Below are 48,296 nucleotides of genomic sequence, written 5' to 3' on the forward strand. Positions count from 1 at the left end.
TCGGCGGGCGCGGGCACCCTGTGCGCCCGGCCGCCGGCGGGGGCCCCGGCGCGCGGGGGCGGCCCGGGCCCCACGGCATTCCCTCCGCGGGCCGCCCGTTCGCCGCCGGTCAAAAGACCTGGCGGTTCCGGAGCCGGGCGGGCTATGCTCCCCGCGATGACGACTCCAGTGATGAACAGATTGGGGGACCCGTCCGCGCAAGGTGAGTGCTGATGCTCACTGAGACCGCGAACAGGGCTTCCCCGCAACCTTCCTTCAAGGCTTTCCCGCAACCTTCCTTCTGGCGGCGCGTACGCGAGTTCGCCGTGCCGCCGTCCATGATCGAGACTGCGACCGCCCGCCGCCGCGAAGGCGACTGGGCAGGGGCGTGCGCCGCCGCAGCCATCGACGTAGACCTTCAACTGCGCGCCGTGGCGCATGCGTACGGCCAGGAGACCGCCGCCCGGATACGGGACGACCTCCGCGCCCTCGCGCCCGACCTGCTGCGCTGGCACATGCCGAGGATCGCCCCCGACGGGCTGCTGCGGCCGGGGCTGACCGTTTCCCTGGCCAGGTACGGGGACTTCGGCGCAGGGGCGCTCCATCTCGTCGTGCGGACCCCGCCGGCCTGGGCGGACGCCGGACAGCGGATGAGCCTGGCGCTGTGGGACGGATCCCACGGTACGGGCGACCGCTGGCGGTATCCGCACCCGCACCCCCATCCCGGTCGACGGTTCAGGCTCGATCTGCACCGTCATCTGTGGGACGTGCGCAGGGCCGACGAGTTGCCGCTCCGGGCGGGGTCGGGGGTGGCTCCCGAGCCGTCGGACGTCCTGCCGGACGGGCACCGCTGTGCCGTCGACCGGTGGGCGGCCGAGGCGCGGATCCTGCTGCTGGCCGACGGGCTGACCAGTACGGATGCCGTGCGCGTACGGGTCGGGGGGCGGCAGTTGCTCCTGGAGCCGGACGGGGACGAGCGCGCGCAGGCTCCCCGGATCTCGGAGGTGACCGCCGGACGCGGCACCCCGCGGTCCGTGCCCGCCTCGCTGCCTCTGCTTCCCGACGCGGCGACCTGGATGCTGCCCGACCTCGAACTGCTGCGTACCGGTGCGATCGAGGCCGACCGCCTGCATCCGCTGGTCTCCTCGGCGCTGGCACCGTTGATGCCGCGGGACCATTCGGCGCGGACACCGGATGCGGCCTCGGGCGCTCCCCCGGACCGGGGGACCGGGGATCCGCACCTGGTGGACTGCCGGGGAGCCCGGCACCGGATCGGGCTGGTCGACGGCGTACTGGCCGCGCTGGACCACGACCCCGGCGAGATCCGCCGCGAGGAACTGCTGGCCGCGCTCACCGGCACTCCACTGCCCTGCTTCCAGGCCATCGACGAGGCACACCGCAATCCGCACTGCCTCACGGGAGTTCGCGAACGTCTGGACCACGGTGACATCGCCGGCGCGCTGGCCGTCGTCGAGGGCCTGATCGGCCCCGGCGCGCTGATGCGCAACGGCCCGCTGCGGGACGAACTGGAAGCTGCCGCCCGTCGGCGGATCTCGTACGGACTGTTCAGGGCCGGCCTGGCCGGCGGCGGAAGCGGAAACGGCAGCGGTTCCGGCTCCGGAACCGGCCGGATCAGCCCACTCCGCACAAGGCCCGGCCGCTATCCGGTCCCGGACCGCATCCCCCACCCCCGCCACGCCCGCCGCTGACCCCCGGCCGGGCGCAACTCCTGCTGCCCCGCCGCACCACGGGCGCTTCCGCCGACCTCGCTCGCCTCACACACCCCGCTCGCCTCACACACCCCGCTCACCCCGCACCCACCCGCCCCGCCTCACACCCAAGGTGATCAAGCTTGACCACATACGCTCCGTTCTCCGCCCTCGACATCGACTCCACCGCCGACGCCGCCACCTCCCAACTCGGCGTAGCTGCCGACCTGTTGGCCCTCCTCAGGGACACCACCACCGAGCCCCGTCCCGATACCCAGCTCGAAGCGCTCACCCTCGCCGTCGCCGCCGACCTGCCCGTACTCCTCTGGGGCGAGCCCGGCATCGGCAAGACCGCCGCCCTCACCCAGCTCGCCGCGTCCCTCGATCTTCCCCTCACCACGGTCATCGCCAGCGTGCACGAGCCGTCCGACTTCTCCGGGCTGCCCGTCGTCGGCGACGATCCCGCCGTGCAGGGCGTTCCGATGGCTCCGCCGGACTGGGCCGTGCGGCTCGTGCGCGCCGGACGGGGGCTGCTGTTCCTGGACGAGCTGTCCACCGCGCCGCCCGCCGTGCAGGCCGCCCTCCTCCGCCTCGTACTGGAACGCCGCATCGGCTCCCTCCAACTGCCGCCGGACGTGCGGATCGTGGCCGCCGCCAATCCGCGTTCCTCGGCGGCCGACGGCTGGGAGCTCAGCCCGCCGCTCGCCAACCGGTTCGTACACCTCCAGTGGACGCACGACCACGAAGTCGTCGTACGGGGCCTCGGCGGTACGTGGCCCCGCGCCGGCCTCCCCCAACTGGACCCGCAGCGGCTCGCGGAGGCCGTGACCTTCGCCCGGCGCGCGGTCTGCGGGCTGCTCGCCGCCCGCCCCACGCTCGTACACCGGCTGCCCACCAGCGAGACCCGCAGGGGCGGGCCGTGGCCGTCGCCGCGCAGCTGGGAGATGACCCTGTGTCTCATCGCCTTCGCGACCGCGGCGGGATCGGACCGCGACGTACTGTCGCAGCTGGTCAGGGGGACGGTGGGGGACGGCCCCGGGCTGGAACTGCTGGCCGCCATCGACCGGATGGACCTGCCGGATCCGGAGATGCTGCTCGCCGACCCGGCCGCCGCCGAACTGCCCGAGCGCGGGGACCTGCGGCAGGCTGTGCTCGACGGCGTGGTGGCCGCGGTGCGCAACCGGCCCGAGCGGGCCCGGTGGGACGCGGCGTGGGCACTTCTCGTACGGGCGATGGAGACCGGCGCCCCCGACCTGGTGGTCGTCCCCGCGACGACCCTCGCCACACTGCGCCAACAGGACTGGGACGTACCGGAGTCGATCGAGCGGCTCGCGGGCGCGGTGAAGCTGTCGCAGCGGGCGGACCGCGCCGCGGGCCGGGTCGCGGCCACCGCACAGGCGGGGGCGGGCCGATGAGTACGCAGGTACAGGAAGGGCCGATGCGTACGCACGTACCGGAAGGGCCGATGAGTGCGCAGGTACAGCAGGATGGGCCGATGAGTACGTACGTACAGGAGGGCGCGCCGGGCATCGGAGCCCTGGGCCTCGACCTCGACAAGCTCTTCGCCGCCCGTCTGCAGGCCGCCCGCGCCCGCCCTTACCTGGCGACCGCGCTCTTCGCCCTGCACACCGTGGCCTCCCGGTCCGTACCCACGATGGCCGTCGACCGGCACTGGCGCTGCTACGCGTCACCGGGGTTCGTGGACCGCACACCGGTCGAGGACCTCGCGGGCATCTGGGTGCACGAGGTGTCCCACCTGCTGCGCGACCACCACGGACGCAGCGACCGGGTCGCGAAGCAGCGCGGACTGACCGGCCCTGCGGAGCGGCTGCGGATGAACATCGCCGCGGACTGCGAGATCAACGACGACGCGTTCGGCGACGGGCTGGCCAAGCCCGAAGGCGCCGTCGACCCGCAGTCGCTGGGCCTCTCCGACGGCGAGCTCATGGAGGACTACCTGCGCCAGTTCCGCCTCGGCCCACGCACCCACCACCTGTCCTGGCTGGACTGCGGCAGCGGCGCCGACGGTCTGGAACGCGAGTGGGACCTGGGCCCGGACGGTGCGCACGGCCTCAGTGCTCAGGAACAGGACGCGGTCCGCTTCCGCGTCGCCCAGGGCATGAAGGCCCGCCCGGGGAGCACCCCGGAGGGCTGGCGCCGCTGGGCGGAACAGGCCTTCCACCCGCCGCAGCCCTGGCGGGACCTGCTGGGTGCGGCACTCCGGGCCGCCACCTCCGGATCGGGTGCGGGCGAGGACTACTCCTACGGCCGCCCCTCCCGCCGCTCGGCCGGTCTGCCCGGCGTCGTCCTGCCCAGCCTGCGCCGCCGCCCGCCCCACGTCTCCGTCGTCATCGACACGTCCGGCTCGGTCAGCGACACCGAACTGGGCAGCGCCCTGCTCGAAGTGGCCGCGATCTCCCGTGCGGTGGGCGGCAGGCGCGACCTGATCAAGGTGCTGTCCTGCGACGCGGCGGCCCGCGTCGCCCACCCGCTGTGCCGCGCCGAGGGCATCGAGCTGGTGGGCGGCGGCGGTACGGACCTGCGCACCGGCTTCGCCGCGGCACTGCGCACGCACCCCCGCCCGGACGTCATCGTGGCCCTGACCGACGGCCAGACCCCCTGGCCGGGCAGCAGGCCCCCTTGCCGGACGGTGGTCGGCCTCTTCAACCGCCGGTTCGGATCCGCCTCGTGGAACGAGAACGACCCGGACTACGTACCGGACATCCCGCCGGACTGGGCCCGGGTCGTGAACATCGGCTGAACACCGGCCGCACCAGCGGTACTTCCCGGCGCCGACCGTGCCGCTTCAGATATCGTGAGCCGATATCGGATCCCATAACGAGGTGCGTCACGCACCGGAGGAGCGAGCTCATGTCGAACGCGCCCACTTCTGCGGGGCTGCCGGACGAGCTGCGGCGGCGCCTCGGGGTGACAGACGCCGTGGTGATCGGCCTGGGGTCGATGATCGGTGCGGGGATCTTCGTCGCGCTGGCGCCCGCGGCCCGGGCGGCGGGCTCGGGGCTGCTGATCGGGCTGGCGCTGGCGGCCGTGGTGGCCTACTGCAACGCGACGTCCTCGGCCCGGCTGGCCGCCCGCTACCCGGCGTCCGGCGGCACCTATGTCTACGGTCGCGAGCGGCTGGGCGAGTTCTGGGGGTACTTGGCCGGGTGGGCGTTCGTGGTCGGCAAGACCGCCTCGTGCGCGGCGATGGCGCTGACCGTCGGTTCGTACGTCTGGCCGGGGCAGGCACACGCCGTGGCGGTCGCCGCGGTGGTGGCACTGACCGCGGTCAACTACACGGGCGTGCAGAAGTCCGCGCTGCTGACCCGGATCGTCGTGGCCGTGGTCCTGGCGATGCTCGCCGTGGTGGTCGTGACGTGCCTGACGTCCGGCCCGGCGGACGCGACCCGGTCGGCCACGGGCTCCGACGCCACCTTCACAGGGGTGCTGCAGGCGGCCGGCCTGCTGTTCTTCGCGTTCGCCGGCTACGCCCGCATCGCGACCCTGGGCGAGGAGGTCCGCGATCCGGCCCGCACCATTCCACGGGCCGTCCCGATCGCGCTGGGCATCACACTCGTCGTCTACGCGCTCGTGGCCGTCGCGGTCCTGGCGGTGCTGGGTCCGCAGCAACTCGGCGCGGCGGCGGCGCCGTTGTCGGACGCGGCGAGGGCCGCAGGGGCCGACTGGCTGGTGCCGGTGGTGCGCGTCGGTGCGTCGGTGGCCGCGCTCGGCTCGCTGCTCGCGCTGATCCTCGGCGTTTCCCGCACCACCTTGGCGATGGCCCGCGACCGGCACCTTCCGCACGCACTGGCCGCCGTCCACCCCAAGTTCCAGGTCCCGCACCGGGCGGAGCTGGTCGTGGGCGCGGTGGTCGCCGCGGTGGCGGCGACGGCGGACGTGCGCGGAGCGATCGGCTTCTCCTCGTTCGGCGTGCTGGCGTACTACGCCATCGCCAACGCCGCTGCCTGGACCCTGACTCCGGCCGAAGGACGCCCGGCCCGGATCATTCCGCTCGCCGGTCTGGCCGGCTGCCTGCTCCTGGCCTTCGCCCTGCCGGAGGCCTCGGTCGTCACGGGCGCCGCGGTGCTGGCTGCGGGCGCGGCCGTGTACGGGGTACGGCGCGGGTCGGCGAGCCGCAGGGCGTAGGACCGGGCCCCGGACCTGCACCCGGAGCTGCACCCGGAGCTGCACCCGGACCTGGTCCCTGACTTGCTCCCGGACCTGCTCCCGGACTTACGGAGCCTCGCCGCCGAGGACCTCGCGGGCCAGCTCCCTGAGCGCCCGGCGGTCCTCGGCCAGGGCCTCCCGGCCGGCCCCGGTCGCCGCGTAGACCCTGCGGGCCCGGCCGTCGACCACCTGCTGCTCGGAGACGAGCAGTCCGTCCGCCTCAAGGCGGTGCAGGGTCGGATAGAGGGTGCCGGGGCTGATCCGGTAGCCGTGCCGGGCGAGCTCCTCGGTCATCCACGCGCCGTGGATCTCCTGCGCGGCAGCGTGGTGGAGGATGTGCAGCCGCACCGCCGCCCGCTGGAATTCCCGCATGCCGGGCACCCCCTTGGAAGTAGTGACGAAACCGATATCGGCTTCCGATGCTACGTGTCGAGGGAGGCCAGGGTGTCGCGCAGCCAGGCCAGTTCGGCCCGGCTGGTGGCCCGGGCGATGGTGAGGACGCCGCGTCGGAAGGGATCCGCCAACTCCTCGGCACGCAGCGGGCGTTCCCCGTCGTAGAAGAAGCTGGCCGGTTCCTCCAGGAAGTCGAGCCGGCGCCGCAGCACGCCGGCCTGCTCCCGGGGTGCGTCCAGGTGCCGCAGGAATGCCAGCACGGTGAACCAGCGGTTCTCGTCGGTGATGTCGGACCTGGCGGGTTCCCGCAGCCTGTGCCGCAGCTCGGTGCGGCCCTCCTCGGTGAGGGTGAGGACGTGCCGTGGCGCCGCCGCGGATCCGGGTTGCGTCTCGCGGGCGAGGAGTCCCGCCTTCTCCAGCCGTTTGATGGCCGGGTACAGGGTGCTCTCCGCGACCGGCCGCACGTGTCCGGTCAGCGCCGTGATGCGTTTGCGCAGTTCGTAGCCGTGCAGGGGGGCGTCGTAGAGGAAACCGAGGATGGCGAGCTCCAGCATGCCCTCATTCTGGCGCACGCCGACGGCTGCGTCATACATCGAGTACGTAGTACTACGTGAGCGATGTATGGTCGCGGAGGATCGACGGGATCCGAACCGGAAGACGGAGGGCAGGCCCCATGCAACAGGCGACGTTCCACGCAGAGAGCTGTATCCGCTGGACCGAGGTCGACGGGGCGGGGCCCGCGCGGGTGTACGTGCACGGGCTCGGCTCGGCCTCGACGGTGTACCACGCGCACATCGCGGCCAGGGCCGAACTGGCCGGGCGGCGCTCGCTCTTCGTCGACCTGCCGGGACACGGCATCAGCGACAGGCCCGCGGACTTCGGCTACACGCTGGAGGAGCACGCGGACGCTCTCGCCGCGGCCCTCGACGCGGCAGGGGTGGCAGGGGCCGAGATCGTCGGGCACAGCATGGGCGGCGCGGTCGCGGTCGTCCTCGCCCACCGGCGGGGCGACCTCGTCTCGCGCCTCGTCGTCACGGAGGGCAACCTCGACCCGAATCCGCCGGCCGCGGCGGGCAGCAGCGGCATCGCGGGCTGCACCGAGGACGAGTTCGTGACGGGCGGCGGCCATGCGCGCGCACTGGCGAAGGTCGGCCCCCTGTGGGCGGCCACGATGCGCCTCGCCGACCCCCTCGCCCTGCACCGATGCGCCGTGGGGCTCGTACGCGGCACCCGGCCCACCGTGCGCCACATGCTGGAGGAGCTGAAGACCGACCGGGTGTACGTCCAGGGCTCACGCAGCGGCGAACTCCCGGGCGAGGACGCTCTGGTGGCCGCGGGTGTACGGGTCGTCCACGTGCCCGAGGCGGGTCACAACGTCATGTTCGACAACCCGGCGGCGTTCGCGGCGGCCGTCGGCGGCTCCGTGGCGGTGGGGGAGTCCGGGGGAGGGCCCGTGGGGGAGCCGAAGCGGGCCAGGTAGTGCCAGACCTTCTTGACGGACTGGGGGTCGTGGCGGCCGGTGTTCGCGGCGGCTCCGACGATACGGGGGTCGAGGTGGCCGTCCTCGGCGATCTCGGCGCCGAGGTCCACGTACTCCTGGCCCCGGTATTCCGGGTGGCGGCGCAGGTCCGCGACGCCGAGGCGCAGGCCCGGGTGCCACTCGACGGGGAACGGAAGCCGGCGGGCGTCGGCCTCCACCGCCGTGCCGCGGAAGCTCGGGTCCAGGACCAGGGCCTCGACGTCGTGGTCGAGTCTGACGGGGCCGTGCACCTGGGCCTCGATGTAGTCGTCGAGCGCGTCCTGGTGGTCGGCCTCGGCGAGCTCGATGAGTGACATCCGCGCGGCGACACCGAAGTCCGAGGGCTCGGTGAAGCTGTCCGGGTAGCAGAACGTGGCCCGGGCGAGGCTCTGCCCGGTCAGCCGGAGATGGGCCGAGCCGAAGCGCGGCGCCGCACCGACGGCCTGCTGCCGGAAGTTCAACGCGCCGTAGACCGGGCGCTCTTGGGCCGGGGCGTGGTCGTACGCGCCGCCGAAGATGCGGCTCTCCCAGCGCCACCTGTCGCCGCCCGGGCGGGCCGTCAGCCCTCCGTTGCTGGTGCCCGTGACGAATTGGGGGAGGTACGTCCCGTCCTCCGCCAGCTTCTCCAGGATCGGCCGCCCGCCGGTCAGGCGGTCCGGGTGGAAGTTGAGCGTGATGCGCAGCCGGGGGTCGAGCGGCCCGCCCGAAGACAGGGCTCCGACGTGGCGGAGCGCGTGCTGCTGCGAGGGTCGGGGCACGTCGGAGCTCATGGTGGGAGTGTGCCGCAGGGGGCGGTGGAGGTGCAGCCGGATTCTTCGGCAGGCGCGGTGGCTTCGGTCAGGATCCGTCGTGCGGGAGCCGGTGCCCGGCCGGCTTCAGCAGGGTGGCGTGGGTCTGCTGGTCGGCCGCCACGATCAGGCCGCCCGTGCTTGCGTCGAGCGGGCGCCCGTCGATGCCGGTCACCACGCAGCCTGCGGCCTCACACAGGGCGATACCGGCCGCGAAGTGCACGCTGTCGCGCAGATCGCCGCCGTCCGTGAGGTACGCGGCCCGTCGGCCGGCGGCGACCCAGGCCAGGGCCAGGGTGGTGGAGACGACGCGTGGCCTGAAGTGCTCGGCGAATTCGGGGGAGTTGAGGAGGCCGGCGGCCCGGAAGCCCGGTGCGTGGGGGAACGGCGGATCGAGGTTGAGGTCCACCAGACGGGAGGCCGACGAGGGGGTCAGCTCCTCGTCCGCGCCGTTCCGGCGGACCCGGGCGCGTACGCCGTCGGTCCAGAAGACCTCGTCGGAGAACGGGTCGGCAGCCGCGGCCGCCGCGATGTCGGAATCCACCCGGAGGGAGACGTTCACCGCGACCAGCATGGTGTGCACGGCGTAGTTGAGCGTGCCGCACAACGGGTCGACCAGCCATCTGCGCCGTGCGCCGTCCGCGCCGGTGTGGCCGCTCTCCTCGCCGGTCACGGCATCGTCGGGCCGTGCGGCGCGCAGGACGTCGAGGATGGTCCGCTCCGCCGCGAGGTCGGCGGCCGTCGCGAAGTCACCGGCGGACTTCTCGACCCGCGCCATCGCCGTCCCGTACATGTCGCGCACCACGGCCGCACCCGACTGGGCAGCTACCAGGGCAAGTTGAGCGTCGTCAGTCATGGCAGTGATCCTTTCATCCCCCGGATCTCGCAGGCGTAGCGGCGCCGTGCCGTCAGCTCATCGCCCCCGCCCGTGCAGCCGCCACCGCCGCAGCCGCCGCGCGGTCCGCCGCCGTCTCGTCCAGTGGTTCGCCGGTGTTGAGGAAGGCGTAGTAGAGGGGTGCGGACACGGCGGCGACCACCCGGCGCGGATCGGTCCCGGCCGGCAGTTCGCCGCGTTCGACCGCGTCGGTGACGCAGCCCGCCCACTCGGTGATGCGTACGGCGTAGAAGCGGTGCAGGGCCCGGGCGGCCTGGTCGTTGCAGAGGGAGGCGGCGATCAGGGACTTGAAGAGGCGGCCCTGACGGGGGTCGGTGAGGGTCCTGACGACGAGGCGGGCGTTCTCCCGGAGATCCTTCTCCGCGCTGCCGGTCCTGGCGCGGGGGAGGGACTGTTCGGCCATGTCGTCGAGCAGGTCGGCGGCGAGGGCGCCCGGGGTGCCCCAGCGCCGGTAGACGGTCGTCTTGCCGACCCCCGCGATACGGGAGATCTCCGCCAGGTCGAGGGCGGTGAAGCCGTGCTCCGCGAGGAGGTCGCCCGCCGTGCCGAGGACCGCCTCGCGCACGCGGGCGGTGCGGCCTCCGGGACGGACGGTGCCGGGTGCGGTGGGTTCCGTCATGGCTGGCTCCTTCGGCAGAGGGGGCGTGCGAGGGGTGCGCACATACGAGAAGTCTAATCGGAACTGGGGTTCCCTTACGAGAGGCGAGGGTGCTACTTTCTTCGACGTAACGGAACTCCAGTCCCGTTTAAGTGATCGGAAGGAATCTCCGCCATGTCCAGAACCACCACTGCGCCTGCACCGGCCGACGCCGCCGAAGCCCGGCCCGGCACTCGGCCCGAGCGCCTCACCGGCAACCTCAAGGTGGTCCTCGCCGTCCTCCTCATCGCCCAGTTCATGCTCGCCGTCGACTTCTCGATCCTGAACGTGGCGCTGCCCGCCATCGGCGACGGCCTCGGCTTCTCCCTCTCCCACCTCCAGTGGATCGCCACCTCCTTCGCGCTGAGCGCCGCCGGCTTCACCCTCTTCTTCGGCCGCATCGGCGATCTCATCGGCCGCAGGCGGATCTTCCTCGCCAGCATCGGACTGCTCGGCCTGTCGTCCCTGGTCGGCGGTCTCGCCACCAGCCCCGAAGTGCTCCTCGTCGCCCGCGTCGCCCAGGGCCTGGCCACCGCCGCCGCCACTCCGGCCGGCCTCGCCCTGCTCACCACCGCCTTCCCCGAGGGGCCGCTGCGGCAGAAGGCGCTCGGGCTCAACGGGGCGCTGATGTCGGCCGGGTTCACCACCGGAGCCGTCCTCGGCGGCGTACTCACCGATCTGCTCTCCTGGCGCTGGGCGTTCTTCATCAACGTGCCCGTCGCCGTCGGCGTCCTGCTCGTCGCACCCGCCGTCATCAAGGAGTCCCGTCCCGCCGACCGCCCGAAGATGGACCTTCCCGGCGCGCTCTCGGTCACCCTCGGCCTGCTGAGCATCGTCTACGGACTGACCCAGGCCGGCGAACACGGCTGGACCCACCCCGTCGCCCTCGCGGGACTGCTCGTGGGCGCCGTACTCCTCTTCGTCTTCCACCTCGTCGAGCGCAGGGCGGCCCAGCCGCTGGTCCCGCTGCACGTCCTGAAGAAGCCGACCGTGGCGTGGGGCAACGTGCTCGGCCTGCTCGCCTTCGTCACCGAGACCTCCCTCGTCTACCTCCTCACCCTCTACATGCAGAAGACCCTCGGCTTCTCCGCCCTCACCGCGGGCATCTCCTTCGGAGTCCTGGGCCTGGGCACCGTCGTCGGCGGCATCTTCGCCTCGAAGGTCATCTCCCGCACCTCCACCCTGACCGCGCTGGTCGCCGGCGGGCTGCTCCAGGCCGCCTTCACCGCGATCCTGCTCCTGCTCGGGCCGACCTCCGCCTCCATGGGCCTGCTGCTGCCCGCCACCTTCCTGGGCGGCGTCGGCAACATGCTCGTCATCGTCGGCTTCATGGTCACCGCCACCACCGGCCTCCCCGACCGCGAACAGGGCCTCGCCACCGGCCTGGCCAGCATGTCCCAGCAGGTCGGCATCACGATGGGCACCCCGATCATGTCCGCGATCGTCGCCGCCACGACGGCGGGAGCCGTCACCGCGGGGGCGATCCTCGACGGCGTGAGCGTCGCCATCGCCGTCAATGCGGCACTCGTACTCGTCGGAGTCCTCATCGCCGCAGTGTTCCTGCGTACGAGCCGTACGAGCCGTACGAACGGTACGGAGCAGCGCCAGGCCGTCGGCGCGTGACGGGGCGCAGAGCAGCAGGGCGTCCACGCCCGGCTCACTGCCCCGGCAGCAGCCGGGTCCGCGCGTCGGGGAGTTTGGCCCACCAGTGGTGGTACCGGCTGTAGACACGGGGCTCGCGGTCGGCCAGCAGGGCCGTCAACGACCGCACTTCCACGGCGAGTTGCTCCCACTGCTCGGGCGGCAGCTCGTGGAAGGCCGTGACTTCGATGCCGCCGTCGGACGGCCGCCACACCCCGGCCACGTAACCGTCGACCAGCAGGGTGGGCAGCACGTCGCCGTTGTTGCGGATGACCAGCCGCCGGTAGTCCGGCGGGATGATCCGGCTGCGGTCGGCGTACGCCAGCAGGCTGCTGTCCCACATGGCCATGAGGCGCGGCGGGGCCGGTGTGTCACCCGGCGGGCGCGGCGCACCGGGGACGTCGAACAGGGCGGTGCCGTCCGGCCCTTCGAGCTGCTCGACCGCGTCACCGAGCGCCTGCAGCGCCTGACGTACGGGAGTGCGCCCCACCAGGGTGAACTGGGCCACGTCCGCCACCGACGCCGGGCCGAATCCGGCCAGATAGCGCAGTACGAGCGCCTGCAGCGACTCCGGCATCACCTCGCGGCCCGCGGGCATCGGGGGCGTACCCGCGGCGACGTACGACGGCCGGGCGCCGAACGACCACGGCCCGCCCGCCGGCGCGTGAAGCAGCGGCGCACAGGCCCGCAGCCCCCACCACGCCCCGGTCTTCAGGTCCGCACCCACCCGTTCCCCGACCCAGGCCTCCAGCTCGGCGGCCTTCCGGGGCCGGTCCGCGAACTCAAGCAGCTCCGGTACGAGCCGGTCGCAGTCGGCGGGAGTGAGGCCCGTGGCGGCGAAGCGGTCGCCGAGGCGCGCGGCGCGCAGCGTCGGCCGCATCGCCTCGCGGAACACCTGGTAGTCCTCGGCCAGCACCGCGTGCAGCGTGAGCCGCAGCAGGGTCGCCTTGACGACCGCACGCCCGGTGAACGCGGCGTCCAGGTCGGCGGGGGCGAAACCGCTGAGCCGGTTCCACAGCGCGAGATACGGCGAGGGCGCGTGCTGCGCCTGGAGCGCGACAATCTGTCTGAGCGCGTCCTCGACGCTCAACGGCTGCCGTTCCAGGAGGAGTTGGCGGTGGAGTGTGGCCCGGTTGAGGTCGCGTGCGGTGATCGTCGGCATGCTCAGGATTGTGCCTCGTCCAAGGCGGTGCGTGCGGCGATCCCCTCGGTGAGGAGGCTGAGGGAGAACTCGAACTGGGCGTCGGGGGAAGGAGGCTTCAGCTTGCCGAGCCGGTTCAGGTGGGGGAGCTCGACCTCCGGCTTCGGGTCCGCATCCCCCTCCGGGCGCAGCCAGGACGGTGGCAGGCGTTCCAGGTCCTCGGGGTCCAGGTGTGCGGGCGGGCGGTCGTGGAGGACGTCCTGGAACTCAACGAATCCCACCACGTGCCGGATCGTCTCCATGCAGGCGTAGTACGCGTCCTCCAGCGGCAGCCCGATCCGCACGAAGAACCCGATCAGCGCGTCCACGTTGCGCAGCATCACCGGGTGCCTGGCCCTCGTGATGTTCTCGCTCAGCGCGAGGGTGGTCATGCCGGGGTGGCGCCGGTAGTGCGCGCGCAGGTCCCGGCAGAAGGCACGCAGGCTGTCCCGCCAGAGCCCGGGGGCGGCGGACAGCTCCGGCGGGTGCCAGTCGGACTCGAACAGCTCGGCGGCGAGGGTGATCAGGTCGCGCCGGTCCTCGACGTAGTTGTACAGCGCGCGGGGCGAGACGCCCAGGTCGGCCGCGAGCGAGCGCATCGTCAGCTCGGCCGGGCCCCGGCGGCCCAGGAACTCCAGCGCGGCCCGCCCGACCGCATCGCGGGTCAGGGTGGCGCGCCCCTTGCGGTGGGTCGGCCGGCGCCGGGCCGTACCCGCGTGCTGGGTTTCGTCGTCGCTGCTCATCGGGGAACGAGGCTAGCAAGCCCTTGAACTTCACACCCGTTGACTTTAAGAGGGCCGATCGACAGAGTGGCCGACCAAGGGTCACCTAACTCCACCCCAACTCCCCTTCCTGGAGCCGCTCATGTCCCGGGCACGCCCCGCCACGGCCATAGCCATGGACCTCTCCCCGCTACGCGAAAGCAGAGACTTCCGGCTGCTGTACGCCGGATTCCTCGGCGCACTGTTCGGCACGCTGATGACCAGCGTGGCGGTGGCCTGGCAGATCTACGAGCTCACCGGATCCGCCGCCCACGTCGGCCTGGTCAGCCTCGCCAGGGCCTTCCCGCTGGTGGTCGGCGTGCTCGTCGGCGGCGTACTGGCGGACCGTCTCGACCGTCGGACGCTGATGCTCGCCACCCGGCTCCCACTGACCCTCGTCGCAGCCGCGCTGGCGGTCAACGCGCTCCTGGCCGACCCGTACGTCTGGCTCATTTACCTCTGCACCGGCCTGACCGGACTCTTCGCCGGACTCGGCGGCCCGGCCATGCTCGCGGCCATCCCCGCCCTCGTCGGCACCGAACGCCTCGCCGCGGCAGGCGCGTTGACGTCCGCCTCCACCCAGCTGGCGGCCCTGCTCGGTCCGGCCGTCGGCGGTCTGCTCGTCGCGGGTCCGGGGCTCGCCGCCTGCTTCGCCGTCGACGCGGTCGGCTTCCTCGCCTTCTCGCTGGCGCTGCTGTTCGTACGGCCGCTGCCTCCCGCCGCCACCGCCGGCACGGGCAAGGGGGTCAGGCAGTCGTTCGCCGCCGTCGCGGACGGCGTGCGGTACGTGCGGGGGCACCGCCTCATCGTCGGCCTGCTCCTCATCGACGCCGCGGCGATGGTCTTCACGATGCCGCAGGCGCTCTACCCGGTCCTGGCCGACCAGCAGTTCGGCGGCGGCCCCGGAGTCGTCGGGCTGCTGTACGCGGCTCCCGCGCTCGGCGCCCTGGTCGGCGCGGCCACCAGCGGCTGGACCGGCCGGGCGGGCGGCCACGCGCTCATCGGCGCCGTACTGCTCTGGGGCCTCTCCCTCACCGGTTTCGGCGCGACCTCCCTCCTTCCCCTCGCCCTGCTGCTGCTCGCCCTCGCGGGACTCGGCGACCTGATCTCCGAGACCCTGCGCTCCGCCCTCCTCCAGCACGGCACGCCGGACGCACTCCGCGGTCGGGTCAGCAGCCTCTGGATGGTCCAGGCCTCGGTCTCCCCGGCCCTCGGCAACGCGGGCCTCGGCTTCCTCGCCGAACTCACCACCGCCCGCACCGCGGTGATCACCGGCGGCCTGGTCTGCGTCGCCGCCACGCTCGCGGTGGCCGCCGCCTTCCCGGCCCTCCGCGGGGCGACTCTCGCCGAGCCGTCCTGACACCGCGGGGGCCGGGGCAGCACACGGCGGGGGCCGGGGCGGCAGACCGTGAGGGCCGGGGCGGCACACGGCGGGGCCGGGGCGGCAGACGGCGGGGGCCGGGGCGGCTCGGCCTTCGCCCCGACGGCCGACCCGTTAAGCTACAGGCGCCCCGCGGGGGAAGCCGGTCGAATTCCGGCGCTGACCCGCAACGGTGGGCGGAGCGAACTCCACGCTCCGCAAGCCCGATTACCCGCGGCGGTGAAGGCTCCTGACAATTCGCCGTGGACTGCGAGAGGTGCTGCACAGGGCGCCCCGCGTCCCGGGCCGCTGCTTCCGGCGCGCAGCGCACGGCCCGAGGCGAAAGCGAACCGCCCGTGGCCACATCCTTCGCCCATGCCCATGACGCCCATGCCCACGATGCCGACGGCCACGCCCGCGTCGGCACCGGTGACAGCGCCGGGGCCGGTCCCGCGCCACCCCGGCGTGCGTCCGTACCGCTGCTCGTCATCGCCCTGGGGACCGCCCTCCTGCTCTCCCTCGTCTGCGGGGCGGGCATCGGGGCGTCCGGGCTCACCTGGGGCGAGGTGCTGCGGTATCTGTGGGCCGGACTGAGCGGCGGGACGATATCCGCCGAGCAGGTCCCGACGTACACCATCGTCTGGGAACTGCGCTTCCCGCGCGCCGTGCTGGCCGCCGTCGTCGGGGCGGGTCTGGCCGGCATCGGCGTCGCCGCACAGGCCATGGTGCGCAACGCACTCGCCGATCCGTTCGTCCTCGGGATCTCGTCGGGTGCGGCCGTCGGCGCCAACGCCGTGCTGCTTTTCGGGGCGCTCGGGGCGCTCGGCGTCTGGGCGCTGTCCGCGGCGGCCTTCGGCTCCGCGCTCCTGGCGATGGTGCTGGTGTACGCGATCGCCCGCACGCCGCGCGGGCTGACGCCGCTGCGGCTCGTGCTGACCGGGACGGCGATGTTCTACGGCTTCTCGGCGATCACCACGTTCATGGTCTTCGCCGCCGAGCGCGGCGAGGCGGCCCGCTCCGCGATGATGTGGCTGCTCGGCAGCCTCGGCGGCGCCAACTGGGCCTCCGTACCGATCGCCGCCGCAGCCGTGATCGGCGGGCTCGCCCACCTCATGTGGTCCGCGCGCCGGCTGAACGCCCTCGCGATGGGCGACGAGACCGCCGCCTCGCTCGGCGTGGACGCGGGACGGCTGCGCAAGGAGCTGTTCCTGGTGACCGCGGCCGTCACGGGCTGCGTGGTCGCGGTCAGCGGGGCGATCGGCTTCGTCGGCCTGATGGTCCCGCACGCCGTACGCATGCTGGTCGGCGCCGACCACCGGCGGCTGCTCGCCGTCGCCCCGCTCATGGGCGCGGTCCTGCTGGTCTGGGTGGACATCCTGTCCCGCACGGTGCTCGCCCCCGTGGAACTCCCGGTCGGCGTACTCACCGCGGCCATCGGCGTGCCGTGCTTCGTCCTGCTGATGCGCCGCAATTCGTACAGCTTCGGAGGCGTGTGATGCGTATCGACATCGAGGACCTGACCGTCGAGATCGCCGGTGCGCGCCTCGTCGAGGACGTCGTGCTGCACGCCGGTGACGGGCAGCTCGTCGGGCTCGTCGGCCCCAACGGCAGTGGAAAGTCAACCCTGTTGCGCTGTGTCTACCGGGCGCTGCGGCCCGCCGGCGGGACCGTCCGCCTCGACGGCGACGACCTGCACGCGATGACCGCGCGCGAAGGCGCCCGGCGGCTGGCCGCGCTGCCCCAGGAAGCGGTCGCCGAGTTCGACTTCACGGTCACCGAGGTCGTGGAGATGGGACGGCTGCCGCACCAGCGGTCGGTGGCCCGGACCAGCGACGAGGACCGGCAGGTGTGCGCGAGCGCGCTCGCCGGGGTGGGCGCCGCCCACCTCGCGGGGCGCGGCTTCCTCACCCTCTCCGGCGGCGAGAGGCAGCGCGTCCTGATCGCCCGCGCGCTCGCCCAGCAGCCGCGGGTGCTCGTCCTCGACGAGCCCACCAACCACCTCGACATCGCCCAGCAGCTGGATGTGCTCGCCCTGGTGCGCGGCAGCGGGCTGACCGTGCTCACCGCACTGCACGACCTCAACCTCGCGGCCCTCCACTGCGACCTGCTGTACGTCATCGACGCGGGGCGGATCGTCGCCCACGGCGCCCCGCACGACGTGCTCACGCCCGAGCTGCTGGCCGAGGTCTTCGGCGTACGGGCGCACCGCGTGCCGCACCCGGAGTCCGGCGCCGTACAGCTGCTCTTCGACCGCCTCCAGCCCGCCACTCCCTAAGGAACCACGGCCCCATGCGCACACGCCCCGCCGCCCTCGCCACCGTCGCCGCCCTCGCTCTCAGCGGCTGCGGCGCGCAGGTCACCCCGGCCGCCCACGACAAGGCCGCCGGAAGCCACTACCCCGTCACCGTCGAGAACTGCGGCGAGAAGAAGACCTACGCCAAGGCCCCGCAGCGCGTGGTCACCAACGACGTCGGCATCACCGAGATCATGTTCGCGCTCGGCCTCGAAGAGAACATGGCGGGCTTCGTGATGCCCGACGACAAGGGCGACCTGGACTCCGTCCCCTGGAAGGGCGGTTACAGCAAGGTCAAGTGGCTCTCGAAGAAGCAGATCAACAAGGAGATGGCCCTCGACGCCCGCGCCGACCTCGTCTTCGCGGGCTGGAACTACGGCTTCAACGAGGGCGAGGGCTTCACCCCCGCCGATCTCAAGAAGGTCGGCATCGACTCGTACCTGCTGAGCGAGTCCTGCCGCAACGGGCGGGGCGGCACGGCCCGCGGCGTGATGCCGCCGCTCGACGCGCTCTACACCGACCTGGGCAACCTGGGCCGGATCTTCGACGTGGAGGACCGCGCGGAGGCCCTCGTCGCGAAGTTCCGCAAGCAGGTGGCCGACGCGCAGGCCGGAGCCCTCAAGGGCGCCGACCGGCCGCGGGTCTTCCTGTACGACGGCGGGCAGGACAAGCCGTTCACCTCGGGTCTGTACGCCGCGCCGCACGACATCATCACCAGGGCGGGCGGCGACCACGTGATGAAGGACCTCAAGGACAGCTGGGCGACGGTGGGCTGGGAGACCGTCGTCGCACGCGACCCCGAGGTGATCGTGATCAACAACTACGGGGACACGACCGCCGAGCAGAAGCGGAAGTTCCTGAAGTCCTACCCGCCGCTCGCAGGCGTCTCCGCGGTCAAGAACGACCGGATCGTCGTCCTCGACTACGCGGAACTGGTGGAGAGCCCGCGCAACCCCGGCGCGATCGTCTCGCTCGCGGCCGACCTGAAGAAGCTCGGCGTGCCCCGTTCCTGAGGCCCGCCGGTCCGCCTACCACCAGTAGGCGGGGTACTTCGGTGCGTTGCGCCGCAGCCGGGAGGCGACGTACTCCGTCAGCACCACCAGCACGGCGGCCCCGATCAGCAGCGGTACGAACCTGGCCGGGGCCGGTGTCTGGAGCACGACGACCACGGTGGTGGCGCACGCGGGGGAGTGCGGGGTGCGCGCGAGCGTCATCAGCGCCAGGGTGAGCCCGGCCGCCACGGCAGCGGCCCAGGCGCTGCTGCCGACCGCCGCCAGTACGCCGTAGCCGACCGCGGCCCCCAGCAGATGGCCGACGACCACGCTGCGGGGCTGGGCCAGCGGCATGGTCGGCGCACTGTGCACGAGCGCGGCGCTGGCGGCGAGGGAGGGGATGAGTACGGGCTCGTGGATCGCCGCACCGATGCCGACGAGCCCCAGCAGAACGGCGGTGGCGACACCGACACTGTGCAGGGCGGCAGCGGGCGCCGGCCGTGCCGGAGCCCGGCCCGCGATCCTCCACCGGCGCGTCCCGGGCCCGGGTTCCGGCGGGACGGGGTGGTCGGACGCGGGACGCGGGGCGGCGTCGAGACTCATGGGGAGCGCATTTCACGTAGGGGCAGGCGTACGGACAGGGGTAGGCGTACGGACAGGGGCAGGCGTACGGAGGGTCGGCTCGAAAATCTATCCGCCGCCGTGACGCGGGTGGACACCAGGGCCCGAGGACGCCCAGGCTCGGGACACGGCTCGCCACGGAACACGGCGCCCGCAGTTGCTCGCGCTGCGGGACCCTACTTCCGGGCATGGACGACCTCTGACCGGTTCAGTTCCCCTTGACGATCTTGCCCGCGTCGACCTTGTCGCCCGCCGAGTTCTTGGTGACCGACTCGGGGATCGGCTTGTCCGCCCGGAGCGACGCCCAGAGCAGGTCGGACTGTTCCTTCAGCGGGACGACGCGGTCGTTGTCCTTGAGGTCGTAGTCGATGGGCAGAGTGATCATGTTCATGTTCTTCGGCTCGATGCCGGTGAGGCTGTTGGCGAAAGTGATCAGGGAGGTCACCGAGCTGAGCTGCGAGTCCGTGGTGAGCGTCTGGGTGGCGGTGTCGGCGAGGTCGTAGAGCTTCTTCGGGTTGCTGAAGATGCCGACGTCCTTGACCTGGTCCATCAGCGCCTTGACGAACGCCTGCTGGAGCTGGATGCGCCCCAGGTCGCTGCCGTCGCCCACGCTCTTTCGCGTACGGACGAGGCCGAGGGACTGCTCGCCGTTCAACCGGTTGGTGCCGGCCGGGAGGTCGAGCAGGCTCTTGGGGTCCTTGATCGCCTTGTTGGTGGTGACGGAGACGCCGCCGAGGGTGTCGACGAGCTTCTTGAAGCCGCTGAAGTCGACTTCCAGGTAGTGGTCCATGCGGATGCCGGACAGCTGCTCCGCGGTCTTCACCGCACAGACGGGCCCGCCGATCTCGAAGGCGGTGTTGAACATCTGCCGTTCGGCGGCCGGGCGGAGCTTGGTGCGGCCCTGGCACTCGGGGCGGGAGACCAGGGTGTCGCGCGGGATCGAGACGACGCTGGCCTTCTCGCTCCCCTTGTGGACGTGCATGATCATCGCGGTGTCGGAGCGTGCGTTGCCCACGTCCTTGCCGTACTTGTTGTTCTCGTCGCCCTGCCTCGAATCGGAGCCGAGCACCAGGATGTCGAGGGAACCGTTGTCGGTCTCCGGCGGCCTGCTGTTGCCCAGCGCGCCTTCGATGTCGACGCTCTTGAGGTTCCCGTCGAGCGTGAAGTACATCCAGCCGAGACCGACGCCGCCCACGAGCACCACACCGGCCAGGACCCGGACCACGATTCCGGCTCTGCTGCGAGGTCTGCGTTTCCCGCGGCGGTTCGCCGCACGTCCCCGGCCCCCGGACCGGGCGCGGCGGGCAGCGGCACGACCGCCGTACTCGGGGGTGGGCTCGTCACCGTGCGGGCTGTCCTGCCGGCCGGGGGCGGGCTGCTGAGCGCGCCGGCCACCGGTCTGTTTCCGGCGGTTGCCGGTGGACCGTATTCGGTCGTTCCGGTCGCTCCTGCCACGGTTGCCCATGTGATCCTCAACTCCTCGTGATGCCCGGGTACCCCCTGCCGCCATGGAACGGGGAATGGGAAAGTCGACTTTTCGCACACGTCCTGCGTCGGACGTCGACAGGTCAGACTTTCGAACATGCAGAAGGGTTGCACACGAAAAGGCCACACCGGCGTCCCCATGTGTCCATGTAAGGGGAAGCAAATTTTGCGCCCATCCGCAAGGTGCAAGACAAGGCAGGCAAAGGGGCCGGACGCTGCCGCACCACCCGCATACGGTACGAATTCCCATGTGACCGCACACCCTCGGCCCGCGACCGTTCGCGTCTTCGTCGCCCTCGCCCCGCCCGACGCAGCAAAGGAGGAACTCGAACAGGCACTGCGTCCCGCCTACGACGCGCACCCGCGCATGCGGTGGAACCGCATCGAGGACTGGCACATCACGCTGGCGTTCCTCGGCGAACTCCCGGTCGCCGCCGCCGCACTCCTGCGCCCGCCGCTCGCGGACCTCGCGGCGTCCCGGCCGCCCCTCACCCTGGCGCTGCGCGGCGGCGGGCACTTCGACGAACGGGTGCTGTGGAGCGGCGTCGACGGCGACCTCGGCGCACTGCACCTGCTCGCCGCCGAGGTGCGGGCCGTGGTCAAGGACTGCGGCATCCCCTTCGAGGACCGGCCGCTGCGCCCCCACCTGACCCTGGCCCGGGCCCGCCGCACCGACCCCACTGCCGCCGGTGAGGCCGCCGCCGGACTCACCGGCTTCACCGGCCGCCCCTGGCAGGCCGCACGCCTGCACCTGGTCGGCAGCAACATCGGCAGGGGCCCGGGGCCCATCCACTACCGGGACATCGAATCCTGGGCCTTCGGCGGGTGAGGGAGGGGCGCCCGGTGAGGGGCGGGCGCCCGGTGCGGGCCAGGTGCGCTCAGCGGCCCTCCGTCCGGCACTACTCCCAGCGGCCCTTTCCCCAGCTCTCTCAGCGGCCCCCCTCCAGCACGTGCCGCAACGTCTTCGCGAACTCCTCGGGCGCCCCCTGCTGGCCGAACTCCCCGCCCAGGAAGCCGCCGTGGTGGCTGGGGAAGACGGCCGGCCCGGTACCCAGCTCCGCCGCGACAGCCGCGGCGGCGCGGGCAGTGAACTCCCCCTCGGACTCCTGACCCGCCGCGAGCACGATGCGGGTCGAGGCGGCCCGCAGGGCGGCGAAGTCGGGCGAGAAGCCGGTGCAGCCGCGCATGTTCTGACCGAGCAGCGGGTCGTCGCGGGAGCCGTCGTCCTCGGTCGGCAGACCGAAGTCGGCGGGGGAGGGGGCCGGTTCGTCGGCCCAGTCGGCGGGGAAGAGGCCCTTCCGGCCCGCCATCGCGATGAACTTCGCCATGCCGGGCCCGAACCCCTCACGCAGGTACGTCGCGCGGATGTCCGCACAGACCTCCAGCACGACCTCCCGGTCCGGCACCACCTGGGCCGTCGGCGGCTCGTGCGCGACGAGGGTGCGCACCAGCGCGGGGTGCCGGGCGACCAGGGCGAGCGCGTTGACCGCCCCGCCACTGCTGGCGAACATGTCCACCGCCCCGGCACCGGCCGCCTCGATGATGCTCCGCAGGTCCTCGGCGTGCTCCTGCGGCGTCGACTCCGCCGCGCCGTCGTCGCGCGTACTGCGGCTCACGCCCCGCGGGTCGTAGGTGAGGACCGTACGGTCGGTGAAGTGGGAGGCCAGCGTGGCGAAACCGCTCGCGTCCATGGGCGATCCGATCAGGAACAGGACGGCGCCGCCTTCCGTGCCGTCCCCGGTGCCGCGACGGATGTCGTAGGTGAGCGTGGCACCGGGGACGGACAGGGTGCGGGTCTCTGTTTCGGGCATGGCAGGCTCCTCTGGCGTGGTGTGGTGTGACGTTTTTCCGTTGCCATGGGTAGACCTGGGGACCGGTGGGAACTCATCGGTCCCGGCGGGCCCCGTCAGTCCGGGCAGAACTCGTCAGTCCAGGCAGAACTCGTTGCCCTCGGGGTCCGTCATCACGAGGAAGCCGGCGCTCAGCGGGGGAGCGGGCTCGTCGCGGCGCACCCGCTTCGCCCCCAGCGCGACGAGCCGGTCGCACTCGGCCTCCAGCGCCGCCATCCGCTCGTCGCCGTGCAGCCCGGGGGCCGCGCGGACGTCGAGGTGGACGCGGTTCTTGGCGACCTTGTCCTCCGGCACCTGCTGGAAGAACACCCGGGGGCCGTGCCCGTCGGGGTCCTCGATGGCCGATTTCGAGTTGCGCCGGTCCTCCGGTACGCCGATCCGGGCGAGGAAGTCGTCCCACGCGGCAATGGGGTCGGCGCCCTCGGGCAGGTCGACCCCGGGCGGGCCGGGGTGGACGTAGCCCAGTACGTCGCGCCAGAAGGACGACAGGGCACGCGGGTCGTGGGCGTCGAAGGTGACCTGGATCTGGCGGCTCATCGGGATTCCTCCCCGTTCGTGGTGTGACCTGTCGCGGGCGCGGCGGGACTCGTGGTGGCATTCGCGGCGCGATGCGTGTGCAGGTAGAGGTCGCGCAGCAGACAGACCTCGGACAGATGGTGGATCAGCTCGCGGTGGATGTGCAGGACGAGATCGGCCATGGCCAGTCCGGGGTAGGCGGGCTCCTTCTCGCCGACCGGAACCAGGAGCCCGGCCTCGCCGAGACTGCGGACCCCGGCCAGCCAGGTGTCGAGCTGGGTCTTGAGCTGGTCGAGCGCGGTGGCCGCGCTGCCGGCGTACTCCCAGCCCTCGTACGACACCGCAGGCGCGCCGAAGTGCGCCGCGTTGCGTGCGGCGAGCACGCCGACGACGACATGGCCGAGTTGCCAGGCGATCGTGGTGAACGGTGCCGGGTCCGGCTGCGGGAAGGCGAAGTCGATCGTGAAGTCCCCGGCACCGGCCTGCACGGGCGCCGTCGAGGTGCCGCGCGGACGGACGTTCCAGGCGTCAGGCACCGGCGACCAGAAGTACTCGTCGTCGGTGAGGCCTTCGAGGCGGGCCCTGATCTGATGGTCCCAGTGGAACTCCCACTGATCGCGCAGTGTCCGGTTCCAGTCGAGTTCGGTTGCGTTCATGGATCCACCGTGACATCGAAGGCGGACAGGATCGGTCCGCCATTCCTGAAAGGGTGGGCCGTATGGACGCAGCGAGCGGTGACGAGCGCGGGACGACGGAGCGGGTGCTGACCCTGCTCGGGCTGCTGCAGCAGCGCCGGGTCTGGACGGGCCCCGAACTCGCCGCCCGGCTCGGGGTCACGTCGCGCACGGTGCGCCGCGACGTCGAGCGGCTGCGCACGCTCGGCTATCCGGTGCATGCCGGACAGGGCGTCGGCGGCGGCTACCGGCTCGGCCCGGGGAAGGAACTGCCGCCGCTGCTCCTCGACGACGAGGAGGCGATCGCCACCGCGGTCTCCCTGCTCGCCGGCGCCGGCGGCGCGGTCGCGGGCGCGGGCGACGCCGCGCTCCGGGCGCTGAGCAAGCTCGACCAGGTGCTGCCCACCCGGCTGCGGCACGAGGTGCGCGCGCTCTCCGGCTCGGTGGAGTCCTTCGGCGGCGGCCGTACGCAGGTCGGCCCCGAGGTGCTCATGACGCTGGCCCGGGCCTGCCGCGACGAGGTCGAGGCCGGCTTCGACTACCCGGCCGGGGAGGGGGTGCGACGACGGCGGGTCGAGCCCTACCGGCTGGTCGCCTCCGACCGGCGCTGGTACCTCTTCGCCTACGACCTCGACCGCGACGACTGGCGCAGCTTCCGCGTCGACCGGATGACCGAGGTCTCCGCGAGGGCCTGGCGCTTTCGCCCGCGCGCGGCGCCCGACGCGGCGGCGTACGTGCAGGAGGGCGTGGCGAGCCGGGTCTACCCGCACCGGGCGCGCTTCCTCGTCCACGCGCCGACCGAGAAGGTACGCGCGCAGATTCCGGCATCGGCAGCCGTCGTACGGGAGCGGGGGAGCGAGGCCTGCGAGGTGCTCAGCGGCGCCGCCGACCTCGACCTCGTCCTCATGCACGTACTCCTGCTGGGACACGCCTTCGAGGTGCTCGACCCTCCCGAGCTGGCGGAGCGCTGCCGTGTGTGGGCGGAGCGACTGCGGGCGGCCGGGGCCGGGTGATGCGGCCCGTGGTGCATGTGTGCAAGTGGCAATTAACATGACCGCCCACGCACACACCGGCACCGGCCCGCAGCGCATCCACCGGCTGCACACCCACCGGACCCACCGGACCCACCGGACCCACCGGACCCACCGGACCCACCGGACCCACCGGACCCACCGGACCCACCGGACCCACCGGACCCACCGGAAACTGCTCGACGACGGACGAGAGGACTCCCATGACCGCCACCGTCAGCTTCGAGGGCAACGAGATGTCGCCGCACCAACTGGAGGACCGTGCAAGGAAGCTGGCCGGCGGGCTGTACGAGCTGGGGCTGCGCGCGGGCGACGTGGTCGCGGTGCTGCTGCGCAACGACTCCGCGTACGTCGACGTCATGCTCGCCTGCCGGCTCGGCGGGTTCCACTTCTCTCCGCTCAACTGGCACTTCACCCCGGCCGAGCTCGCGTACATCGTCGAGGACTGCGGAGCCCAGGCGGTCATCGGCCACACGGACCTGCTCGAAGCGGCGCGGCCGGCACTCCCCGAGGGACTCACCGTCCTCGCGGTGGGCGACGGGAAATCCGTCGGACAGGCCCTCCCGTACGAATCCTGGCTCGCCCGACAGGCCGACTACAGCGGCCCGTTGGTGTCCCCCGGTGCGCACATGGCCTATACGTCCGGGACCACGGGCCGCCCCAAGGGAGTGGTCCGCGCGCCCGTACCGGTGGAGGAGATCGACGACTTCCGCAGCCGCACCCTCGCCGTCGTCGAGCAGGTGTACGGCCTGCGGGCCGGCTGCCGCGCCCTGATGACGGCGCCGCTCTACCACAGCGCCCCGAGCATGTTCGCCCAGTACGCCGCCCTGGCCGCCGGCCTGTTCGTCATCGCCCCGCGCTTCGACCCCGAGCAGACCCTCGCCCTGGTCGAACGCCACCGCATCGACGCCCTCTACTGCGTACCGACCATGTACGTACGCCTGCTGAAGCTCCCGCGCGAGGTCCGCGACCGCTACGACCTGTCCTCGCTGCGCTTCGTCGGCTCGACCGGAGCCCCGTGCGCGCCGGAGGTGAAGAAGGCCCTGATCGACTGGCTCGGGCCGATAGTGCACGAGACGTACGCCTCCAGCGAGACCGGCTACATCACCGTCATCGACTCGTTCGAGGCCCTCGCCCGGCCGGGCAGCGTGGGACGTCCGCTCGGTGACGCGCAGATCCGGGTCGTCGACGAGGAGGGCAAGGACTGCGCGCCCGGCGAGGTCGGCGTCCTGTACGTACGGCAGCCCGCGCACACCGATTTCACCTACCGGGGCCGGGAGCGGGCCCGCGAGGAGATCGGCCTCGGCGAGCTCGTCTCGGTGGGCGACATGGGGTACCTCGACGAGGACGGCTACCTCTACATCTGCGACCGGGCCGTCGACATGGTCATCTCCGGGGGAGTCAACATCTACCCGGCCGAGATCGAGGCCGCGCTCCTCGGCCGCCCGGGCGTCCTCGACTGCGCCGTCTTCGGAGTCCCCGACCCCGAATTCGGCGAACGCCTGCACGCGCTCGTCCAGCCGGAGACGGACACCGCACTCGACCCCGTCCAACTGCGGGAGGACCTGCGCACCACACTCGCGGGATTCAAGATCCCCCGCACCATCGACGTCGTCCCCGCACTGCCCCGCGACCCCAACGGCAAACTCGCCAAACACCGCATCCGCGCCCAGTACCTGAAATCCACGACACACCCGGCCTGAGCGGCCCGCGGGCGGGGCGTACCGGGCGTGAGCAGTGACGTGCTCGTTGCGTGAGCAGTGGCGTGCTCGTTCACCCGTACCCGCGAATCCTGCCGCGCTCCGGTCCGGCCGTCGGTCCGGGGTGTACCAGCGGAAGTACGCCCGCACGGGGCTGGCGGACCCGGCCCGGCCGTGGCTCCATGGATCGAAGCGCTGGTGTCGCAGCGCCGGGGCGCACGGGAGGTCGCCATGGCCGGCTGGACCGACTGGTGGGAGGTGCCGGGCCGGGTGACGGGCTACGCCTCGGCGTGCGCCCGCAACTACGGCCGCATCGACCTCTTCTCCCTCGGCGAGAACTTCCTGCCCGTCCACAAGACCCAGCCCTTCGACGTGAACTCCCCCTGGAAGCCGCTGGGACAGCCCGGCTCCCTCGGGGTCCCGCCCGCGGTCGTCTCCAGGGGGCAGGAGTACCTCGACGCCTTCTTCCACTTCGGCTACCACAACAGCTACAACGGTCTCAAAGCCACTCCGTGGACCGGTTTCCAGCGCTTCGACTGCCAGTCCCAGCACCCGATAGCGGTCTGCTCCTGGGGCCCGCAGCGCATGGACCTGTTCGCCTGCAACAGGGGCGGCACCCTGGCGATGCGGCACAAGTGGTACGACCACGGGGTCTGGTCGGGCTGGGAGGACCTGGGCGGCGAGTTCTTCGGCGGGGTCGCGGCTGCGTGCTGGGCCCCCGGCCGCATCGACCTGTTCGGCGTCGGCTTCGGCAACCGGGCGATCTGGCACAAGTGGTTCGACGCGGGCCGCGGCTGGTCGGGCTGGGAGAGCCTGGCCGGCATCACCAACGACCCTCCATCGGCCGCAAGTTGGGGCCCGGGACGGCTCGACCTCTTCCATACGGGGCTCGACCACGCCGTCTACCACAAGTGGTTCGACGCGGGCCGCGGCTGGTCCGGCTGGGAGTCCCTCGGCGGCTATGCCTGGAGCGGCACCGCGACGGCGTCCCCGGGCCCGGGCCGGCTGGCGGTGTTCCACCGGGGCCGGGAGAACACCATCTGGGCAAGGAGGTTCGGCTTCTGAGGCCTGCACGGGATACGGCCTGTGCGGACACGACTGCTGTACGGGTACGGGTACACGGGTACGGGCACGGCCTGTGCGGACAGGGCTGCTGTACGGGCACGGCCTGGATTCGGCCGGTGAGAATGGCGCAGGCGGGCCTGGCCCGGTACGGGCGGAGCTGGGATCCTCCGGGGATGGAGCTGCGAGGCGCGAGGGTGCTGGTGACGGGTGCTACCGGTGGGATCGGGCAGGCGCTGGCGGTGGCGCTGGCCGCCCGCGGCAGCCAGGTGGTACTCACCGGGCGCCGCAAGGACCTGCTGGAGCCGTTGGCCGAGAAGCTGGGCGGCCGGGCCGTCCCCGCGGACCTGGCCGACCGGAACGCGGTCGAAGAACTGCTCGACGCTGCGGGCGAGATCGACGTGCTCGTCGCCAACGCCGCACTTCCCGCGACGGGTCTGCTCGACGACTTCTCCGTCCACGAGATCGACCGCGCGCTCGACGTCAACCTCCGTGCTCCCATCGTGATGGCCAAGCTGGCCGGACAGCGCATGGCCGCCCGCCGCCGCGGTCATCTGGTCTTCATCTCCTCGCTCTCCGGCAAGGCCGCGTCCGGGCAGTCCTCCCTCTACAACGCCACCAAGTTCGGGATGCGCGGCTTCGCCCTCGCGCTCCGCGAGGACATGCGGCCCCACAACGTGGGCGTCTCGACCGTCTTCCCCGGCTTCATCAGCGACGCGGGCATGTTCGCCGACTCCGGCGCGACCCTGCCCCGCGGAGTCGGCACCCGCGCGCCGAAGGACGTGGCACGCGCGACCGCGAGGGCCGTCGAGCAGAACCTCGCCGAAGTGGACGTGGCCCCGCTGGGCCTGCGGCTGGCCGCCCTGCTCGGCGGCGCCGCACCGGGCCTGGCCGCCGCCGTCCAGCGCCGCCTCGGCGGTGACAAGGTCACCGAACAGCTCGCCAGGGGGCAGCGCCACAAGCGCTGATCCCGTTTCGTGCAAGCATCCCGCGTGGCGGGTGGGTTCCATGCGTAAGACGCATCAGCCTTGATAGGTTGCGTGGCATGGGAATGAGCTTGGAGGAGTCGCTGCGGCTGACCGTGGCCGCGCTGATGCAGGCGACGGGCGACTCGCAGCGGGGGGTCGCAGCGGTGCTCGGCCTGACGCAGACGCAGGTCTCGCGCCGCCAGTCCGGCAGCGCCTCGTGGCAGTTGGACGACGTGGACGCACTCGCCGCCCACTACGGCGTCCACCCCCTGGATCTGCTGGACGGTCCGACGAGGGCCTGCGACGCCCTGCCCGCGGCCAGGCTCCGCACCGCGAAGGAGAAGAAGGGTGCGGCTCGATGAGTGACTCCGGCTTCAGCTCCGGCTCCGGCCCAAGCTCCGGCTCCGGCTCCGGCCCAAGCTCCGACCCCGGCTCCGGCCCCGACTCCCGCTTCGACGCGATCGACTCGCTGCTCTCCGCCGTCGCCCCGCCCGCCGCGCTGCCCGACCCGGAAGTACGGCGGGACCTGCGCGAACGCGCCCACCTCTCCAAGGCCCAGTTCGCCAGGGCCCTCGGCGTCAGCCCCAGCACCGTCAGCGGCTGGGAGTCGGGGCGCGACCCGGTCGGCGAGGCCCGTACGAAGTACGCGTACCTGCTCGACAGACTGCGGGACAAGCTCGGGACCGGGGTGACGGAGGCCGCCGAGGAGCAGGAGAGTAGCAAGGAGCCGGAGAGCGCCGAGGGGGCGGCGAGCACCGAGGAGCTGTACGCCCACCCGGATCCCGTACCGGACCTCTCGGATTCCGTGCCGGACCTCCCGGATCCAGTGCCGGACCTCCCGGATCCCGTACCGGACCGCGAAGACACCGCCCCGGCCGCACCCGACCAGGACGCCGACGGGGACGTCGAGATCCTGGCCGCCCCCGAGCCGTGCGTCCTCTGCGGGCGTCCCGCCCTGCACCGGATGGACGGCTTCGCGCAGCACCTGGACCCCGCCGACTGCCGGGCCGAGGCCTCAACCGCCCCCGCCCAGGCCCCCGTTCGGCCCGAACCCGCTACGGAGGTCGCTCCCGCTCCCGTACGCAAGGAACCGACCGGGAAGCCTGCGCGTACGGGCCGCCCGGCCTCGCGGTCCACGGCGCGGAAGCCGCCCCGTGGCCGCGCCTTCCAGGACGAGTCCGGGCCCGGCGACCTCATCACCCACGCCGTGCAGGAGGCCCTCGCCGACCACGGGGGCGACGTCGACGACGCCACCGCCGCGCTGCTGAAGCGGGCGATCCCCGACGCGATGCGGCTCCTCGACGAGACCCGCAAGGGCGGCCGGTACGACGTCGTCGCCCACCCGTGGATCCCGGACGTACTGCGCAAGCAGACCTCCAAGGGTGCGGACCAGATCTGGGAAGCGCGCCCGAAGTGGACCCGCCGCGAACTCCCCGCCGGTGCCCACGAGGTGACCGCGCTCGACATGAACGGCGCGTACCTCTCCGCCCTGAAGACCCACCTCCCGCTCGGCCAGCTGGAACACTCCACCGGCTTCGAGTTCGACCGCCGCCGCGCCGGGGTCCACCTGATCACCCCGCCGGAGTGGGAGCACGAGGACGTCCTGCCGAACCCCATCGGCAACCGCGACGAGCCCGGCCCGCTCTGGGTCACCGAGCCGACGCTGCGCCTCCTCCTGCGCCTCTCGGGTCCCAAGCACCGGCTCTGCGCGCCGCCCGAGATCCACGAGTCGTACACCTCGGGTGCGACGGAGGGCCTGCTGGAGAAGTTCCGCGTCGCACTCAAGGAGGCCCGGGACACGGCGCTCGCCGAGGACGACGGGGTGACGCTGGAGTACGTGAAGGCGATGTACTCGAAGTTCGTCTCCACGATGGGGGAGTCGAACTACAACCGGGAGCTGTACCGCCCGGACTGGATGCACCTCATCCGCTCCCAGGCATTCGCCAACCTCTGGATGAAGGCCCTCAAGGCCCATGACGAAGGCCTGCACGTCGTACGGGCCATGGGCACCGACGAGCTCCACGTGATCGGCGACTGGCACAAGGTCTTCCCCGAGGGCCGTGGGGTCACGGAGGTGAAGGTGAAGGACACCTATACCGTCGGTGACTGACGCACACCCTGAGCGCCTCCCTCCAGCGTCAGGTCAACTCCCGCTCGTGTCACGGGAGTTGCGGCTGGGGGAGCTGAGAGGGATGGGGCTGGCAGAATGTCCGACATGTTGAGTTCTGCTAAATCTACGGACGCGCTCCGGCGGACGGCACGCATATCTGTCGACGCACTGCTGGTCCTTGTGATGGCCGCGGTGACCCTGTGGCTGCTGGGGCAGATGTGGGCGGTGGTCTGGCCGGTCGTCGTGGCCCTGTTCCTCACCACGCTGACCTGGCCGCCGGTCCGATTCCTGCGCGCGCACGGGTGGCGTCCCGCACCGGCCGCCTCACTGGTCACGGTGCTCTTCCTCCTGCTCTTCGTGGGCATCCTGGCGCTGATCGCGGTGCCGGTCGCGTCCGAGTCCGGCCAGTTGACCGACGGAGTGGTCGCGGGTCTCCAGCAGTTGCGCGAGTGGGCCTCCGGGCCGCCGCTGAACATCGGTGACGACCAGCTCACCGGCGTCCTCGACGCGGCGGTCGAGCGGCTGCAGCACAGCGTCGGCAGCGTGGTCACCGTCTTCGGCACGGGCGTGAGCACGGTGGTGAACAGCCTGGTCACCGCGGTGCTGGCGCTCTTCCTGATGTTCTTCTTCCTCAAGGACGGCCCGCGCTTCCTGCCGTGGCTCACCGGACAGCTCCCCGGCCGGTTCGCCACCGACGTGCCGGTCGTGGCCGCGCGCTGCTGGGCCACGCTGGGTACGTTCGTCCGTTCCCAGGCGATCGTCGGTCTGCTCGACGCCGTCCTCATCGGCATCGGTCTGTGGATCCTGGGTGTGCCGCTGGTGCTGCCGCTGGCAGTGCTGACCTTCGTGTCCGCGTTCGTGCCGATCGTGGGCGCCTTCTTCGCCGGCTTCGTCGCGGTGCTCATCGCGTGGGTGTCGAACGGACCGACGGACGCGCTGATCGTCCTCGCGATCATCGTCGTGGTGCAGCAGTTGGAGGGCAATGTCTTCCAGCCCATGATCCAGAGCCGCGGGCTCGGCCTGCATGCGGCGGTGGTCCTGATGGTGGTGGTGCTGGGCGGAAACCTGGCCGGAGTGGTCGGCAGCCTGCTCGCCGTACCGGCAGCAGCGGTGACCGCGGTGATCTGGAACTACGTACGGGCCCAGCTCGGTGATCCGGGTGAACAGGGTGAACCGGCGGAACTGCCGGAATCGGGCGACCATGGAACCCCGGGAGCGGAAGCCGAAACGGGAGCCGAGGCGGACCGCGGCGAAGCGTCCACCGGGACCCCCGCCCCGGCCTAGCCACCCGGCCTGGTCCTCCCTCCTGGGGCCGCGTTTCCCTGGGCGGGGTGGTGTCCCTGCCACGGGGTACGGATACCAATGACAGCTCCGCGTGCCGGACGCGGGGCCGCACCAGGAGGTGAGGGGCGTGCCGGGATCGCGTGCGGCGCGCCGTGTGCGAGCGGCGGCGGACGGAGACTTCGCGGGGCTGCCCCAGCGGCTCGCGCTCGCGCTGGGCGGGGCACTGGGAGCGGACGGAGTCACGCTGTCCCTGGCCACGCATACGCCGGACCGCCAGTTGCTGGCCGCTACGGGGCCGGTGGCGGTGCGGCTGGAGGAGTTGCAGTTCGAGACCGCCGAGGGACCGTGCATGACGGCGTCCGCACAGGGCGTGCCGGTGCTGTGGGACGACGTGCGCGCGCAGGTCGGCCGGTGGCCCGTCTTCGGATCCCGGCTGCGGGAGGACCTGCCGCAGGTCGGGTCCATCCACGGCTTCCCCCTCGGCGTCGCCCCGGCGGTGGGATCGGTGGACCTGATCGGCTTCGAGCCCCGCCGTATGAACGCGCGCGCCGTCGACCAGGCCCTCGCGGCGGCCGGAGCGGCGCTTGAGGTGCTGCTGAACAGCAGCCGTGCCCACGCCTGCGAGGGCTGGCTTCCCGGGTGGCAGCCGGCCGAGGTGCTGGACGCGCACTGGGGCGCCACCCACCGGGCCGTCGGCGTGCTGATGGAACGGATGGACATCAGCGCCGAAGAAGCCCTGGCCAGGCTGCGGGCCCGCGCCTTCGCCAGCGGCCGGCCGCTGCCCGCCCTGGCCGCCGAGGTGATGGTCACGCTCCGCGCCGACGACAGCGAGCGCGAGGGTGACCGTGGCCGTGACAGCGACGGGAACGGGGACCCGCAGGGCGGCCCGACCCCGGGCGCGGGCAGATGAGGCTGTTCCTTTCGCCCCCTGCGGGCGGAGAGGGCCGGAGAGTGCTCATCATGGTGCTGACTGAAAATTCAGTCATGAGCGGGCGTCTGCGCAAGCTCGCCCGGCAACTACCCGGGGGGCCGGTCACCGCCCTACAGGTGCCGCAGCCCCGCCAGCTCGACCCCGATCGCCTCCCGTACGAGGGTCTGCGCGTGGTCGATGTCGAGGCTGCCGCACAGCCAGCGCATGCTCAGCCCCTGGAGGAGCGCGGTGAGCCGCTCCGCCGCCGAGGCCAGCGCCGCCGCCGACGCCATGGGCCGCACCTGCCCGAGCAGTGCGGCCACCTCCTGCACCCACACCAGCGTCGCCCTCGCGAGATCCTCCCGCAGGATGGGGTCGAAGACGGCGCTGGCCTGGAGCTCGCCCCAGGCTGAGCTGTTCTCCCGTACCTCCGGGGTGTCCTGGAGCTCCAGCAGGAGGACCTGCTCCAGCTCTTCGCGCGGGTCGAGCGGCTCGGCGTCCGGGTCCTGGGCCGCGGTGTACCTCTCGGCGCGGTCGTTGATGAATTCCAGCGTGTGGCGCAGGATGCCGGTGCGGTCCTTGAAGTGGTAGTAGATCAGGCCGGTGGAGACCCCGGCCTCGGTGGCCAGTTCCTCCACGCGGAGCCCGCGGACCCCGCGCCGGGCGATCACCCGGGCAGCCGCTTCAAGGATCTGAGTACTACGAGACGCCATGCCGTAAACCCTATCCGGGGCGATGCGACGCCCCTCATGCGCTCCGAGGCGATGCGATGCGACGCCATGTGTCCGAAATGTGCCCCGAAACGTGCTCCGGAGTTTGACTGAAAATTCAGTCAGTGTCACAGTGGCGTCGTTCCGGCCCACCCCCCACTCCTCGCTCCTCACTCCTCACTCCTCATCGGAGCCCCCCATGTCCCTCTTTTCCCCCTCCCGCCGTACGACCCTGCGTGTTTTCGCCGGTGTCGGCGGCGCCCTCGCCCTCGGTGCCACGGCCTGCGGCCCCGAGGGCTCCGCGCAGGGCGCCCGTCCTGAGGGCTCCACGCAGGGCGCCCGCGCGAGCGGCTCCCCGGCCGCGGACGGCGAGCGCCGCTTCGGCGCCGAGTGGGACAGCCACACCCGTACGTTCATGGCCTGGCCCGCCCTCGAATCCGTCTGGGAGGACGACCTCCCCTACGTACGGGAGGACATCGCCCGCATCGCACGGGCGGTCGGTGAGTACGAGGCGGTCGTGATGATGGCCCGCCCGGACCAGCGGAAGGCGGCCCAGAAGGCGTGCGGCTCGGAGGTCGAGGTCATCGACCTCCCCGTCGACGACCTGTGGGCCCGCGACACCGTCCCCGTCTTCGTGGAGGACGGCGGCAAGGTCGTCGGCGTCGACTTCAACTTCAACGGCTGGGGCAACAAGCAGCAGCACACCCACGACGCCGAGGTCGGCCGCGCCCTGTCGGCCAAGTACGGCATCCCGCGCGTCCAGGCGCCGCTCGTCGCCGAGGGCGGCTCCTTCGAGACCGACGGCGAGGGCACCCTTCTGATCACCGAGAGCTCGATCGTCAACGACAACCGCAACCGCGGGAAGAACCGGGACCGGATCGAGCAGGAGCTCATCGAGACCCTCGGCGTGCAGAAGGTCGTCTGGCTGGCAGGCGTGCGCGGGCAGGACATCACGGACGCGCACGTCGACAGTCTCGTACGGTTCACCGCGCCCGGTGTCGTCCTCCTGGACCAGGCGTTCCCCGGCACGCCCCCCGACTCCTGGTCCCGCTCGGCCGACCAGGCCCGCTCGGTGCTGAGCGGGGCCACCGACGCACGGGGACGGAAGTTCGAGATCATCGACCTGCCGCAGCCCGACCTCGACCGGATCACGGGCGAGGGCGACGACTTCGTTTCGACGTACGCCAACTTCTACGTCGCCAACGACTCCGTCTTCATGCCGAAGTTCGGCGACCGGAAGGCCGACGACAGGGCCCGCGGCATCCTCCAGGAGCACTTCCCCGAGCGCGACGTCGTCCAGGTGAGGATCGACACCATCGCCTCCGGCGGCGGTGGCATCCACTGCTCGACCCACGACCAGCCCGGGAAGCCCGCCGCCTGACGGTGGTCATGTCCAGGGAGCCCAGGCCCAGGGAGCCCAGGCTCAAGGAGCCCACGTCCACGGAACCCCCTCGCCCCGGACCCGCGGCGGACCAGGTCGTGGTCACGACTCCGGGGCGCTGCGCGGAGCGCCCGCGCGCAGTCCGTCCATGACGAGGTCCAGGAGCCGGGCGGCGCGGGGCTGCCAGTCGCCGGAGGGGTCGATCTGCCAGAGGCCCGCGACGGCGAGGAGGAGATCGTCGGCGAGCACGCCGGGGCGGATGGTGCCCGCCCGTTCGGCGGCGCGCAGCAGCAGTTCGGCGGCGTCGGTGATCCGTGTGTGTGCCGGTTTCGCCGGGCCGCCCGGCGCGCTGGTCACCTGGCGGATCGCCTCGGCGAGGCCCGCCTTGGTCATCGCGAACAGCGCGAGCCGGTTCATCCACTCCCGCAGCGCCTCGTCCGGCCGGCGGGTGGCGAGCAACTGGCTTGCGCAGTCCGCGACTTGGCGCATCTCGTGGCGGAAGACCTCCAGCACGAGCGCTTCCCGGTTGGGGAAGTTGCGGTAGAAGGTGCCCTGGCCGACGCCCGCCTTCCGGGCGATGGTGCTCAGCGGTGCGTCTGCGGCGCGGGTCAGTTCGGTCAGCGCCGCTGCCAGGATGCGCTCGCGGTTGCGCTGCGCGTCGACACGAACGGGCACGGCCCTCTCCTCGTGCACTCGCCCTCCTCGTGGGATCGCCGACGCACCGGCCTTGTTAAGCGGACAATTGTCCGGTACGTTTCCGGTACTTCAGTAACGGACAACTGTCCGGTTGAGTCCACTCTAGCTGCGGACACGCGTACCGGGGACTCAACCACACGTGACGTCCACGCGAGGCCGTCACCCCCACTCCGCGCCGGCGCGAAGGAAGACCGACCATGGCCTTATCCGCATCCGCATCCACCTCCAGTGTCACCGTTCTGAACGTCAACGGCGAGAAGCATTCGCTCACCGTCGACCACCGCACCACCCTGCTCGACGCCCTGCGCGAGCGGCTCGATCTCACCGGCACCAAGAAGGGCTGCGACCAGGGGCAGTGCGGTTCCTGCACCGTCCTGATCGACGGCCGGCGCTCCCTGGCCTGCCTGCAGTTGGCCGTGGCCGCCGAGGGGCGCGAGATCCGCACCGTCGAGGGACTGGCCGAGGGCGGGCGGCTGCATCCGGTGCAGCAGGCCTTCCTCGATCTGGACGGCCTCCAGTGCGGCTACTGCACCCCGGGCCAGATCTGCTCCGCCGTCGCCGTCATCGAGGAGCACGCGGCCGGCTGGCCCAGCGCGGCCACCGAGGACGTGCGGCCCCGGGACGTACCACCGCCGCTCACCGGTGACGAGATCCGTGAACGGATGAGCGGCAACCTCTGCCGCTGCGGTGCGTACGGCTCGATCGTCCAGGCGGTCGCGCGGGCGGCCGACACCCGACAGGACACGGCCCCCCATGTTCGGGAAGACACGGCCGCCCACGCCCGACAAGGCACGGCCATCGACTCCAAGGAGACCGCCGCATGAGGGAGTTCGGCTATCAGCGCGCGTACGACGTCCCCGGCGCGCTCGCGCTCCTCGACGCCGACCCCCAGGCCCGGTTCCTCGGCGGCGGCACCAATCTCGTCGACCTGATGAAGTCCGGCGTGGAGCGGCCCGCCCGGCTGGTGGACCTGCGCGGCCTTCCGCTGGACCGCATCGAGTCGGCGGCGGACGGCACCCTGCGCATCGGCGCCACCGTCACCAACAGCGACCTCGCGGCCCACCCCGAAGTCAGGCTCCGCTACCCGGCGTTGACGCAGGCCGTGCTGGCCGGGGCCTCCGGGCAGCTGCGCAACATGGCCACGGTCGGCGGGAACCTCCTCCAGCGCACCCGCTGCGGCTACTTCACCGACGTCGCCCGGCCCTGCAACAAGCGCTCACCCGGCACCGGCTGCCCCGCCCCGACCGGTGAGCACCACAACGCCGCGATCCTCGGGGCCTCCGACCACTGCGTGGCCGTGCACCCCTCCGACCTGGCCGTCGCACTCGCCGCCTTCGACGCGGTCGTGTCGTACGAAACGACCGACGGGCGGGGTGAGTTGACGTTTCCCGACTTCTATCTGCCGGTGGGCGACACTCCGCACCGGGAGACCGCGCTGCCGCCCGGCGCGCTGATCACCGGCATCGCCCTGCCGCCCGCCCCGGTGGCCGCCGCCTCCCGCTACCGGAAGGTGCGCGAGCGCGCCTCGTACGCCTTCGCGATCGGTTCGGTCGCCGCCGCGCTCGACGTCGAGGCGGGTGTCGTACGGGACGTGCGCCTCGCTCTCGGCGCGGTCGCCTCGCGGCCGTGGCGCGCCCTGGAGGCCGAGCGGGTACTGAGGGGTGCACCGGCGGACGCCGACACCTTCGCCGCCGCGGCGGACGCCGAACTCGCCGCCGCTTCGCCGCTGGCACACAACGCGTACAAGGTGCCCCTCGTCCGCAATCTGGTGGTCGCCGTACTCACCGAACTCGCCGAGGAGGCCACCCGATGACCAGTGCCACCCCCCTGAAGGGCTCCGTCGGTACCGCGCACTCACGGGTGGAGGGGTACGCCAAGGTCACCGGGGCCGCCCGCTACTCCGCCGAGATCCCCTTCGACCAACTCGCCCACGGCTGGCTGGCGTTGTCCACGGTGACGCGCGGTCGCATCCTCGCGGTGGAGGACGCGGCCGTCCTCGCCATGCCCGGTGTGCTCGCGGTGCTGCACCACGGGAACGCCCCGCGGTTGGACGCCGGGCACCCGTCGTTCCTGGGACTGACACCCGACCCCGCGGTCGCACTCTTCCAGGACGACCGCGTGCCGTACGCGGGCTGGCCGGTGGCGCTGGTCGTCGCCGAGACGTCCGAGCAGGCGCGGGAGGCCGCCGAGTCGCTCGTGGCGCGCTACGCGGAAGAACCGCACGACGCGGCGTTCTACCCCGGCAGGCCGGGGGCCGTCACGGCGACGGACGTCCCGCACGCGGCGGCGGTGACCGAGAAGGGCGACCTGGCGGCCGAACTCGCCCGGTCCGCCGTGGTCGTGGACGCCGAGTACACCACGCCCGAGGAGCACCACGCCTCGATGGAGCCGCACGCGGCGACGGCGCGCTGGGAGGACGGGCGGCTCGAAATCGTCGACTCCAACCAGGGTGCCCGGTGGGTGCAGGGCGACCTGGCGAACCTGTTCTCGCTCGACCCGGCCTCGGTGCACGTGCGTTCCGAGCACATCGGCGGCGGCTTCGGCTCCAAGGGCCTGCGGGCGAACCAGGTGGCGGCGGTGATGGCCACGACGCTCCTGAGGCGCCCGGTCCGGGTGGTGCTGACCCGGCGTCAGATGTTCACGCTGGCCGGCTACCGCAGCCCCACGGCCCAGCGGGTCAGGCTCGGCGCGGGACCCGACGGGCGGCTGCGCGCGCTGGAGCACACCGCGCTGAACCTCACCTCCACGAGGGCCGAGTTCCTGGAGCCGAGCGCCACGCCGGGCCGGGTGCTCTACGACGCCCCGGCGCACCGCACCGCCCATCAGGTGGTACCGCTCGACGTGCCGAACCCGACGTTCATGCGCGCACCGGGCGAGGCGCCCGGGTCGTTCGCGCTGGAGAGCGCGTTCGACGAGCTGGCGGAGAAGTGCGGCGTCGACCCGATCGTCCTGCGCGCCCGCAACGAAACCGACCGGGGGCCCGTGTCGGGCCTGCCGTTCGCGGGGCGGCGACTGCTGGACTGCTTCCGGGAGGGCTCGGCCAGGTTCGGCTGGGCGGACCGCGACCCCCGTCCGGGACTGCGCCGCGAGGGGCGCTGGTTGCTGGGCACGGGCACGGCGGCGGCCTCCTTCGCCGCCGGGGCCATGCCGTCGACGGCCGCGATCACGGCCGAGCCCGACGGCCGCTTCACCGTCCGGATCACCGCGGCGGACATCGGGACGGGCGCGCGGACCGCGCTCACTCTGATCGCCGCCGACGCCCTGGAGACGGCCCCCGACCGGGTGCGTGTCCTGATCGGGGACAGCGACTTCGGTCCCGCGATGGTCGCGGGAGGCTCGGCGGGCACCCGCTCCTGGGCCTGGGCGATCACCGCCGCCGCCCAGGAGCTGCGCACCCTGCTCGTGCCCGGCGGCGACATCCCGCCGGAGGGCGTCACCGTGCGCTCCGACACGACGCAGGCGGTCATGGCGCTGCCGCAGCGTGAACGGCACTCCTTCGGCGCGCAGTTCGCGGAGGTGGCCGTCGACGTCGCCACCGGCGAGGTACGGGTGCGCCGGATGCTCGGCATCTTCGCGGCGGGCCGGATCGTCAACCCGCTGACCGCCCGCAACCAGCTGGCGGGCGGAATGATCTGGGGCATCTCCATGGCCCTGCACGAGGAGGCGGTACGGGACCGGAACTCGGGCGCCCTCGTCGGCGCCGACCTGGCGGGCTACCACGTCGCGGCCCACGCGGACGTCCCGCACGTCGAGGCGGACTGGCTTCCCGACGACCGGGACGAGGACGACCCCGTCGGGATCAAGGGCATCGGCGAGGTCGGCATCGTCGGCGCTGCGGCGGCGATCGCCAATGCGGTCTGGCACGCGACCGGCGTACGCCACCGCCACCTGCCGATCCGCCCCGACCGCGTCCTGCTGGCCGACCCGAAGGCCGAACGTGCTTGACATTGCAGGGCAGTTGGGCCGCTGGACCGACGAGGGGCGCGACTTCGCGGTCGCCACCGTGGTCGCAGTGAGCGGCAGCGCACCGCGAGAACCGGGCGCCGCCCTCGCCGTCGACGCGGCGGGCGAGGCGATCGGTTCGGTCTCCGGCGGGTGCGTGGAAGGCGCGGTGTACGCACTGTGCCAACAGGCCCTCACCGACGGCAGACCGGTCGTCGAACGCTTCGGCTACAGCGACGACGATGCCTTCGCGGTTGGGCTGACCTGCGGCGGAACCGTGGAGGTCCTGGTCACGCCGGTCCGGGCCGACGCACCCGCCAGGCCCGTGATCGCCGCCGCCCTGACGGCGTTCGCCGAGGGTGGGGCGGCGGCGCTCGTACGGGTCGTGCGCGGACCGCGGGGGCTCCTGGGCGCGGCGCTGCTGGTGCGCTCCGACGGTTCGTACGAAGGAACTCTCGGCAGCACCGCGCAGCTGGACCGCATCGCGCGGGACGAGGCCGGAGCGCTGCTTGGCCTCGGCCGTACGGGCACCGTCGACGTTTCCGCCGACGGGGCCAACTGCCCCGGTGGGGTGAGCCTGTTCGTCGAGTGCCGGGTGCCACCGCCCCGGATGATCGTCTTCGGTGCGGTCGACTTCGCGGCGGCGCTCGTCCGCACCGGCAGCTTCCTGGGGTTCCACGTGACGGTGTGCGACGCCCGGCCCGTCTTCGCCACCCCGGCCCGCTTCCCGGAGGCGGACGAGGTCGTCGTCGACTGGCCGCACCGCTATCTGCGCCGCACGGCCACCGACGCGCGCACGGTGCTGTGCGTGCTCACGCACGACGCCAAGTTCGACGTGCCCCTCCTGGAGGCGGCCCTGCGGATGCCGGTGGCGTACGTCGGCGCGATGGGCTCGCGCCGCACCCATGAGGACCGGCTGCACCGGCTGCGCGAAGTCGGCCTGTCCGAAAGCGAGGTGGCCCGTCTCCGGTCACCGATCGGGCTCGACCTCGGCGCCCGTACCCCGGAGGAGACCGCGCTGTCGATCGCGGCGGAGATCGTCGCGGCCCGGTACGGCGGCACGGGCCTGCCGCTGACCGGTACCAGGACGCCGCTGCACCGTGCCGCTGCCCAGGGACGCGCGCCGACGGCCGCCGCTTTCCCAGGAGTTCCGGATTCCGAGGCGGCCTTTCCCTGAACACCTGCCCTCGGGCCGGCGGCTCTCCCGCGGGCTGTTCACCCGCGGTCCGTCGGCCCCCGCAGGACCTCGATGACGCTCGCGTAGCTGTCGGAGCCGTGGCCCGCCGCCCTGGCACGTTCCATGGCGGACTTCAGGAGTTCGGGCAGGGCGTTGTCGAGGCCGCGGTCCTCCGCCGCGTGCAGGAGGTGGTCGACGGCCGCTATCTGCACGTCGACGGTGGCGTCGTCGCCCGGGTACTGTCCGGCGTCCACCTGAGGCGCGTAGGTGGTCATGAAACCGGCCACGGCGGTCAGCCAGCGGACCGCGACGGGGGTGAAGGCGGTGGCGTCGATCTTCTCCGCGCCGACCAGCGCGGTGCCGTGCAGCCAGCCGGTCAGGGTGGACCACATGAGGCCGAGCAGGGCGGAGTCGTACAGCGAGGCCAGGCCGGGGTCGGTGCCCAGGTGCAGGGGATCGCCCAGGGCGGCCAGGGTCGGGCGGTGGGTGGCGAAGACGTCCGCCGAACCGCTGTACAGGAACATCATCTTGGGGCTGCCGACGCCCGGCGGGGTGGTCATGATCCCGCCGTCGAGGTAGTCGGCGCCGTGCCGGCGGGCCCATGCGGCGGCCTCGTGCGCCTGTTCCGGGGAGCCGGAGGTGAGGTTGACGAGGGTCTTGCCCGCGAGGGCGTCGGCGACGGGGTCGAGGACGGCGTACAGCGCGTCGTAGTCCAGTACGCAGGCCACGATCAGCGGGCTCGCGGCGATCGCTTCCCCGGGCGTCGCGGCGGGGCGGGCGCCGCGGTCGACGAGCGCGCGGGCCTTTTCGGCGGTGCGGTTCCAGACGGTGGTCCGGTGGCCCCGGCCGAGCAGGGCGGCGGCCAGCGCCGAGCCCATGTTGCCCAGCCCGAGGACGGTCACTGCCGCGATGTTGGTTGCTGATGGATTGTCAGAAGTCATGCTGTTGCTCCCTGTTCGGCCGCATCTGCGGCGTTCGATCTCGTGAGAACAAGATCTCAGCGCGCAAGGGCCGAAGACAGTGGCAGCGGTGACGGCAACCACCAAATTCCTGCCATAGGCTCCGGAGCATGAACCCTGGTTCCGTCGCCGTCGTCGTGCCCGAGGACATCGCGGTCTCCTCGTGGGACCTGTACGAGCTGAGCATCCCCTGCACCGTGTTCGGAAAGCCGCAGGCCGACCTCGCCGACCCCTGGTACGACCTGCGGCTGTGCAGCGCGGGGGAGGAGGAGCCACGGCCGGACGACTGGGCGAGCAGAGCCGGACTGTCGCTGCGTACCCCTTACGGGCTCGACGACCTCGTGGGGGCCGACACCGTCGTCGTCGCCTCCGTGCCCGACGCCTGCGTCGAGGAGGGCAGACCACTCTCCCCGGCACTGATCACGGCACTGCGCCGGGCCCACGACGCGGGCGCCCGCATGGTCTCCCTGTGCACGGGCGCCTTCGCGCTCGCCGAGGCGGGCCTGCTCGACGGACGCCGCGCCACCGCCCACTGGATGCACACCGCCCAGCTCGCCGCCCGCTACCCGAAGGTGCGGGTCGACGACTCGGTGCTGTACGTGGACGACGGCGATGTACTCACCAGCGCGGGACTGTCGGCGGGACTCGACCTCTGCCTGCACCTCGTACGCCGCGACCTCGGCGCGCACGTCGCCAACCAGCTGGCCCGGCGGATGGTGGTGCCCGCCCACAGGCACGGCGGCCAGGCGCAGTTCATCGACCTGTCCGTGCCCGCCACCGACGCCGGGAGCCTGGGCCCGGTGCTGGACTGGGCCCGCGCCCACCTCGACGAGCCCCTGACCGTCGAGGAGCTGGCACGGCGCGCGGCCATGAGTCCGCGCACCCTGCACCGGCGGCTCCAGGCGGCCACCGGCACCACCCCGCTCCAGTGGCTCCTCAACCAGCGCCTCGCGCGCGCCCAGAGCCTCCTCGAATCGACGGACCTGCCGGTCGAGAAGATCGGCGGGCTGAGCGGCCTGGGCACGGCCAACAACCTCCGCCACCACTTCCTCAAGCAGATCGGGGTGTCCCCGAGCGACTACCGCCGGGCCTTCCCCGCCCGCCGTACGGGGTGACCGGGAGCGGCCCCTCACGCGCGCACCGGGTCGCCCTTCGGTCCGCCCGCCGCCGTCGCCGCGTGCCGCTTCTCGTCGGCGGTCGCCAGCCAGAAGTACACGGGCGGCAGGGCGAGTTCGATCACCAGCAGGACGATCTGGAACGAGTGCGGCCACCCGACGTCGGCGAGTGACAGCAGCCGGCCCGCCGCGCCCAGGAGGAAGATCCCCGCCAGGGCGCGTACGGCCGCCGCGGGTACCGGCTTCTGCCGGGCCACCCACAGCCAGGCGAGCCCGTACCCGGCGAAGATCGCGCCGAAGAAGCGGCCCAGGCTGTCGATGGTGGGGCCCGCGTCCTCCCCGCCGGGGACCGAGGCGTTGCCGACGACGATGTGGAACACGCCGATCGCCACGCAGGTCACGCCCATGATGCGGGCGAGCACTTTGAGAGCGGTGGACATGATGCAACCTCCTTTGTCCTGCGCCCTGTTGGCGCTTGGTTGACGTGTGTCCACCAAGGTAGTGGGGGTAAGTAGACATGTGTCAAGTAAGGTGGGTGCCGTGCCTTCCAGAACTCCCCGTGCGCCCCGTGCTTCCGGTACCCGCAAACGCCTCACCCCCGACGACCGCAGGGCCCAACTGCTCTCCGTCGGCGCGGAGCTCTTCGCCGCGCACGCCTACGACGACGTCCTGATGGAGAACGTCGCGGAAGCGGCCGGTGTCTCGCGTGCGCTGCTCTACCGTCACTTCGCCTGCAAGCGCGATCTGTTCGTGGCGATCTACCAGCAGGTGGCGGACAAGCTGCTCGCGCAGTCGCGGTTCGATCCGGCCGACACCCTGCACGAGCAGCTCGTCGAAGGGCTGGACGCCCACATCGCGTACTTCGCGGACCACCGCAACACCGTGATCGCGGCGAACCGCCTCCTGGCCGGTGACCGGCTCGTACAGACCGTCATCGCGAACGAACTCGACGCGCTGCGCGAGCGGGTGGTCGACGCGTTCGGCGTCACGGACCCGGGGCTCAGGGAGGCGATGTCGGCGGTCGTGAAGGGCTGGCTCGTCTTCGTACAGGTGATGTGCGTGGACTGGCTGGTCGACGAGACGTGCACACGGACGGAGTTGCGCGACGTGGCGATCGGGGCGCTGACGGGCGCGCTGGAGCCGCTGCTCAAGGGGTACGGGGGCGGGGCGGCCCCCCGCTGAACTCTGGGTGACCCCGCGCTGACCAGCGGTGGACCACCGGCCGACCCGCGCTGCCGAGAGGTATGACCACCCGTGCCGGACGGGTCACCGAGACAACCTGATCGCGATCCGGAACATCTCCTCTCACAAGCCCGCGCCACGAAGGAGCGGACTTGTGAACGAGGAGCTGACGCATGGCCCGACACTCCAGCCGCCCGAAACGCGGCCGTGGACTCCGGGGACTCCTGGGACTCCGTGCGCTCGGTGGCCGCCGTGGACTTCGTGCGCCCCGGGTCGACTACCCGCGCCGGGGGCGCAGCGGCTGGCGCCGCTGGATCCCCTCGCGCCTCCAGACACTGACCGGGTTCCTGCTCGGATTCGGTGCGGTGGCCGGGCTGTTCGCCTTCGTGTACGCCTCCGTCGACATCCCGGAGGAGAACGCCGAGGCGAGCCGGCAGGGCACCGTCTACTACTGGGCGGACGGCAGCCAGATGGTGAGCGTGGGCGCGGTCAACCGGCAGAACGTCACCCTCGCCGACATACCCGATTCCGTGGAACGCGCCGTCATCGCCGCCGAGAACGAGACCTTCTACTCCGACTCGGGGGTGTCGGTGAAGGGGATCGCCCGCGCGGTCGTCAGCGTGGTCAAGGGCGGCGAGACCCAGGGCGGCTCCACCATCACCCAGCAGTACGCGAAGAACACCTACCTCAGCCAGGAGCAGTCGGCCACCCGGAAGTTCCGGGAGTTCTTCATCGCGCTGAAGCTCAACAACAAGAAGTCCAAGGAGGAGATCCTCCAGGGATATCTGAACACCAGCTGGTTCGGCCGCGGTGCGAACGGCATTCAGGCGGCGGCGCACGCCTACTACGGAGTCCCCGCGAAGGACCTCGACCCCAGCCAGGCGGCACTGCTCGCGACCCTGCTCAAGGGGGCGGAGGAGTACGACCCCGCGGGCGAAGGCGGCAACCACCAACGCGCCGTCGCGCGCTGGAAGTGGATCCTCGACCGGCAGGTGGAGACCGGCACCATGACACAGGCCGAGCGGGACAAGTACCAGACGTTCCCCGAGCCCCGCAAGCTCGCCAAGCCGACCAGCCTCGGCGGCCAGACCGGCTATCTCGTCGACATCGCCAACAAGTACGTCAAGAAGCGCTCGGGCCTCACCGACAAGGACCTCGCCCGGGGCGGCTACCGGGTGCGCACCACCTTCGAGAAGACCAGGGTGCAGCAGCTGGAACGGGCCGTGCGGGGCGTGCAGCGGCGCGACCTCGACCCCAAGAAGCGCGAGGAGGACAAGCACGTCGAGGTGGGCGCAGCCTCCGTGCGGGCCGACGGGGCCGTGGTCGCGGTGTACGGCGGGGCCGACGCGGTCACCCACTTCGCCAACAACGCCGACACCGCGGGCGTCCCCGTCGGTTCGGCCTTCAAGCCCTTCGTCCTGGCCGCGGGCCTCCAGCACGGCGACGGGGTCACCCTGGAGAGCGGCTTCGACACCGCGGGGCGGCTGGTCACGGTCTCCGCGGGCGGGGTGCCCGTCCGCACGCCGGGCGGCGGCGTCACCGGCCCGGCGGCACGGGGCGCGACGCCGACGACCTTCTACGACGCGCTGCAGAAGCACGCGAACGCCCCCTTCGCGCAACTCGGCAAGCACATCGGGATGGCGAAGGTGAAGGACTTCGTGGTCCAGGCCGGGCTGCACGAGAAGAGCCTGGCCCGCCTGGACAAGTCCTTCCCCCTGGGCACGTCCACCCCGAGCGCGGTCAGGATGGCGGACGCGTACACCGCCTTCACCAACAACGGCATGCGGGCCGATCCCTACCCGGTGACCCGGGTGACCCGGGACGGCGAGGAGGTCGAGGGATTCGAGAAGCCCGAGCCGCAGCGCGCGATGGACGCCAAGGTGGCGGGCGACGTGAAGGCCGCTCTGGGCGGGGTGGCCTGGAAGGCGCTGGCGGACGACGGGAAGAACACCGCCGCGTTCATCAGGCCGGTGATGGGCAGCGACGTCTACGCGGGGTCGACCGGCAAGGACGACCGGATGAGGTCGGCCTGGTTCATCGGCACCACCGAAGGGCTCACCACGGCCGTCACGATGTTCCGCAGCAAGCCGGACACCCCCCAACTGCTGGGAATGCAGGACGTGGGCGGAACCGGCTCGGGACGCGGCAACGTCCTCCCGCTCCGGATCTGGAGCGCGTACGCCCTCGGCAAGTAGCCCCGGCGGCAAGTAGCTCCGGCGGCACGTAGCCCCGGCTCACAGGGCCGGGCGCCGGGTGCGCATCCGGACGTACGCGTACACGCACCCGGCCGGCGCGAGGTCGGACAGCAGCATGAAGCCGATCGAGTACGAGTCCTTGGCGCAGTGGACGGCGCCCATGAGCAGCGGCGGCACGAACCCGCCGAGGCCGCCCACGGCACCGACGATGCCGGTCGCGCTGCCCACCCGGGCCTGCGGTGTGACCTGCCAGACGAGGGCGAAGCCCCGCCTTTCGGGCGGGAACCAGGAGTTGACCAGCGGAACACCGATCGCGAACGTCGTGCCGCCGAGCCCGAGCTGAGGCCCAGCCGCTCCTTGTCACCGGCGGCCGGCGGCGCGCTCAGGTCCCAGGCCCAGAACGTGGGCGTGAACCCGATCGTCGCCACGAACAGATTGCGGTACGCGGCGGCCGACGGCCTGCGGTCGGTGTCCTCGGTCGCCTCGGTGTCCATACGGCCTGTGAAGACATCGGTCGGCACAGGAGCGCGGGGGACTGGGCCGTACGCAGTACCGCCGCAGTACCGCGCCCCCGTCGCGCTATCCCTGTGCGACGGGCTCGGCGGCCGGCTTCAGCGCCAGGTCCAGCCGCACCGGTCGGTCCTCGCCGTCGTGCGTGGCGGCCGACGCGCGCGGGGCGTGGCCCGCTGCCGTCGCCGCGAGGACGTACGGGCCGCCGGCCGGCACCGCGAGCGAGTAGTGGCCCCCGGTGTCGGTCAGCGCGGCGCCCGCCTGGCGGCCGTGCCGGTCGATCAGCGTCACCTTGGCGTGGGACACGGGTGCCCCCGCCGGGTCGAGGACCCGGCCGCGGAACGCCGCGAGCGCCTCCTCGGCACGCTCCAGGAGGGCGTCCTCCTCGCTGCTCGCCCGCAACTGCACGTGCTGTTGTACGGACTGCTGCGGTACGAGCTGCTGCACGACGGCCGCGCGCCGCTTGGGCAGGCACAGGGCGAACCCCAGGCCCACCACGACCGCGGCCGTGGCGATGAGGAAGGAGATGCGGAAGCCGTGCATCGTGGGGACCGCGACGCCGCCCACGTGGTGCGCCGTGTTGGCCAGCACCATGCCGATGACGGCCGACGACACCGAGGTGCCGATCGAGCGCATCAGGGTGTTGAGGCCGTTGGCCGCGCCCGTCTCGGACGGGTCGACCGCCCCGATGATGAGCGCGGGCAGCGACGAGTAGGCAAGGCCGATGCCCGCGCCGATGACCACCGAGATGAGAACCGTCTGCCAGGCGGCGCTCATCAGGCCGAGCCCGCCGCCGTACCCGATCGCGATGATCAGCATGCCCAGGATCAGGGTGACCTTCGGGCCGAACCGCGCCGACAGACGGGCGTAGAGGGGCGCGGTGAACATCATCGTCAGACCGAGCGGCGCGACGCACAGACCCGCGACGACCATCGACCGGCCGAGGCCGTAGCCGGTGGAGGACGGGAGCTGGAGCAGTTGGGGGAGCACCAGCGAGATCGCGTAGAAGGCGACACCGACCATGATCGAGGCGAGGTTGGTGAGCAGCACCTCGCGGCGGACGGTGGTGCGCAGGTCCACGAGCGGAGCCTTCTTGCGCAGCTCCATCACGCCCCAGGCGAGGAACACCACGAGCGAGGCGCCGAACAGACCCAGCGTGGTGGAGCTGCCCCAGCCCCAGTCGCTGCCCTTGGTGACCGGCAGCAGGAGCAGCACCAGGCCGAGCGCGAGCCCGAGAGCGCCCGCGACGTCGAAACCGCCCTTGGCCCGCAGCGGGCTCTCCGGTACGACGACGAGCGTCAGGACGATCGACACCACCCCGAGCCCTGCCGCACCGAAGAACAGCATGTGCCAGTCGGCGTGCTGGGCGACGAGCGCGGCGAGCGGCAGCGCGAGGCCGCCGCCCACGCCTATGGAGGAGGACATCAGTGCCATGGCCGAGCCGAGCTTCTCGGCCGGCAGCATGTCGCGCATCAGGCCGATGCCGAGCGGGATGGCACCCATCGCGAAGCCCTGTAGCGCACGGCCCGCGATCATCACGAGGAGCTGGTCGGTGAAGGCACAGACCAGCGAACCCACCACCATGACCGCGAGGCTGACGATCAGCATCCTGCGCTTGCCCGCGAGGTCGCCGAGACGGCCCATGATCGGGGTGGACACCGCACCCGCGAGCAGGGTCGCGGTCATGACCCAGGTCGCGTTCGACGGGGAGGTGCTCAGCAGCTCGGGCAGATCTTTGATCACCGGCACGAGCAGGGTCTGCATGACCGCGACGACGATTCCGGCGAAGGCGAGTACGGGGACGACGCCGCCTGTTCGGCGAGTGCTGGTCGTCGGCTGAGACATTGCGGAGGGCCTCCGGAAGGCGGTCTCGGGAACGGCGGGGACGCGCGGACGGAGAAGTC

44 protein-coding genes, 1 pseudogene and 1 riboswitch are annotated in these 48,296 nt (G+C 72.2%); of the genes and pseudogenes, 27 read left to right on the forward strand and 18 right to left on the reverse strand.

The window, feature by feature from the left end; genetic code table 11:
• Positions 1 to 212: 212 nt before the first annotated feature.
• The 4 genes from ACWGIG_RS01115 (at position 213) to ACWGIG_RS01130 (ending at position 5,834) form a co-directional block, all read left to right on the forward strand.
• Positions 213 to 1,688: a hypothetical protein gene (locus ACWGIG_RS01115; RefSeq protein WP_453319358.1), complete on the forward strand. Its 1,476-nt coding sequence runs from the start codon at positions 213 to 215 to the stop codon at positions 1,686 to 1,688.
• Between the two features lie 176 nt (positions 1,689 to 1,864).
• Entirely contained in the window at positions 1,865 to 3,103 is a 1,239-nt protein-coding gene (locus tag ACWGIG_RS01120) for an AAA family ATPase (protein WP_453319441.1), read from the forward strand.
• Positions 3,104 to 3,183: 80 nt separating this feature from the next.
• On the forward strand, positions 3,184 to 4,449 hold the full coding sequence (locus tag ACWGIG_RS01125; RefSeq protein WP_453319359.1) for a vWA domain-containing protein: 1,266 nt from the start codon (positions 3,184 to 3,186) through the stop codon (positions 4,447 to 4,449).
• 110 nt (positions 4,450 to 4,559) lie between these two features.
• Positions 4,560 to 5,834, forward strand: a complete 1,275-nt coding sequence (locus tag ACWGIG_RS01130) for an APC family permease (RefSeq protein WP_453319360.1) — start codon at positions 4,560 to 4,562, stop codon at positions 5,832 to 5,834.
• A gap of 87 nt (positions 5,835 to 5,921) precedes the next feature.
• Here ACWGIG_RS01130 and ACWGIG_RS01135 read toward each other — a convergent pair whose 3' ends face one another.
• Positions 5,922 to 6,227, reverse strand: a complete 306-nt coding sequence (locus tag ACWGIG_RS01135) for a PadR family transcriptional regulator (RefSeq protein WP_453319361.1) — start codon at positions 6,225 to 6,227, stop codon at positions 5,922 to 5,924.
• A 50-nt stretch (positions 6,228 to 6,277) separates the two neighbouring features.
• Positions 6,278 to 6,802 (reverse strand): PadR family transcriptional regulator, encoded by a 525-nt coding sequence (locus tag ACWGIG_RS01140; RefSeq protein WP_453319442.1) that lies wholly within the window; start codon positions 6,800 to 6,802, stop codon positions 6,278 to 6,280.
• Between the two features lie 119 nt (positions 6,803 to 6,921).
• On the opposite strand from ACWGIG_RS01140, the gene ACWGIG_RS01145 reads away from it, so the two are divergent.
• Entirely contained in the window at positions 6,922 to 7,728 is an 807-nt protein-coding gene (locus ACWGIG_RS01145) for an alpha/beta fold hydrolase (protein ID WP_453319362.1), read from the forward strand.
• Here ACWGIG_RS01145 and ACWGIG_RS01150 read toward each other — a convergent pair.
• The 3 genes from ACWGIG_RS01150 to ACWGIG_RS01160 form a co-directional block, all read right to left on the reverse strand.
• Entirely contained in the window at positions 7,617 to 8,537 is a 921-nt protein-coding gene (locus ACWGIG_RS01150) for a DUF3626 domain-containing protein (RefSeq protein ID WP_453319363.1), read from the reverse strand. The two genes, ACWGIG_RS01145 and ACWGIG_RS01150, sit on opposite strands and share 112 nt — an antisense overlap.
• A 67-nt stretch (positions 8,538 to 8,604) precedes the next feature.
• Positions 8,605 to 9,411: an inositol monophosphatase family protein gene (locus ACWGIG_RS01155; RefSeq protein WP_453319364.1), complete on the reverse strand. Its 807-nt coding sequence runs from the start codon at positions 9,409 to 9,411 to the stop codon at positions 8,605 to 8,607.
• Positions 9,412 to 9,463: 52 nt separating this feature from the next.
• Positions 9,464 to 10,069: a TetR/AcrR family transcriptional regulator C-terminal ligand-binding domain-containing protein gene (locus tag ACWGIG_RS01160; RefSeq protein WP_453319365.1), complete on the reverse strand. Its 606-nt coding sequence runs from the start codon at positions 10,067 to 10,069 to the stop codon at positions 9,464 to 9,466.
• 153 nt (positions 10,070 to 10,222) lie between these two features.
• On the opposite strand from ACWGIG_RS01160, the gene ACWGIG_RS01165 reads away from it, so the two are divergent.
• A complete protein-coding gene (locus ACWGIG_RS01165) occupies positions 10,223 to 11,710 on the forward strand; it encodes an MFS transporter (protein WP_453319366.1) in 1,488 nt (495 codons plus the stop codon).
• 34 nt (positions 11,711 to 11,744) lie between these two features.
• Here ACWGIG_RS01165 and ACWGIG_RS01170 read toward each other — a convergent pair whose 3' ends face one another.
• Together ACWGIG_RS01170 and ACWGIG_RS01175 are read right to left on the reverse strand one after the other, a co-directional pair.
• The gene (locus ACWGIG_RS01170) at positions 11,745 to 12,890 is read right to left on the reverse strand and encodes a winged helix DNA-binding domain-containing protein (RefSeq protein WP_453319367.1); all 1,146 of its coding nucleotides are present in this window, start codon (positions 12,888 to 12,890) and stop codon (positions 11,745 to 11,747) included.
• Between the two features lie 2 nt (positions 12,891 to 12,892).
• Positions 12,893 to 13,651 carry a TetR/AcrR family transcriptional regulator gene (locus ACWGIG_RS01175; protein WP_453319368.1) on the reverse strand — a complete coding sequence of 253 codons (759 nt, stop codon included), beginning with the start codon at positions 13,649 to 13,651 and terminating at the stop codon, positions 12,893 to 12,895.
• Between the two features lie 121 nt (positions 13,652 to 13,772).
• Between ACWGIG_RS01175 and ACWGIG_RS01180 the strand changes: the two genes are divergently transcribed.
• From ACWGIG_RS01180 to ACWGIG_RS01195, 4 genes are all read left to right on the forward strand, one after another.
• The gene (locus ACWGIG_RS01180) at positions 13,773 to 15,029 is read left to right on the forward strand and encodes an MFS transporter (protein WP_453319369.1); all 1,257 of its coding nucleotides are present in this window, start codon (positions 13,773 to 13,775) and stop codon (positions 15,027 to 15,029) included.
• A gap of 110 nt (positions 15,030 to 15,139) precedes the next feature.
• Positions 15,140 to 15,283, forward strand: a riboswitch (cobalamin riboswitch).
• 225 nt (positions 15,284 to 15,508) lie between these two features.
• Positions 15,509 to 16,525, forward strand: coding sequence for a FecCD family ABC transporter permease (locus ACWGIG_RS01185; RefSeq protein WP_453319443.1), 1,017 nt, complete (start codon positions 15,509 to 15,511; stop codon positions 16,523 to 16,525).
• The gene (locus tag ACWGIG_RS01190; protein WP_453319370.1) at positions 16,525 to 17,304 is read left to right on the forward strand and encodes an ABC transporter ATP-binding protein; all 780 of its coding nucleotides are present in this window, start codon (positions 16,525 to 16,527) and stop codon (positions 17,302 to 17,304) included. The genes ACWGIG_RS01185 and ACWGIG_RS01190 overlap by 1 nt, the downstream gene beginning before the upstream one ends.
• A 14-nt stretch (positions 17,305 to 17,318) precedes the next feature.
• Positions 17,319 to 18,335 carry an ABC transporter substrate-binding protein gene (locus ACWGIG_RS01195; protein ID WP_453319371.1) on the forward strand — a complete coding sequence of 339 codons (1,017 nt, stop codon included), beginning with the start codon at positions 17,319 to 17,321 and terminating at the stop codon, positions 18,333 to 18,335.
• Positions 18,336 to 18,350: 15 nt separating this feature from the next.
• Here the strand turns inward: ACWGIG_RS01195 and ACWGIG_RS01200 are convergent, their stop codons facing one another.
• Positions 18,351 to 18,917 (reverse strand): HPP family protein, encoded by a 567-nt coding sequence (locus tag ACWGIG_RS01200; RefSeq protein ID WP_453319372.1) that lies wholly within the window; start codon positions 18,915 to 18,917, stop codon positions 18,351 to 18,353.
• A gap of 226 nt (positions 18,918 to 19,143) precedes the next feature.
• Entirely contained in the window at positions 19,144 to 20,400 is a 1,257-nt protein-coding gene (locus tag ACWGIG_RS01205; RefSeq protein WP_453319373.1) for an LCP family protein, read from the reverse strand.
• A 270-nt stretch (positions 20,401 to 20,670) separates the two neighbouring features.
• Here ACWGIG_RS01205 and thpR point away from each other — a divergent pair, with 270 nt between their 5' ends.
• Positions 20,671 to 21,249 (forward strand): RNA 2',3'-cyclic phosphodiesterase, encoded by a 579-nt coding sequence (gene thpR, locus ACWGIG_RS01210; protein ID WP_453319374.1) that lies wholly within the window; start codon positions 20,671 to 20,673, stop codon positions 21,247 to 21,249.
• Between the two features lie 100 nt (positions 21,250 to 21,349).
• Here thpR and ACWGIG_RS01215 read toward each other — a convergent pair whose 3' ends face one another.
• The 3 genes from ACWGIG_RS01215 to ACWGIG_RS01225 all read right to left on the reverse strand — a co-directional run bounded on the left by ACWGIG_RS01215 (position 21,350) and on the right by ACWGIG_RS01225 (position 23,442).
• Positions 21,350 to 22,231, reverse strand: coding sequence for an alpha/beta fold hydrolase (locus ACWGIG_RS01215; RefSeq protein WP_453319375.1), 882 nt, complete (start codon positions 22,229 to 22,231; stop codon positions 21,350 to 21,352).
• A 114-nt stretch (positions 22,232 to 22,345) separates the two neighbouring features.
• Positions 22,346 to 22,807 (reverse strand): VOC family protein, encoded by a 462-nt coding sequence (locus ACWGIG_RS01220; protein ID WP_453319376.1) that lies wholly within the window; start codon positions 22,805 to 22,807, stop codon positions 22,346 to 22,348.
• The gene (locus tag ACWGIG_RS01225; RefSeq protein ID WP_453319377.1) at positions 22,804 to 23,442 is read right to left on the reverse strand and encodes a DinB family protein; all 639 of its coding nucleotides are present in this window, start codon (positions 23,440 to 23,442) and stop codon (positions 22,804 to 22,806) included. The genes ACWGIG_RS01220 and ACWGIG_RS01225 overlap by 4 nt, the downstream gene beginning before the upstream one ends.
• 62 nt (positions 23,443 to 23,504) lie before the next feature.
• Here ACWGIG_RS01225 and ACWGIG_RS01230 point away from each other — a divergent pair, with 62 nt between their 5' ends.
• The 8 genes from ACWGIG_RS01230 (at position 23,505) to ACWGIG_RS01265 (ending at position 32,525) form a co-directional block, all read left to right on the forward strand.
• Positions 23,505 to 24,473 carry a helix-turn-helix transcriptional regulator gene (locus ACWGIG_RS01230; RefSeq protein ID WP_453319378.1) on the forward strand — a complete coding sequence of 323 codons (969 nt, stop codon included), beginning with the start codon at positions 23,505 to 23,507 and terminating at the stop codon, positions 24,471 to 24,473.
• Positions 24,474 to 24,694: 221 nt separating this feature from the next.
• Complete coding sequence (locus ACWGIG_RS01235; protein WP_453319379.1) at positions 24,695 to 26,194, forward strand: AMP-binding protein; 1,500 nt, start codon at positions 24,695 to 24,697, stop codon at positions 26,192 to 26,194.
• A gap of 171 nt (positions 26,195 to 26,365) precedes the next feature.
• Complete coding sequence (locus ACWGIG_RS01240) at positions 26,366 to 27,256, forward strand: hypothetical protein (protein ID WP_453319380.1); 891 nt, start codon at positions 26,366 to 26,368, stop codon at positions 27,254 to 27,256.
• Between the two features lie 173 nt (positions 27,257 to 27,429).
• Positions 27,430 to 28,221, forward strand: coding sequence for an SDR family NAD(P)-dependent oxidoreductase (locus tag ACWGIG_RS01245; RefSeq protein ID WP_453319381.1), 792 nt, complete (start codon positions 27,430 to 27,432; stop codon positions 28,219 to 28,221).
• A 77-nt stretch (positions 28,222 to 28,298) separates the two neighbouring features.
• Positions 28,299 to 28,583 (forward strand): helix-turn-helix domain-containing protein, encoded by a 285-nt coding sequence (locus ACWGIG_RS01250; RefSeq protein WP_453319382.1) that lies wholly within the window; start codon positions 28,299 to 28,301, stop codon positions 28,581 to 28,583.
• Complete coding sequence (locus tag ACWGIG_RS01255; protein ID WP_453319383.1) at positions 28,580 to 30,331, forward strand: helix-turn-helix domain-containing protein; 1,752 nt, start codon at positions 28,580 to 28,582, stop codon at positions 30,329 to 30,331. Before ACWGIG_RS01250 ends, ACWGIG_RS01255 begins: the two co-directional genes overlap by 4 nt.
• Positions 30,332 to 30,427: 96 nt before the next feature.
• Entirely contained in the window at positions 30,428 to 31,615 is a 1,188-nt protein-coding gene (locus ACWGIG_RS01260; RefSeq protein WP_453319384.1) for an AI-2E family transporter, read from the forward strand.
• A 127-nt stretch (positions 31,616 to 31,742) separates the two neighbouring features.
• Positions 31,743 to 32,525, forward strand: a complete 783-nt coding sequence (locus tag ACWGIG_RS01265; protein WP_453319385.1) for an ANTAR domain-containing protein — start codon at positions 31,743 to 31,745, stop codon at positions 32,523 to 32,525.
• 131 nt (positions 32,526 to 32,656) lie between these two features.
• On the opposite strand, the gene ACWGIG_RS01270 is transcribed toward ACWGIG_RS01265, so the two are convergent.
• The gene (locus ACWGIG_RS01270) at positions 32,657 to 33,238 is read right to left on the reverse strand and encodes a TetR/AcrR family transcriptional regulator (protein ID WP_453319386.1); all 582 of its coding nucleotides are present in this window, start codon (positions 33,236 to 33,238) and stop codon (positions 32,657 to 32,659) included.
• Between the two features lie 196 nt (positions 33,239 to 33,434).
• Here ACWGIG_RS01270 and ACWGIG_RS01275 point away from each other — a divergent pair, with 196 nt between their 5' ends.
• Positions 33,435 to 34,616, forward strand: a complete 1,182-nt coding sequence (locus tag ACWGIG_RS01275; protein WP_453319387.1) for an agmatine deiminase family protein — start codon at positions 33,435 to 33,437, stop codon at positions 34,614 to 34,616.
• A gap of 102 nt (positions 34,617 to 34,718) precedes the next feature.
• On the opposite strand, the gene ACWGIG_RS01280 is transcribed toward ACWGIG_RS01275, so the two are convergent.
• Entirely contained in the window at positions 34,719 to 35,291 is a 573-nt protein-coding gene (locus tag ACWGIG_RS01280; protein WP_453319388.1) for a TetR/AcrR family transcriptional regulator, read from the reverse strand.
• Between the two features lie 218 nt (positions 35,292 to 35,509).
• Here ACWGIG_RS01280 and ACWGIG_RS01285 point away from each other — a divergent pair, with 218 nt between their 5' ends.
• Genes ACWGIG_RS01285 through ACWGIG_RS01300 form a run of 4 tightly spaced genes read left to right on the forward strand, consistent with a single transcriptional unit; the run spans position 35,510 to position 40,431 of the window.
• Positions 35,510 to 36,136 (forward strand): (2Fe-2S)-binding protein, encoded by a 627-nt coding sequence (locus ACWGIG_RS01285; protein WP_453319389.1) that lies wholly within the window; start codon positions 35,510 to 35,512, stop codon positions 36,134 to 36,136.
• On the forward strand, positions 36,133 to 37,125 hold the full coding sequence (locus ACWGIG_RS01290; RefSeq protein ID WP_453319390.1) for an FAD binding domain-containing protein: 993 nt from the start codon (positions 36,133 to 36,135) through the stop codon (positions 37,123 to 37,125). Before ACWGIG_RS01285 ends, ACWGIG_RS01290 begins: the two co-directional genes overlap by 4 nt.
• Entirely contained in the window at positions 37,122 to 39,257 is a 2,136-nt protein-coding gene (locus ACWGIG_RS01295; RefSeq protein WP_453319391.1) for a xanthine dehydrogenase family protein molybdopterin-binding subunit, read from the forward strand. Before ACWGIG_RS01290 ends, ACWGIG_RS01295 begins: the two co-directional genes overlap by 4 nt.
• On the forward strand, positions 39,250 to 40,431 hold the full coding sequence (locus ACWGIG_RS01300; protein ID WP_453319392.1) for an XdhC family protein: 1,182 nt from the start codon (positions 39,250 to 39,252) through the stop codon (positions 40,429 to 40,431). Before ACWGIG_RS01295 ends, ACWGIG_RS01300 begins: the two co-directional genes overlap by 8 nt.
• A gap of 38 nt (positions 40,432 to 40,469) precedes the next feature.
• Here ACWGIG_RS01300 and ACWGIG_RS01305 read toward each other — a convergent pair whose 3' ends face one another.
• Positions 40,470 to 41,372, reverse strand: a complete 903-nt coding sequence (locus ACWGIG_RS01305) for an NAD(P)-dependent oxidoreductase (RefSeq protein ID WP_453319393.1) — start codon at positions 41,370 to 41,372, stop codon at positions 40,470 to 40,472.
• A 128-nt stretch (positions 41,373 to 41,500) separates the two neighbouring features.
• Between ACWGIG_RS01305 and ACWGIG_RS01310 the strand changes: the two genes are divergently transcribed.
• Complete coding sequence (locus ACWGIG_RS01310; protein WP_453319394.1) at positions 41,501 to 42,505, forward strand: GlxA family transcriptional regulator; 1,005 nt, start codon at positions 41,501 to 41,503, stop codon at positions 42,503 to 42,505.
• Between the two features lie 14 nt (positions 42,506 to 42,519).
• Here the strand turns inward: ACWGIG_RS01310 and ACWGIG_RS01315 are convergent, their stop codons facing one another.
• Positions 42,520 to 42,945, reverse strand: a complete 426-nt coding sequence (locus tag ACWGIG_RS01315) for a DUF4345 domain-containing protein (RefSeq protein ID WP_453319395.1) — start codon at positions 42,943 to 42,945, stop codon at positions 42,520 to 42,522.
• Between the two features lie 100 nt (positions 42,946 to 43,045).
• Here ACWGIG_RS01315 and ACWGIG_RS01320 point away from each other — a divergent pair, with 100 nt between their 5' ends.
• Both ACWGIG_RS01320 and ACWGIG_RS01325 read left to right on the forward strand, forming a co-directional pair.
• Positions 43,046 to 43,687 (forward strand): TetR/AcrR family transcriptional regulator, encoded by a 642-nt coding sequence (locus ACWGIG_RS01320; protein ID WP_453319396.1) that lies wholly within the window; start codon positions 43,046 to 43,048, stop codon positions 43,685 to 43,687.
• Between the two features lie 173 nt (positions 43,688 to 43,860).
• On the forward strand, positions 43,861 to 45,882 hold the full coding sequence (locus ACWGIG_RS01325; protein ID WP_453319397.1) for a transglycosylase domain-containing protein: 2,022 nt from the start codon (positions 43,861 to 43,863) through the stop codon (positions 45,880 to 45,882).
• Positions 45,883 to 45,921: 39 nt separating this feature from the next.
• Here ACWGIG_RS01325 and ACWGIG_RS01330 read toward each other — a convergent pair.
• A pseudogene (locus ACWGIG_RS01330) lies at positions 45,922 to 46,146 on the reverse strand (MFS transporter); the annotation flags it as partial.
• A 315-nt stretch (positions 46,147 to 46,461) separates the two neighbouring features.
• Entirely contained in the window at positions 46,462 to 48,237 is a 1,776-nt protein-coding gene (locus tag ACWGIG_RS01335; RefSeq protein ID WP_453319398.1) for an MFS transporter, read from the reverse strand.
• Positions 48,238 to 48,296: the final 59 nt, after the last annotated feature.

The sequence above is a fragment of the Streptomyces sp. NPDC054863 genome (assembly GCF_053610825.1).

Bases quoted from the DNA above. Each gene is read 5' to 3' on its own strand.
- ACWGIG_RS01200 (WP_453319372.1), bottom strand. From the start codon at position 18,917: ATGAGTCTCGACGCCGCCCCGCGTCCCGCGTCCGACCACCCCGTCCCG.
- ACWGIG_RS01250 (WP_453319382.1), top strand. From the start codon at position 28,299: ATGGGAATGAGCTTGGAGGAGTCGCTGCGGCTGACCGTGGCCGCGCTG.
- ACWGIG_RS01285 (WP_453319389.1), top strand. From the start codon at position 35,510: ATGGCCTTATCCGCATCCGCATCCACCTCCAGTGTCACCGTTCTGAAC.
- ACWGIG_RS01295 (WP_453319391.1), top strand. From the start codon at position 37,122: ATGACCAGTGCCACCCCCCTGAAGGGCTCCGTCGGTACCGCGCACTCA.
- ACWGIG_RS01235 (WP_453319379.1), top strand. From the start codon at position 24,695: ATGACCGCCACCGTCAGCTTCGAGGGCAACGAGATGTCGCCGCACCAA.
- ACWGIG_RS01145 (WP_453319362.1), top strand. From the start codon at position 6,922: ATGCAACAGGCGACGTTCCACGCAGAGAGCTGTATCCGCTGGACCGAG.
- ACWGIG_RS01220 (WP_453319376.1), bottom strand. From the start codon at position 22,807: ATGAGCCGCCAGATCCAGGTCACCTTCGACGCCCACGACCCGCGTGCC.
- ACWGIG_RS01215 (WP_453319375.1), bottom strand. From the start codon at position 22,231: ATGCCCGAAACAGAGACCCGCACCCTGTCCGTCCCCGGTGCCACGCTC.
- ACWGIG_RS01205 (WP_453319373.1), bottom strand. From the start codon at position 20,400: ATGGGCAACCGTGGCAGGAGCGACCGGAACGACCGAATACGGTCCACC.
- ACWGIG_RS01115 (WP_453319358.1), top strand. From the start codon at position 213: ATGCTCACTGAGACCGCGAACAGGGCTTCCCCGCAACCTTCCTTCAAG.
- ACWGIG_RS01270 (WP_453319386.1), bottom strand. From the start codon at position 33,238: ATGGCGTCTCGTAGTACTCAGATCCTTGAAGCGGCTGCCCGGGTGATC.
- ACWGIG_RS01305 (WP_453319393.1), bottom strand. From the start codon at position 41,372: ATGACTTCTGACAATCCATCAGCAACCAACATCGCGGCAGTGACCGTC.
- ACWGIG_RS01255 (WP_453319383.1), top strand. From the start codon at position 28,580: ATGAGTGACTCCGGCTTCAGCTCCGGCTCCGGCCCAAGCTCCGGCTCC.
- ACWGIG_RS01175 (WP_453319368.1), bottom strand. From the start codon at position 13,651: ATGAGCAGCGACGACGAAACCCAGCACGCGGGTACGGCCCGGCGCCGG.
- ACWGIG_RS01230 (WP_453319378.1), top strand. From the start codon at position 23,505: ATGGACGCAGCGAGCGGTGACGAGCGCGGGACGACGGAGCGGGTGCTG.
- ACWGIG_RS01155 (WP_453319364.1), bottom strand. From the start codon at position 9,411: ATGACTGACGACGCTCAACTTGCCCTGGTAGCTGCCCAGTCGGGTGCG.
- ACWGIG_RS01140 (WP_453319442.1), bottom strand. From the start codon at position 6,802: ATGCTGGAGCTCGCCATCCTCGGTTTCCTCTACGACGCCCCCCTGCAC.
- ACWGIG_RS01180 (WP_453319369.1), top strand. From the start codon at position 13,773: ATGTCCCGGGCACGCCCCGCCACGGCCATAGCCATGGACCTCTCCCCG.
- ACWGIG_RS01150 (WP_453319363.1), bottom strand. From the start codon at position 8,537: ATGAGCTCCGACGTGCCCCGACCCTCGCAGCAGCACGCGCTCCGCCAC.
- ACWGIG_RS01130 (WP_453319360.1), top strand. From the start codon at position 4,560: ATGTCGAACGCGCCCACTTCTGCGGGGCTGCCGGACGAGCTGCGGCGG.
- ACWGIG_RS01315 (WP_453319395.1), bottom strand. From the start codon at position 42,945: ATGTCCACCGCTCTCAAAGTGCTCGCCCGCATCATGGGCGTGACCTGC.
- ACWGIG_RS01310 (WP_453319394.1), top strand. From the start codon at position 41,501: ATGAACCCTGGTTCCGTCGCCGTCGTCGTGCCCGAGGACATCGCGGTC.
- ACWGIG_RS01260 (WP_453319384.1), top strand. From the start codon at position 30,428: ATGTCCGACATGTTGAGTTCTGCTAAATCTACGGACGCGCTCCGGCGG.
- ACWGIG_RS01195 (WP_453319371.1), top strand. From the start codon at position 17,319: ATGCGCACACGCCCCGCCGCCCTCGCCACCGTCGCCGCCCTCGCTCTC.
- ACWGIG_RS01135 (WP_453319361.1), bottom strand. From the start codon at position 6,227: ATGCGGGAATTCCAGCGGGCGGCGGTGCGGCTGCACATCCTCCACCAC.
- ACWGIG_RS01125 (WP_453319359.1), top strand. From the start codon at position 3,184: ATGAGTACGTACGTACAGGAGGGCGCGCCGGGCATCGGAGCCCTGGGC.
- ACWGIG_RS01245 (WP_453319381.1), top strand. From the start codon at position 27,430: ATGGAGCTGCGAGGCGCGAGGGTGCTGGTGACGGGTGCTACCGGTGGG.
- ACWGIG_RS01290 (WP_453319390.1), top strand. From the start codon at position 36,133: ATGAGGGAGTTCGGCTATCAGCGCGCGTACGACGTCCCCGGCGCGCTC.
- ACWGIG_RS01225 (WP_453319377.1), bottom strand. From the start codon at position 23,442: ATGAACGCAACCGAACTCGACTGGAACCGGACACTGCGCGATCAGTGG.
- ACWGIG_RS01335 (WP_453319398.1), bottom strand. From the start codon at position 48,237: ATGTCTCAGCCGACGACCAGCACTCGCCGAACAGGCGGCGTCGTCCCC.
- ACWGIG_RS01170 (WP_453319367.1), bottom strand. From the start codon at position 12,890: ATGCCGACGATCACCGCACGCGACCTCAACCGGGCCACACTCCACCGC.
- ACWGIG_RS01275 (WP_453319387.1), top strand. From the start codon at position 33,435: ATGTCCCTCTTTTCCCCCTCCCGCCGTACGACCCTGCGTGTTTTCGCC.
- ACWGIG_RS01190 (WP_453319370.1), top strand. From the start codon at position 16,525: ATGCGTATCGACATCGAGGACCTGACCGTCGAGATCGCCGGTGCGCGC.
- ACWGIG_RS01325 (WP_453319397.1), top strand. From the start codon at position 43,861: ATGGCCCGACACTCCAGCCGCCCGAAACGCGGCCGTGGACTCCGGGGA.
- ACWGIG_RS01165 (WP_453319366.1), top strand. From the start codon at position 10,223: ATGTCCAGAACCACCACTGCGCCTGCACCGGCCGACGCCGCCGAAGCC.
- ACWGIG_RS01160 (WP_453319365.1), bottom strand. From the start codon at position 10,069: ATGACGGAACCCACCGCACCCGGCACCGTCCGTCCCGGAGGCCGCACC.